The sequence below is a fragment of the Vibrio sp. B7 genome, from assembly GCF_963888765.1.
Classification (GTDB): domain Bacteria; phylum Pseudomonadota; class Gammaproteobacteria; order Enterobacterales; family Vibrionaceae; genus Vibrio; species Vibrio anguillarum.
Map to the genome: position 1 here is coordinate 1 of NZ_CAWPKR010000007.1, position 57671 is coordinate 57671.

Sequence of the window (57671 nt, forward strand, 5' to 3'; positions counted from 1 at the left end):
AAAGAGCGTTCTTCTCTGGCTTGCCGAGGCTTCCTTTGAAGAGGCGGCCATTCTAGCGAGATAATAAAAAGTGTCAAACACTTTATTAAATTATTTCGTCTTACTGATTTGACCTACTGATTGGCTGCTCGTTGGGCTTGAACCCTTACTGGCTGTGCCGTGTCAGTGAGGCGGCATTATAGAGATCGCCGTCACGTTGGCAACCCCTTTTTGCTGTTTTTTTTGATTTTCTGTTCGTTGGGATAATTTTTATTCAAAAAGAGTTGTTTTGACGCTATTTCTGTTTAATTTATCTTATGGCGTCAGTTATTAAAGGAGACGAGCATGTCATCAATTCGTAGTTATAAAGGAATATCCCCACAAATCGGACAGCGCGTCTATATAGATAGTAGCTCGGTGTTGGTTGGCGATATTGTTTTAGGCGATGATTCCAGCATATGGCCATTGGTTGCAGCCAGAGGCGATGTAAACCATATTCACATTGGCCAACGTAGCAACATTCAAGATGGCAGCGTACTGCACGTGACTCATAAAAACACCGAAAACCCGGATGGTTTTCCACTTATTATTGGCGATGACGTCACAATTGGCCATAAAGTGATGCTGCATGGTTGCGTAATCCATGATCGAGTCTTAATTGGCATGGGAGCAATTGTGCTCGATGGCGTAGTCGTTGAATCGGAGGTGATGGTTGGAGCTGGCAGTTTAGTGCCACCAAACAAGGTATTGGTTAGCGGCTATCTTTATGTAGGATCCCCAGTGAAACAGATCCGCCCGCTAACAGATAAAGAGCGAGCTTTTTTGCTTAAATCTTCCGACAACTATGTGCAGAACAAAAATGACTATCTTACGAGTGTCAAAGAAAGCCATTAACTAAGCTTTAATCTCTATTTGTCCATCTAAATTGAACGCTTCATCTTCAATCAAGCTTTCAGCAAGCTCTTCAAGGTCAAATCGCCATTGTTCAAAAACTTGAATAGCTTGCTCACCGTTAGTAATCATTTCACCAGACAGATGGCTCAGTACTGACTTGTGTACTGTACACTCGAGCAGAGCTCCCGCGTGTTGAGCAGGAAAAAGTACGCTTTGGCTTGCCGAGTGCCACGTTTGTCGGTCAGGAAATAAAATCGCTTGGTTCATGATTAGCCTTCTAGATTTTTTCTCAGTTCTCTCAATATTTGTCGAGAACCCGGCCTGAGTCCGCGCCATAGCATAAAGCTCTCCGCAGCTTGCCCAACCAACATCCCCAAACCATCATAAGCATGAGCGCAATGATGACTTAATGCCCACTGATTGAATGTTGTTAATCCTTTGCCATACATCATGTCATAGGCCACACTGCTCTTACTGAAGATCGTCGGAGCGATATTTGGCAATTCACCATCCAAGCTGGCCGAGGTCGAGTTAATGATGAGGTCAAAATGCTGATTAATCTCTTCCAACGCGATTGCTTTTACCGCGCCAAAGGGACTAAAAAGCGTGGCGAGCTGCTCGGCTTTTGCAAAGGTGCGGTTGGTAATCACGATACTTGTAGGGTGCTGATCGAGTAAGGGCTTAATCACGCCGCGCGCCGCGCCGCCAGCACCAATCACTAAAATAGAAGCGCCTCGTAGTGGCACTTGGTATTGAAGCAAATCTTGAACCAGACCTTCTCCATCGGTGTTATCACCGATAATTTCGCCATCATCTAATTTTTTCAGTGTATTGACCGCGCCTGCAAGTTGAGCTCGCTCGGTTAATCGATCCGCAAACTGATACGCTTCTTCTTTAAAAGGCACGGTAATGTTGCACCCTCGGCCACCGGAGGCAAAAAAGGTTTCAGCCGCTTGTTTAAAGCCATCTAGAGCCGCGAGTTGAGCGGTATAGTGCATTTCCTGACTGGTTTGCCGTGCAAAAAGTGTGTGGATCATCGGCGATTTACTGTGTCCGATTGGATTACCAAATACTGCATATTGATCAATGTGCTGAGCCATATCCTTGCCTCTCGATAATTAACAGGGCCACCTCGGCGCCCCTATCATTGAAAATGTACCGCGGTCACCACTCCCTCGGCAGCAAGAAAGTGTTTAATTTCGCTTCTGCGCTGCCCTCTTCCGCTTGATAACGATATTGCCAACGAGCTAATGGCGGCATCGACATTAAAATCGATTCCGTTCGACCGCCACTTTGCAAACCAAACAATGTGCCGCGATCATACACTAAGTTGAACTCTACATAGCGACCACGGCGATAAAGTTGAAACTGGCGCTCTCTGTCACCGTAATCCATCGCTTGACGACGTTCAACAATCGGCAAATACGCAGCGGTGTATCCTTTACCGACAGCTTGCATATAAGCAAAACAGCGCTCAAATCCCCAAGCATTTAAATCATCGAAAAATAGGCCACCAATACCGCGCGTTTCATTGCGATGAGGGAGGAAGAAATACTCATCGCACCACGATTTATGTTCGGCATACACTTTTTCACCAAAAGGAACACACAGTGCTTTCGCCGTGGCATGCCATGATTGAGCATCTTCTTCAAACGGATAGAAAGGCGTTAAGTCAAATCCTCCGCCAAACCACCAGATAGGATCTTCGCCTTCTTTTTCAGCGATGAAGAAACGAACATTGGCATGAGAAGTCGGAACATAGGGATTGTTTGGATGCATCACCAAAGAAACCCCCATCGCCTCAAAATGACGCCCAGCTAATTCAGGGCGATGCGCGGTCGCTGAAGCGGGCATTTGCTGCCCTTGCACATGTGAGAAATTCACGCCGCCTTGTTCAAAAACACGGCCTTCTTTCATCACTCGAGTTCGCCCACCGCCTCCCAAACGCTCACTCGGTTCGCGATGCCATGCATCTTCTTCAAACAGTGCTTGGCCATCCGCTTGTTCAAGTTGCTGGCAAATGGAATCTTGCAGCTCAAGCAAAAATTGTTTGACGGCTTGCTTATCAATGGTTGGCATCGCTTACTTCCTTAGCAGGGTTAACCCTGTCTTAATACTTGTGAGGTTTTCGCGTCACGAATTTCACTGGGCTTATTTCGACCACCGGTTTGACCATCTAAAATCGCAACCAGTTGCTCACCCAGTTGCGATTCAACTTCTTCCGTTGTCAGGCAAGGTGCAAGACCACTTAAATTCGCACTGGTCGAGGTTAATGGTTTTCCAAACGCATTGCATAGCTTTTGCACTAAAGGATGATCTGTCACACGTACGGCTATCGAATCAAATTGTCCACTCACCCAAGTAGAGACTTTATCACTGGTCGGCATTATCCATGTCACAGGGCCAGGCCAGGTGGCATGTACTCGTGCGAGCTGCTCTGATGTCAACTGGCTCTCATCAATATAAGGAAGCAATTGTTCGTAAGAGGCCGCAATTAAAATCAACCCCTTTTCCACAGGACGCTGCTTGAGCGCTAAGAGCTTCTGAATGGCTTGCGGGTTATCTGGGTCACACCCAACCCCAAACACGCCTTCCGTTGGGTAGGCAATTACTTCACCGTCACGTAGAGCCTGCAAAGTGTGTTCAAAGTTATTCACAAAAACTGTCCATCGGTTTCTTTAATACAGTGCGGCTAAGTGTACAAACTTCGTTGAAAACTGGCTAAAGCTATTTGTTTATAAAATGTATCAATTGCACAATTAAGCTGACGCAAACGTTTTCCTAAGGAAAAAATACTCGTATAATGCGCGCAAATTATCCCGCTCACCCCATTTTTAGAAGTATTAAGGAGTTTGAGATGAAAGTCGGAATTATCATGGGTTCAAAATCCGATTGGCCCACAATGAAGCTAGCTGCTGACATGTTGGATCAATTTGGTGTGGCATACGAAACCAAAGTTGTCTCTGCTCACCGCACACCTCAACTTCTTGCCGATTACGCCACCAGCGCAAGAGAACGCGGCCTTAAAGTCATCATAGCTGGCGCAGGCGGAGCCGCACACCTGCCGGGCATGACGGCAGCGTTTACTAGCTTGCCGGTACTTGGCGTTCCCGTTCAGTCAAAGGCACTCAAAGGGATGGACTCTTTACTCTCGATTGTGCAAATGCCAAAAGGGATTGCGGTGGGCACCTTAGCTATTGGAGAAGCAGGCGCGGCTAATGCTGGGCTGCTTGCCGCGCAAATCATCGGCACCAGTGATGAGGCCGTCATGGCAAAAGTGGAAGCATTTCGTTTAGCACAAACTGAAGCGGTGTTGAGCCACCCTAACCCTGCAGAGGATTGATACTATGCACGTTTTAGTCTTGGGCGCAGGGCAACTGGCACGCATGATGGCTCTGGCTGGCGCTCCTCTGAACATTCAAATCTCCGCTTTTGATGTGGGCAGCGGTAACATCGTCCATCCTTTGACATTACACATCACTGGTCATGGTTTAGACAATGCGATCAAACAAGCGGATGTCATTACCGCTGAATTTGAGCATATTCCCCATGAAATTCTCACCGTTTGTGAGCAAAGTGGTAAGTTTCTTCCTAGCGTCGAAGCCATTAAAGCCGGAGGCGATCGCCGTCTTGAAAAAGCGCTACTCGATGAAGCCAACGCAAAAAATGCCCAATACTTTGTGATTAATACTCGTGAAGATTTAGATACCGCGATAACCAGCGTCGGCCTGCCCATGGTTCTAAAAAGTGCACTGGGTGGCTATGACGGAAAGGGGCAATGGCGTTTAAAAGAAGCTTCACAAGCAGAGCTCATTTGGCCAGAAATGGAAGCCTGTATCCAAGCCACTCCGACTCAAGCGATAGTGGCAGAGCAGTTTGTCCCCTTTGATCGTGAAGTCTCGTTAGTCGGCGCGCGTGCCAAAGATGGCAGCATCGCGGTTTACCCGCTGGCAGAAAATGTGCACATTAACGGTGTACTGAGTTTATCAACGGCGATAGATGACCCAGCCTTGCAAGAGCAAGCACTGTCGATGTTTACCTCGGTTGCCGCTCGTCTCAATTATGTCGGTGTGCTAGCGCTCGAGTTTTTTGATGTGCAGGGAACATTGTTGGTGAATGAAATTGCACCACGAGTCCATAACTCTGGTCACTGGACACAGCAAGGCGCAGAAACCTGTCAATTTGAGAATCACCTTCGCGCAGTATGTGACTTACCTTTAGGCAGCACGAAGTTACTTCGCCCAACCGCGATGATTAATATTTTGGGTGAGGACAATTTACCAGAAGCCGTGATGGCAATTGAAGGCTGCCACATTCATTGGTATGGCAAAGAGAAACGTGCTGGGCGCAAAATGGGCCATATTAATGTCAGTGCAGATTACAACGCGCAGTTGCAACGAACGCTCTGTCGCTTGGCTGAAGTACTTGATGCGACAACGTATCCAGCCTTGCACCATTTTGTTCAAGCGCTCAAACCGACGCTCTAAAATAAATCTAATTGACGATAAATACGGATAAAAAATGGCACGTTCAATGTGCCATTTTCATATGCCGTCACTTTACTCTGTGGCGGATTGAATATGACCACATTTTCGATCAGCACATTGCAGCTTGATACCACTGGCGAGTTTTTTCTCTATCAATAATCCGAACCCACATTTTTCGCATTTACCGGCAACAGGTTGCTGATTAACGGCAAACTTGCATTTAGGGTAATTATCGCAAGCATGAAAAGTTTTACCATGGCGCGTTTTTCGCTCCACTAAATGGCCTTTCAAACATTCAGGGCAAAGCTGTTTTGACTGAGGAACATTGTCTGCAGGGGAATCTGTATCTTGGATATGGTGGCAATGCGGATAATGGCTACACCCAATAAACATGCCATAACGACCTTGGCGTAACACTAATTCATGGCCACACTCTGGGCATGGCACACCCAACTCCTTAACGATATGACCATCATTTTGCTGCAGCGGTTTAATATAGTCACAATTGGGATAATGGTTACAGCCTAAAAACAGCCCATGCTTACCCTGACGAAGCTGTAATTGGCCACCACATTGCGGACAAGGCTCATGCTGCAGCGCTTGTCCATGCGCTGAAAAAAGGGGGGACTCGGTTTTACGACTCATAATGCTCAACTAAACGAACGGCTGCAATCAATGCAAAATACCTTGATCTTTGGTGTATAGCAGCTCTTCCATAAGCGTGTAAGCATTTTCATTTCCCGGTACATTAAATAGCACCATCAAAATGATCCACTTTAAATCATCCAATTCAAATTCATTGGTTTCTAAACCCATCACTCGATCAATCACCATTTCACGAATTTCAGGAGTTAATACTTTCACTTGTTCAAGGAACAATAAAAAACCTCGGCTTTCAAGATCCAGCCTGTCCATCTCTTGTGCTGTGTACATCCGCATCGAAGTCGCAGCACTGGTTGCCATCGCTGAATGAGCATCGGTTTGTTGCAATGCCGCAAGCTCTTCTAACCAATTCAGGGCCTTATAGATATCTTTCTGGTGAAAACCGGCTCGAAGCAATTCATCTTCAAGCTCATCTTGATCGACTTGCAAATCTACATCGCTATGGACGTAGGTTTCAAATAGATACATCAATATATCCATCATCATAGCTAACCCTTCCCCTTACGAATATAGCCGCCAGAAACGGCAACAACATGACCTGAAAGCTCAAGTTCTAAAAGCTGCATCATGACTTCATGGACAGGTATATGGGTCCTGCTCGCAAGAATATCAACAGGCGTAGCCTCTACTCCTACGGTAGCTAACAGTTCAGCAAATGGCAATTGCTGATCGCTCTGTACAGAAAATAAATCAGGTTGAGGCTGCTTTTGGCGCAATGACCAGTCTACTAAGGTGCCGATTTCAGATAATACTTGTTCACTATTTTGCACCAAGCACGCCCCACAACGAATAAGTTGATTACTACCGTGGCAATTTGGGTTAGCAATGGAGCCCGGAATAACAAACACATCTCGCCCTTGCTCAGCCGCGTAACGCGCCGTGATCAACGAACCACTTTTCTCCGCCGCTTCCACCACTAAAACACCAACCGCTAACCCGCTGATAATGCGATTTCGCCGCGGAAAGTTATCCGGTCTTGGTTTGGCTTGGGGACGAAATTCCGAGACTAATGCTCCGCTTTCCATCACCCGTTGCGCTAATTTTTTATGTCGCGCTGGGTAAATAGATTCAAGGCCCGAACCGAGCACGGCTATCGTCTCACCACCCGCTTGCAACGCACCGTCATGAGCATGTCCATCAATACCTAATGCCAAACCACTGGTGACAAGCAAGCCCTGTTGCACAAATTCTCGCGCAAACTGATGAGCAACTCGTTGGCCATCAGGGCTCGCATTACGACTGCCGACGATCGCCATTTGCGGATCAGAGAGTGCTGTTATTCGTCCTTTGACAAATAAAACCGGAGGTGCGGTAGCAATTTCTTTTAGTAAAGAAGGATAACCATCGCAAAATGGAGTAAGGATATGATGAGACTCATTAGCTTGCTGCCAACTTAGGCATTCTTCAACTTCTTGAGGAGCTGTCTCGCGCAGATAACGGATTTGCTCTTGAACTAGACCCAACGCGGCTAACTCCCGCTCGGAATAGTCAATTAAATGAGCAAGAGAAGCGACGCTAGCAAGACGAGAAAGTTTCTTGCCACCCAATTTTGGCACAAAGCTGAACGCTAGCCACGCCGCTAATTCGTTCTGCTCCATCAGCTTGCAGTATCATCCTTAACCATCGAATCCGTATCGGCTTGTTCATTTGGCTCGATTGTTAGCTCTGGTTTGAGCGGCGAAACCGCGATGACACTTTTACCAATCGGCACGCGGCTATCGGTAATCAAAGCCAAGCTAAAATATTCATAAGGTCGAATGACCATCAAACTGCCCACCAAGCTGCTTGGTAATTGCAGGGTTTCATCAAGGTTCTGTTGGTGCTGTCCTTTTTTTCCAGACACTTTAGAACCAGCTTGAATCAAATCAAACATCGTCCCTTGACGCAGTTGATCTGCAAGGCCTTTATCGATCACAACTACCTGATTCTGCGCCGAATACTCACTACCCTCCAACGATCCGAGGATATGCGTTTCAGCTTGTAGTCGCGATGGCGATGGGAAAAAAGTGGTTGAAAGCGTTAAGGTTTCGACGCCCACTTCAGGCAGGGCAATATCATTGACTCTTATCTCTTGTTGCTGTGCGGTGATGGTTAGCCCGCTAAAAGCCTCATCGGCGGAGACTAATTCACCAGAAGCAATCAAACGCAAAGCAACCATAGTTTTATTTTTCGCGGCAGCATCATGACGAGAAAACTCAGCGATTTCACGATAAATACCCCATTTGGGGTGAGTCTGTTGCCCGCTTATGTAGAGCGTATCTTGCGCCGTCAGATATTGTTTACCGTCGCTGGCACCGAGCACACGCTGGCTTTCTTGTAATGTTTGCTTATCCAGTAAGCGATCCGTATGCAGATACGGCAACACTAATCCCTCTTGCACCGTCGGAACCGCTTTTTTCTCAAGCACACGCACTTTCGGACTCAACTTGACCATAGGTTTTAAACTCAACACCGGCTGTCCGTTACGCCAGACTAAGGTCAGCTTATCGCCGGGATAAATCAAATGCGGGTTATCGATCTCTGGGTTAATTTGCCATAAACGTGGCCACAACCACGGGTTATCAAGATAGAGCGCAGAAATATCCCACAAGGTATCTCCTTTGACGACCGTGTATGTCTGCGGGGCATTTGCTTTGACGGTGAGCGCCATATCCTCCGCCGCCAACGCATTAACGACCAATGACAACGGTAAAAAAACACACACTAAATAACGAATAAATCGTGACATGACCTCTGTTCCTTGGCCGAAATAAGTAAGGATGAATCAGATTATTAACATTTGGATGCTGTCATTTGGGTCATAAAATGTCTAGAATTGAGCCAACAAGCTTTAAGCTGTTTCGGCACAGTTCAATATTTCGAGTGTATATGTCTGTATTACAAGTATTAACATTCCCAGATGATCGTCTTCGTACCGTGGCAAAACCGGTAGAGAAAGTGACACCTGAGATCCAAAAAATCGTCGATGACATGATTGAGACTATGTACGACGAGGACGGTATCGGCCTTGCCGCAACGCAAGTCGATATTCACCAACGCATCGTTGTGATCGATATTTCAGAGAGTCGCGACCAGCCAATGGTTCTGATTAACCCTGAAATTTTAGAGAAACGCGGTGAAGATGGCATTGAAGAAGGCTGTCTGTCGGTCCCGGGCTCACGCGCCCTTGTTCCTCGCGCAGCAGAAGTCACAGTCAAAGCGTTAGATCGTGATGGCAACGAATTCTCATTTGAAGCGGATGACCTTTTAGCCATTTGTGTTCAACACGAGCTTGATCACTTACAAGGCAAACTGTTTGTGGATTACCTTTCGCCATTAAAGCGTAAGCGTATTAGAGATAAGCTAGAGAAAATCAAACGCTATAACGAAAAAAACTAACTTAAGTGAGGTTACCTTGAGCCAATCATTACGCATTGTGTTTGCAGGTACTCCGGACTTCGCCGCCCGTCATTTGGCGGCGTTGTTGTCTTCGGAGCATGAGGTTATCGCGGTGTACACTAAGCCCGATAGCCCGGCAGGACGCGGTAAAAAACTGACCGCCAGTCCAGTGAAACAGATGGCCGTTGAGCACAATATTGCTGTGTATCAACCAGAGAACTTTAAGAGCGACGAAGCCAAGCAAGCGCTCGCCGATCTCAACGCAGATTTAATGGTAGTGGTCGCCTACGGATTACTGCTACCGAAGGCCGTACTTGATATGCCAAGGCTTGGCTGTATTAACGTACACGGTTCCATTCTGCCACGGTGGCGTGGTGCCGCACCGATCCAACGCTCGATCTGGGCGGGAGACAGTGAAACGGGTGTAACCATCATGCAAATGGATGTCGGCCTAGATACGGGCGATATGCTCAAAATTGCTAAGCTGCCGATTGAGGCAACAGACACCAGCGCTTCTATGTATGACAAACTGGCCGAGTTAGGCCCACAAGCGTTGGTAGAATGCATCGCCGATATCGCCAGTGGCAAAGCGATTGCCACTCAACAAGATGATACATTGGCCAACTACGCACAAAAACTTAGCAAAGAAGAAGCCAAAATCGATTGGTCAGCGGATGCTGCTTTTATTGAACGCTGCGTGCGCGCTTTCAATCCATGGCCAATGAGCCATTTTGATGTAGCTGAGAACAGCATTAAAGTGTGGCAAAGTCGCGTTGAAGTACAAACCAGCGACCACCCTGCAGGCACGATTGTTCAAGCCGATAAATCGGGTATTTATGTGGCAACTGGCAACGGCTTACTGGTGCTTGAGCAGTTGCAGGTGCCGGGCAAAAAAGCAATGTCAGTGCAAGACATTCTCAATTCGCGCGCAAGCTGGTTTGAAGTCGGCACACAACTTAGCTAAACCTTAACGAGGGCAGAGATGCCCTCATTGATTTTCATTTATTTAAAGTCGGTACTTCTATGAATGTTCGCGCAGCTGCGGCTAACGTGTTGTTTCAAGTGGTTGATAAAGGCCACTCACTTTCTCACGCACTTCCTGCGGCGCAAAAAACCATCCGCCCAAGAGACCACGCTCTGTTGCAAGAAATCTGCTATGGGGCTTTGCGTTATTTGCCTCGTTTGGAATCAATTGCCAATGAGCTAATGGACAACCCACTGAAAGGGAAAAAGCGGGTTTTTCACCATCTTATTTTAGTTGGTATCTACCAATTGAGCTTTATGCGCATTCCCGCTCACGCCGCAGTAGCCGAGACGGTTGAAGGCACCAAAACATTGCGCGGTGAAAATTTAGGTGGGCTAATCAACGCCGTATTGCGCAGCTACTTGCGCGATCAAGAAGCACTGGACGCTATCGCCGTTAGCCACAACGCAGGCAAATATGGCCACCCAAGTTGGCTACTTAAACTGTTACAACAAGCGTACCCAGAACAGTGGGAAACGGTTGTGCAAGCCAACAATCAAAAAGCGCCAATGTGGTTGCGCGTCAACCGTCAGCACCACACTCGTGATGAATATCTTGCACTATTAGCTAGCGAAAATATCGAGTGCAGCGTGCACTCTCACGCCGCCGACGCAATAAAACTCGCTGCACCTTGCGATGTAACGCTTTTACCCGGTTTTGACCGTGGTTGGGTATCGGTGCAAGATGCCGCTGCGCAGCTAGCGATTGACTACCTTCAACCTAAAGCAGGCGAGCTGATTTTAGATTGCTGCGCCGCCCCAGGGGGTAAAACCGCGCACATCCTGGAACACACACACGATACTGAAGTGGTTGCGATTGACAGCGATTCAACCCGCCTTGAACGCGTCTATGACAACTTAGAACGCCTGCAACTTCGCGCTGATGTGATCTGCGGTGATGCTCGTTACCCTGAAGAGTGGTGGCATGGCGAACAATTTGACCGAATTTTATTAGATGCACCTTGCTCTGCCACTGGGGTTATTCGCCGTCATCCAGACATCAAATGGCTACGTCGTGGTAGCGATATTGAGGCATTGGCTCAATTACAAAGCGAAATACTGGACGCAATGTGGAAGCAATTAAAAGTCGGTGGCACTATGGTTTACGCAACCTGCTCGATCACTCCACAAGAAAACAGCTTGCAGGTCAAAGCCTTCTTAGAACGAACTCATAACGCTCAATTAGTGGGTTCCGATCGTGAGCAGCCGGGGCGTCAGATACTCCCCGGAGAAGAAGATATGGACGGTTTTTACTACGCAGTATTAACCAAACAAGCGTAAATTCGACGCACATTGGCAGCATTATTGCTGCCTTTTCAGTGGCCGATATTCGGCAGGTAGAAAGAGAACAGAGTATGAAAATCATTATTCTTGGTGCAGGTCAGGTCGGTGGCACACTGGCCGAAAACTTGGTCGGCGAGAACAATGACATCACCATTGTCGACAAAAATAGTGACCGCTTGCGCGAGCTGCAAGACAAGTACGATTTGCGGGTGATTCATGGCCACGCCAGCCACCCTGATGTACTGCGTGAAGCGGGCGCACAGGACGCGGACATGCTGGTTGCGGTCACCAATACCGACGAAACCAACATGGCGGCATGCCAGGTGGCGTTCTCTTTGTTTAATACGCCCAACCGAATTGCGCGTATTCGTTCTCCTGAATATCTGCTTGAAAAAGAGACGTTGTTTCAGTCAGGCGCGATCCCGGTGGATCACCTCATCGCTCCTGAAGAGCTAGTGACGAGCTATATTGAACGGTTGATCCAATACCCCGGCGCACTGCAAGTAGTGAGTTTTGCCGAAGAAAAAGTAAGTCTAGTGGCCGTGAAAGCCTACTACGGCGGGCCATTGGTGGGTAATGCTCTTTCAGCGCTACGTGAACACATGCCGCACATTGATACCCGCGTCGCGGCCATTTTCCGCCAAGGTCGGCCGATTCGCCCGCAAGGCACCACCATTATTGAAGCTGACGATGAAGTGTTCTTCGTGGCAGCCAGTAATCATATTCGCTCGGTCATGAGTGAGCTACAGCGGCTGGAAAAAACCTATCGCCGTATCATGATTGTTGGCGGGGGTAACATTGGGGCAAGCTTAGCCAAACGTTTAGAGCACAGCTACAGCGTTAAACTGATTGAGCGTAATTACCCACGTGCAGAGCAGTTATCGGAAGAGTTAGAAAACACCATAGTATTTTGTGGTGATGCGGCGGACCAAGAGCTGCTAGCCGAAGAGAACATCGACCAAGTCGATGTATTTATTGCGCTCACCAACGAAGATGAAACCAACATCATGTCCGCCATGCTCGCTAAACGTATGGGCGCGAAAAAAGTGATGGTGCTTATCCAGCGTGGCGCGTATGTCGACCTCGTACAAGGCGGCGTGATTGATGTCGCGATTTCACCCCAACAAGCCACCATTTCCGCACTACTGACTCACGTACGTCGTGCCGATATCGTTAACGTCTCTTCGCTACGACGTGGCGCGGCAGAGGCGATTGAGGCAATTGCACATGGCGACCAAAACACCTCTAAAGTGGTGGGACGCGCAGTGGGTGATATTAAACTGCCACCGGGCACAACCATTGGCGCGATTGTGCGTGGTGAAGAAGTGTTAATCGCCCATGACCGCACTATTATCGAGCAAGATGATCACGTGGTGATGTTCTTAGTGGATAAAAAGTACGTGCCCGATGTGGAAGCCTTGTTCCAACCTAGCCCATTTTTCCTATAGGTCATTGGCGTCATGCTGAATTTACGCCCCATTTCATTCGTTATAGGACTCGTGCTGTCTAAGCTCGCCCTATTTATGTATGTGCCGACACTGGTCGCTTTTTTTACCGGTACGGGTGGCTTCCTTGATTTTGCTCAAGCGGTCATCATCACTCATATTGTCGCCTTTATCTGCTTAAGCTTGGGGCGTACCGCGCACTTTAAGCTCAGCGTGCGCGATATGTTTCTCATCACCAGCTTAGTGTGGACGGTTGCCAGCGCTTTCGCGGCGCTCCCTTTCGTCTTTATCAACCACATCAGCTTTACCGACGCCTACTTTGAAACCATGTCAGGGTTAACCACTACAGGTTCAACCGTGCTCAGTGGCCTTGATAATATGCCGCCCAGCATCTTGTTGTGGCGTTCTATTCTGCAATGGCTTGGTGGGGTTGGGTTTATCGTAATGGCGGTAGCGGTATTACCAATGCTCAATGTGGGTGGGATGAAATTGTTCCAAACCGAATCGTCAGATTGGTCCGATAAAAGTAGCCCACGCGCCAAAACTGTCGCGAAAAATATTGTGCTGGTCTATTTGGTACTGACCTTACTGTGCTTGATTGGCTACATCCTCACTGGCATGACGCTTTTTGAAGCGATCAACCACTCATTCACCACCTTGTCGACTGGTGGATATTCCACCTCCGACGGTTCAATGAACCACTTCTCAAACGGTGCACATTGGGTAGCAACGCTGTTTATGTTTTTGGGGGGCTTGCCCTTTCTGCTGTTTGTCGCTGCGGCCCGAAAACAAAATATCAAAGTGATCATAAAAGACGCACAAGTGCGCGGATTTGCTTATCTTTTCCTAATTGCCAGTCTCATCATTGCGTTGTGGCTGAATCTCAAACTAGGCTACTACTGGTTGGACGCCCTGCGAGTGGCGATGTTTAATATCGTTTCAGTGGTCACGACTACTGGTTTTGGTTTGGAAGATTTCACCGCTTGGGGCGCACTGCCAAGCACTCTGTTCATCTTCTTAATGGCAGCAGGAGCTTGTTCCGGCTCAACCTCTGGTGGGATTAAAGTATTCCGCTTCCAAATTGCGATGACGCTGCTCAATAAACAAATTATGAAGTTGGTCCATCCATCAGGCATCTTCGTACAGCGCTATAATCATCGTCCAGTTAATGATGATATTGTCCGCTCAGTCGTCGCTTTTGGTTTAACCTTTTTCATCACTGTCATTGCTATCGCAGGCGCGCTCAGTGCAATGGGCCTTGACCCTGTTACCAGCATTTCAGGTTCCATCACCGCAGTGGCCAACGTTGGTCCCGGAATGGGCTCGGTGATTGGTCCAACGGGCAACTTCGCACCACTGCCTGACGCAGCAAAGTGGGTTCTGAGCTTAGGGATGTTGATGGGGCGTTTAGAAATTTTGACGATTATCGTTCTGTTTTTCCCTGCATTTTGGCGACGTTAAGATGAAGACAATACCTGTGATAATGATGCTGTTAAGCATGACAGCAAGCGCAGCATCTTGCGCGCAAGTTCTGACCTTAGAAGATGGCCGCCAAGTGAAACTCAATGAGGATTTCACATGGCAATATGTTGAACCGCAATCAATGTCGCAGGAAACCGTCATTCACGCGGCCCCTATTGCTCAAAAAGCCCGAGCAACCACCTTTGAGATGGGGAGTGAAAAACCGATTTTACAACTGTCAGATTCTGGAGTGGAAGTGGTACTCGGCGCGGCTTACTACCAAGGAGATACACTCGTTATCCCAACAGCCATCACCAATCAAAGCTCGCAATCTGTCATTGCGGTAGTGCTCAGCATCACTCTTTATGACGAGCAAGGTCAACCGCTACTCACTCAGCAGTTACCCATTTGGCAATCCATTAAACGGATGGCTGATAGCTATTTACGCCCACAAACTCAAGCGCAAGGAAAGCCGATTATCCTTCAGGTTGATCGCCAGCAAGGCTATCAAATTTCGGCCAACATTGAGCGGGTTGAAATGCGTTAAGCACTTACTGGGTGAACAAAAAGGTAAACCGCAAAAAAATGACAAGCACTGCCACCTAGCACGAATAAATGCCAAATCGCGTGATTATAGGGAATGCGTTTCGCCACATAAAAAATTACCCCGAGCGAATAGACCAAACCACCAATAGCAAGTAACACCAAACCGCCGATCTCGATATTGAGCGCCAGTTGGTAGATCACAACCAAGGATAACCACCCCATCGCCAAATAAGTCACCAGTGAGAACTTTTTAAAACGGTAGACAAAGGCAATTTTCATGATGATACCGAGCAGCGCCAGCAGCCAGATCACCACCATAAGACCTATCGCCAAAGGAGTGCGAAGGCTAACCAACAAAAAGGGTGTGTAACTTCCGGCAATCAGTAGATAAATGGCACAGTGGTCGAACGTTTTTAGCCAGCGTTTGGCTTTCGGCGTCGCAACGGAGTGATACAGCGTAGAAGCAAGGAATAACGCTATCATGCTGCCACCATAGAGACTCATGCTGATATAAGTCAATGCATCGGCCTGTGCACTTGTTGCCTTGATCAGCAGCAATACTAAACCGACAAAACTAAGCAATAGCCCCAAACCATGACTCAGCGCATTCGCCCGTTCTTCACCAGCACCATAGCCGTCATTGTCAACAGCAGACATAAACACCATACCAAAAGCAACAAAATGTGGGCTTAGTATTGCACACTTCAGCTTACAGTTGTAAGCCTAACTGCAAATTTCGTAACGAACGGGTATCAAGGAGAGCGATAAATCGCGAGTTTTTTGTAAACGACATAGGTACCTCCTATTTAACAAAACGCGATGTAATGCCGATCAGATGACAAACTCAACCAAGCATCTCACACAATTTTAAGCTTTATTTGCAAGAATATTCATCTCAACAATCGTTCAACTATCGATCAATTCAAAACTTGGTGCTAATCTAACTACGATATGAAAGCATATCGTTATTCCTGAATCATTATTTGGATTGGCGAGAGCCAGAAGAGCCACCCTTCAATTATGAAGCTCAACTCATGGTGATTCAGGCCATTAGATTGGCAATGGATGTGCCTGACCGTTAGGTTAATGAATGCGCCCAACAGCTGTCAGGTTTTCACACACAAACCGTAGTGCAATGCGTCGTCGTAGTGGTTTTGCTGCTGCTCCGACTGCAAAAAAAGTCGCTCCAGCAATGACTTTAGTTGAAAAAAATGCCCTTACTGCATCGAGCACAACTAATGTTGTTCAGGCAGCATAATTAAAAAGCGCAGCTAAACCCTGCGCTTTTTCTTTGCGCTCAATTGGACTTCAATCCGCAATTTGATACCTTTACTCAAAATACTTATAAAAATTGGGGAAAAGAGAATGCAATGTCATCGAATTGAAGAGCTAATTGAACTACTTGCGCCTGAATGGCAAAAAGATCAGCAGCTCAACTTAATGCAATTCATCACCAAACTGGCTCAAGAAGCGGGTTATAAAGGACCATTAGAAGCGCTTACAGATGATGTATTGATCTACCATCTAAAAATGCGCAACAGCGCCAAAGACGAAATGATTCCTGGCCTGAAGAAAGATCAGGAAGATGATTTTAAAACAGCCATTTTACGCGCGCGTGGCATCATAAAATGATGTAGCCCCTGTGATAATGATCAAGATAGCGGCCTTATTAGGTCGCTTTTTTATTATTAGCGATAAGCCTCACGAGTTGAGGCTTTATTGTTAAAGGTTGATAGTGTTAAAGAAATAAAATTGTTATTGGCGTTATACTTGCCGCTTAATAAATAAAGATTGAACAATGATAATTTCTCATCTTGGTATTGTACCCAAAGAGAAAACAGCAATGTCGCAGAGTGTGAACTAAAAGAAATCACACCTTACAGCCCAACAAGGATCATTTCATGAGTCAGGACAAAATCGATATAAAGGATGTGACTCCTAAAATATTCAACCCCAAAACTCACAAAGGCAACGGTGACCGTTTTAACCCTAGCAACCGTATTTATGTGCGCGAAAGTAAAGGTACTTATCAACAACTCCGCCGCTATGGTGGCTGGTTTTTACTGCTGCTTTTTACTTTGGTACCGTGGATCTCTTATGGTGATCGTCAAGCGATTTTGCTCGACATCGGCCACCAGCAATTTAACTTTTTCGGCACCACACTTTACCCACAAGACCTAACTCTACTTGCCCTGTTGTTTATGATTGCGGCATTCGGCCTGTTTTTTATTACCACTTTTCTTGGCCGTGTCTGGTGTGGCTATCTGTGCCCGCAAACTGTGTGGACATTTATCTACATTTGGTTTGAAGAAAAACTCGAAGGCGCCGCCAATAAACGCCGCAAGCAGGACTCAGGAAAACTCACCGCTAATCTTGCTATAAGAAAAGCCATCAAACACATTGCTTGGCTGGCGATTGCACTCGGTACTGGTTTTACTTTTGTCGGCTATTTCGTCCCGGTACGCGAACTCGTGGTGAACTTTTTCACACTCGATGAAAGTTTCTGGCCCGTCTTCTGGGTACTCTTTTTCACCCTTTGTACTTACGGAAATGCAGGCTGGATGCGTTCGATCGTCTGCATCCATATGTGTCCTTATGCTCGCTTTCAGTCTGCTATGTTTGACAAAGATACCTTTATTGTTGGCTATGACAGCAAACGCGGTGAAACTCGTGGGCCACGCGCTCGTAAAGCCGATCACAAAGCACTCGGTTTAGGTGACTGCATTAATTGTGATTTGTGCGTACAAGTGTGTCCGACTGGCATCGATATTCGTGATGGCTTGCAGTACGAATGCATTAACTGCGGCGCTTGTATTGATGCGTGCGATACCACGATGGAACGTATGGGCTATGAAAAAGGGCTCATCAGCTATACCACGGAGCACCGCCTCTCCGGCCACCACACCAAAATACTCAGGCCTAAATTGCTCGGTTATGGCACGGTACTGCTGGTGATGTTTGGCTTATTCATCGCTCAAGTGGCCAGCGTTGATCCGGTCGGCTTAAGTGTATTGCGTGATAGAAACCAGCTATTTAAAACCAACAGCAATGGTGAAATTGAGAACACTTACACCTTGAAAGTCATCAACAAAACTCAGCAAACGCAAGAGTATAAGCTTGACGTGAAAGGGCTATCGGACGTCTCTTGGTATGGTAAACAAACCATTCAAGTCAAACCAGGAGAGGTATTGAACCTACCAACCAGCCTTGGCGTCGCTCCTGACAAACTCAGCTCTCCTATAGCGACGATTCAGTTTATACTCACGGACAGTAACCAATTCACGATAGAAGTTGAGAGCCGGTTTATTAATAAACTCTAACTTCGTAACGAATGGAAAAGGGCTCAGTAATGGGCCCTTTTTAATCATGACCAAAGCTTCTTTCCATTTTGATGCACTCACCCCTGATACCATGTGGTATGCCTTAGAAAGCATCGGCATTCGTGCTGAATCAGGATTTCTGGCACTCAACAGTTACGAAAACCGCGTTTATCAATTCATCGATGAAGAACGCCAACGCTATGTGGTGAAATTCTATCGACCTCAGCGCTGGAGTGTTGAGCAAATTCAAGAGGAGCACGATTTCACACGCGAGCTGTACGCGGCGGAAATTCCGATTGCTGAGCCATTGCTCATCAACGGTGCAACCTTACATCACTATCAGGGCTATCATTTCGCGCTGTTTAACAGTGTGGGTGGGCGGCAGTTTGAAGTGGACAATATGGACCAATTAGAAGGCGTGGGCCGGTTTCTTGGACGCATTCATCACATCAGTGCCACTCGTACATTTGTTCATCGCCCAACCATCAGCTTAGATGAGTATCTTTATCAACCCAAACAGCTATTGGAAAATGCGTCCTTCATACCTCAGCACTTGCAAAATACCTTTTTCAGTGACTTATCGTTATTGATCAACAAAATTGAACAGCAATGGCCAGCAAAATCCGCGGCCATCCGCTTGCATGGTGATTGCCATCCAGGCAATATTTTGTGGCGAGATGGGCCTATGTTTGTCGATTTAGACGATGCTCGCAATGGACCAGCAGTACAGGATTTGTGGATGCTACTCAATGGCGAATTGCAAGATAAGCGAATGCAGTTGGACATTATCTTAGAGTCGTATCAAGAGTTTCACGATTTTAATCCAGCCGAATTGAAACTAATTGAACCGTTACGCGGTCTACGAATGGTGCATTACATGGCATGGTTGGCCAAACGATGGCAGGACCCTGCTTTTCCACTCGCCTTCCCTTGGTTTAATGACCCTAAATATTGGGAAAGCCAAGTGCTTGCGTTTAAAGAACAAATAGCAGCATTAGACGAGCCTACGCTCTCACTAATGCCACAATGGTAAGTCACCTTGAAGCAATAAATGGAGTACACAATGAAGAAGCTTTTTGCACTGGTTGCAACCTTACTGCTGAGCTTATCGGCTCATGCAGCCCAATTTAAAGAAGGTGAGCATTATAAAGTGCTTGATCTTGAACCCTCTAAAAATCCAACCGTGACGGAGTTTTTCTCCTTTTACTGCCCACACTGCAATACCTTTGAGCCGATCATCGCCCAACTGAAAAAGCAGCTCCCACAAGGGGTTACTCTGCAGAAAAACCATGTTTCTTTTATGGGTGGCTCTATGGGTAAATCAATGAGTAAAGCTTACGCCACCATGCTTGCCCTCAAAGTTGAAGACAAAATGGTGCCCGTGATGTTTAACCGCATCCACACGATGCGTAAACCACCAAGAGATGATGCTGATCTACGTCAAATCTTCCTAGACGAAGGTATTGATGCAGCAAAATTTGATGCCGCCTTTAATGGTTTTGCCGTCGATTCAATGGTGCGCCGCTTTGACAAACAGTTCCAAGAAAGCGGCCTTTCAGGTGTGCCTGCTGTCGTGGTTAACAATCATTATTTGGTGCAGGGACAAGGTGTTAAATCGACCAATGAATACTTCGAACTGGTCAATTACCTACTGACCAAGTAATCATTCCCAAATGAGGAGCACAACGGCTCCTCATTTTTACTTAATCAAGTTCAACCTTGCAGCGCTTTCTCATACAACCAATCTTGAAACACAAGCCATCGCAGCACAAAACTATGTATGCCTAAGACAAGGCTCACTCTTCATTCATAAAACGGTCAGATTAGTTTTATCGTGTCGTCATCCAAGTTTATTCATATACTTAACCACTATTGAATCAAAGTATGGAAACTCCTAATGAATAAATACCTGTCCATGACGCTTGTTAGCGCTCTGGCTTTTCATGTATCTGCCGAACTGGCTCCAGAAACAGGTTTAAGTGGTGAGATTGCCATTAATACTATTTTTGCATCTTCCCAATCATCATTTGATACGGGTGGAGATGAGCGTATTACATCACTCGAAACAAAGAGTAGCCGGCAGTCAAACTTTGCCGTTGGGCCTTTGGGTAACCTTGCTTACACCTTCGGGGACAAACGTCAACAACAGGTTTATCTAGGCACCTCACGTGATGATATTGCCGTCGGCACTTTAGCGCTTCAGCTGGGCTATCAATATGAGATGGAGACAGGTACCGTGGTTGATGTGGCTTTTTTGCCGACCGTGATGTCTGGAAAAACCTGGGCCAATCCTTACCAACTAAAGAGTCAGCGCCAAGAAACCGATGAGTCAGGAAATGCCTACCGATTAACATTCAATAGTATTCAAGGCAGCCCATGGACTATCGATGTCGCTTACGCGACCAAAGAGATCGACAACGATCAGTTTCCAAGCCCTGAACTGGCTCGTGATGGTAAAAGTTACTACCTAAAAGGGCAGTATCGTTATTCTCTGAGCCCAACCAGTTTGTTACAGCCCTCCATCACTTATATCAACCACCAAGCGGATGGCGACGCCAATACTCATCACTCTTACGCCGCCGATCTCTCCTACTTCACGTTTATCAATCGCCATAAACTGGCGCTGACCGCTGGTTATACCAAGCGCGACTATCAAGGTGGAAATTCACTGTTTAATCACACTGTGCGTAATGACGATGAACTGAGCCTATTCTTCGCGTACGAATACAGTCAATTTATGGATTGGGATGATTGGTCATTAATCGCTTTAGCCGGTTATAACCAATCGAGCTCAAACCTCTCGTTTTACGACGAATCGTCTCTCTTTACAGCGCTAGGGTTAAATTACCAATTTTAAGTTCATTACACCGCTTGTGCGGTCAGTTGTTTCAACAAGCGGTCCATCGCTCGATAGCCGAGTGCTTCCGCTAGATGGGGCTTAGCAATCTGCTCGGCCCCTTCTAAATCAGCAATCGTACGCGCCACTTTGATAATGCGATGATACGCGCGGATGGAGAGCCCTAGGCGGTGCAGTGCATTTTCCAAAAATTCGGCGTCAGCCTTACTTAAAGGGCAATACTGTTCAATTTCTCGGCTCCCTAACAAAGCATTAACCTTGCCATTACGAATCACCATCCGTTCACGAGCAATCAACACTCTTTCTTTAACCACAGCCGTTGCTTCACCTCTTTCGCCGCCATTTGCCAGCATTCCTTTGGGAAGCGAGGGGATTTCTATCGACATGTCAAAGCGATCAAGCAATGGCCCCGATAAGCGTCCCAAATAGCGCAAAATACTCTGCGGGTTGGCTCTGGCTTGCGTGCCTTCGTAATAACCAGTTGGGCTGGGGTTCAACGCCCCCACTAATTGAAAGCGAGCTGGAAAGCGCGTTTTGCCTTGCGCTCTTGAAATAATAATTTCACCTGACTCTAATGGCTCACGCAATGAGTCGAGCACTTTTCGTTCAAATTCTGGCATTTCATCAAGAAACAATAACCCATTGTGTGCCAAAGAAATTTCCCCCGGCCTCGGAATAGAACCGCCACCGACCAGTGCCGCCATTGAACTGGAATGGTGAGGCGAGCGAAATGGCCTTTGCTTCCAGTTGTGCTGGTTGATGTCTTGTGGAGTCAGAGAAGCAACCGAAGCAGTTTCCATCGCTTCATCTTCATTCATTTCTGGTAATAAATCACACAACCGAGAGGCAAGCATGGTTTTACCCGTTCCGGGTGGACCGAGAAAAAGCAGGTTATGGTTGCCCGCGGCTGCGATTTCTAACGCTCGCTTTCCTTGCTGTTGACCAATGATATCTTGCAGATCGCGAGTACTTTTCGCTTGGCACGGTTTAGGTTCGGTTTGAAAAAGAGAGAGGGTTTGCTGGCCACACAAATCAGCACACACCTCAAGCAGCGTTTGCGCCGATTTATGCTGATCCTTTGCCACTAACGCGGCTTGATCACCATTACCATGAGGCACCACCAAACAGCGCTTGGCTCGATTCGCAGCTAAAGCGGCGGGTAATACACCTTTAACAGGACGCAACTCACCAGATAAGGCTAATTCACCAATAAACTCATACCCATCTAACTTCGTTAGCGCTATCTGCTGTGAGGCCGCCAAAATACCCAACGCGATCGGTAAATCAAATCGACCACCCTCTTTGGGGAGATCCGCAGGGGCTAGATTGACCGTAATACGCTTGGCGGGAAACTCAAAGCGGGAATTAATGATAGCGCTGCGCACGCGATCACGAGACTCTTTGACCGTCGTTTCTGGCAAGCCGACCAACGTAAAACCGGGCATACCATTGCTAATATGTACTTCAACTGTCACTGTCGGTGCTTGCACGCCAACACTGGCTCGGCTGTGAATAATTGCGAGTCCCATTTCATTCCTTCGTGGTTGTTTAAAAAGTGTTCGTTCTGTTTCTGCGCTCTTATTTGCACACGAGAGATTGTTATATAGCTTGTTGTGATGCTGAAAGAATGTGAAAAAAGAATGAGTTTTTGCTTGTCATTTAACGGAATTGTGTGTTACCACTAGAGACGCAAACAATTTCGTAAGATATTACGCCAACTATTTTAAGAATTAAGTGATGAATTTGAACGCTCACATTAACCTACTGCTAAGCCTGATTATCGTGGTCATTATTGATTCCGCGCGGGGGCTAGTGGGCGCAAAATAACCACCAGATTCAAAAGACCCCCGCACTGAAAAGTCCGGGGGTTTTTTTACAACTATTAAACTAAAAAGTTCATACTGGTTGGTGATTATCCAACCCGATATGACAGGAAGAATGGGAGCGCACATGAAGTGCAAACACAACATGGTTTACTGTGCCATACACAGTTTGGGAGGGTTACGATGACAGGAGCACAACTGGTTGTAGCCGCATTAAAGCAGCAGGGAATCAAAACCGTTTTTGGTTATCCCGGCGGCGCTATCATGCCAATCTATGATGCATTATACGATGGCGGTGTAGAACACATTCTCTGTCGCCACGAACAAGGTGCAGCCATGGCGGCGATTGGCATGGCGCGCTCGACACAAGATGTCGCGGTGTGCATGGCCACCTCAGGACCTGGAGCGACCAATTTGGTCACCGGTCTTGCCGATGCATTTCTTGACTCAATCCCCCTCGTCGCCATCACCGGCCAAGTCGCAAGCTCGCACATTGGTACCGATGCTTTTCAAGAGATGGACGTGATTGGTATGTCACTCTCTTGCACCAAACACAGCTACCTCGTTACCGATATCCACGATCTCGCACCCACCCTTGCCGAAGCCTTTGAGGTAGCGAAAGCGGGTCGTCCCGGCCCGGTGATTGTGGATATCGCTAAAGATGTACAACTGGCAAAAACCCCCGTGACTGAGCTACCTGCGTTCACTGCGCAAGCCATGCCAGTTGCCAGCCAAGAGCAGCTTCACGCAGCGCAACAACTGCTTTCACAAAGCTCTCGTCCTGTATTGTATGTTGGCGGTGGCGTTCAACTGGCCAAAGCGACCGATTCCGTACGCGAGTTTTTACGCCTCAATCCGATGCCATCAGTAAGCACCTTAAAAGGCTTGGGCACGATTGAGCGTCATGACCCGCATTACCTCGGCATGCTTGGTATGCACGGGACTAAGGCGGCAAACTTGGTCGTTCAAGAGTGTGATTTGCTGATTGTGGTTGGAGCGCGCTTTGATGACCGAGTAACGGGAAAGTTGGATACTTTTGCACCACACGCCAAAGTGATTCATATCGATATCGATGCGGCCGAGTTTAATAAACTCCGTATCGCCAATGCGTCACTACGTGGTGACATCAATCTCATTCTTCCACAACTGGAACTGACGCGTGATATCGCACCGTGGGTTCACCACAGTGAAAGTTTGCGCAGTGGCTTTAAGTGGCGCTATGACCACCCGGGCGATCTCATTTTTGCACCATTGTTACTCAAACAACTGTCCGACATGATGCCCGATTCAGCCATCGTCTCAACCGACGTTGGCCAACATCAAATGTGGGCCGCGCAGCACATTCAGCCGCGTGCTCCACAGAACTTCATCACCTCAGCTGGCCTTGGCACTATGGGCTTTGGGTTGCCCGCCTCAATGGGTGCTGCCGTTGCTCGCCCAGATGATCAATCCATTCTCATTTCCGGGGATGGCTCGTTCATGATGAATGTTCAAGAACTTGGTACGCTCAAGCGCCGCCAAATCCCGGTCAAGATGGTACTACTGAACAACCACCGTTTAGGTATGGTGCGCCAATGGCAATCGCTGTTCTTTGATGGCCGCCATAGCGAAACAATTTTGGATGACAACCCAGATTTCGTGATGCTAGCTAAGGCGTTCGATATTCCTGGCAAAACCATCACCAAAAAAGAAGAAGTTGAACCAGCACTTAAAGAAATGCTGGCCAGCAAAACAGCTTATCTGCTTCACGTTTTGATTGATGAAGAAGAAAACGTATGGCCGCTTGTACCACCGGGCGCCTCAAATAGTGATATGTTGGAGAACACCTAATGGATAGATACCTATTAGACATCAAAGCCGATGATAAACCGGTGCTATTAGAGCGTGTTCTGCGCGTGATTCGCCATCGTGGATTTGTGATAAAACAAGTGGCCGCAACGCAAAACCACGCCAGCAAAGTCGCCAGTGTTGAAATCATTGTTGATAGTGATCGCCCCATCAGCACACTGATCAATCAAATTGAAAAATTATGGGATATTCGCAGTGTCGATGTCACCCCAATAAAAAATAACGAACTACCGAATAACAATTTACAACAAAAGATTTGTGCATAAGGAAGGCAATAAATGGCAACAAAAACTGCAGATTACATTTGGTTCAACGGTGAAATGGTTCCGTGGGCAAATGCAAACGTTCATGTACTGACACACGCAATGCACTACGGCACCTCGGTGTTTGAAGGTGTGCGTTGTTATAACACTCCTAAAGGTCCAATCGTCTTCCGTCATAAAGAGCACGCTCAACGCCTGAAAGATTCAGCAAAAATTTACCGTTTCCCTATCCCCTATACGATAGAAGAGATCATGGAAGCGACACGTGAAACATTGCGCGTCAATAAACTGGATTCAGCCTACATTCGCCCACTTGGCTTTGTTGGCAACGTTGGCCTTGGCGTTTGCCCACCAGTGAATACTGAAATGGAGTTAATCATTGCCGCCTTCCCTTGGGGTGCTTACTTAGGTGATGAAGCGCTAGAAAATGGTGTGGATGCGATGGTTTCTAGCTGGCATCGCGCTGCGCCAAACACCATTCCAACCGCAGCCAAAGCGGGTGGTAACTATTTATCGTCTCTGCTTGTCGGTGGTGAAGCTCGTCGTCATGGCTATGCCGAAGGTATCGCCTTAAGCGTGGATGGTTATTTATCTGAAGGTGCAGGCGAAAACATTTTCGTCATCAAAAACGGTGTGCTGCTCACGCCACCAACCACCAGCTCCATCTTGCCGGGCATCACGCGTGATTCGATCATGACGCTGGCTAAAGAGATGGGTTACGAAGTGCGTGAAGTGAACATTGCGCGTGAAGCACTCTACCTTGCTGACGAAATTTTTATGACTGGCACCGCCGCCGAAATCGTCCCTGTACGGAGCGTAGACCAAATTACGGTTGGAGAGGGCAAACGTGGGCCAATCACGAAAGTGATGCAAGAAGCTTACTTTGGCCTATTTAACGGCACCACTGAAGACAAGTGGGGCTGGTTGGATTACGTGTACCCACAACCGAAGTAATAGAGGACGATAGACAATGCCAAAGTATAGATCCGCAACAACGACACACGGACGTAATATGGCTGGAGCGCGCGCATTATGGCGCGCCACTGGCGTCAAAGATGAAGATTTCGGTAAGCCGATTATTGCGGTGGTTAACTCGTTCACTCAATTCGTACCGGGCCACGTGCACCTCAAAGATATGGGTCAATTGGTTGCGGGTGAAATCGAAAAAGCCGGCGGCATCGCCAAAGAATTTAATACCATCGCGGTAGATGACGGTATCGCCATGGGGCATGGCGGCATGCTGTACTCACTACCATCACGCGAGTTGATCGCAGACTCTGTCGAGTACATGGTTAATGCGCACTGCGCTGATGCGATGGTCTGCATTTCCAACTGCGACAAAATCACCCCTGGGATGATGATGGCGGCACTGCGCATTAATATTCCCGTCATCTTTGTTTCTGGCGGGCCAATGGAAGCGGGTAAAACCAAGCTTTCTGATCAAATCATCAAACTCGATTTAGTCGATGCGATGATCCAAGGCGCTGACCCTAAAGTCTCCGATGCACAAAGTGAACAAATTGAACGCTCGGCCTGCCCAACCTGTGGTTCTTGTTCTGGCATGTTTACCGCCAACTCAATGAACTGTCTCACCGAAGCGTTGGGGCTTTCTCAACCAGGTAATGGTTCGATGTTAGCCACGCATGCCGATCGTGAGGCGCTCTTCATCAACGCAGGTAAACGCATTGTTGAATTAACCAAGCGTTACTACGAACAAGATGATGCATCCGCCTTACCGCGTAATATTGCCAACAAAGCCGCGTTCGAAAATGCGATGGCGCTCGATATTGCTATGGGCGGCTCAACCAACACCGTATTGCACCTATTAGCAGGCGCTCAAGAAGGTGAAATCGATTTTGACATGGGTGATATCGACCGCATGTCACGCCGCGTACCTCATCTGTGTAAAGTCGCGCCATCGACTCAAAAATATCACATGGAAGATGTACACCGCGCGGGTGGCGTGATGGCGATTCTTGGTGAATTGGATCGCGCCGGTCTCATCAACAATCAAACTCGCACCGTGTTGGGTTTATCGATGAAAGAGCAGCTGGCTCAATACGACATCATGCAAACGCAAGATGAAGACGTCTTAACCTTTTTCCGTGCCGGCCCTGCGGGTATTCGTACCACTAAAGCCTTCTCACAACAATGCCGATGGGATCGCCTCGATGACGATCGCAAAGAAGGCTGTATTCGTACCAAAGAGCATGCTTTTAGCCAAGATGGAGGCCTAGCCGTGCTATCAGGCAACATTGCCGTTGACGGCTGTATTGTCAAGACAGCAGGGGTTGATGAAGGTAGCCTGAAATTTGCAGGCCCAGCCGTGGTCTTTGAAAGCCAAGAAAGTGCCGTTGAAGGTATTTTAGGCGGTAAAGTGAAGGCCGGTGATGTTGTCGTCATCCGCTATGAAGGCCCGAAAGGCGGCCCGGGTATGCAAGAAATGCTTTACCCAACCACGTACCTCAAATCAATGGGGCTAGGCAAAGAGTGCGCGCTACTGACTGACGGTCGTTTCTCTGGGGGCACTTCCGGTTTATCAATTGGTCACGTTTCTCCAGAAGCTGCGAACGGCGGAACGATAGGTTTGGTTAATTCTGGGGATATTATCGCCATTGATATTCCAAACCGCTCCATTACGCTCAACGTTTCAGAAGCTGAACTGGCTGAGCGCCGCGTCAAACAAGACCAGCTCGGTTGGAAACCTGTCAATCGCCAGCGTGAAGTCTCTTTGGCATTGAAAGCCTACGCAAGTATGGCCACCAGCGCTGATAAAGGGGCTGTTCGAGACAAATCTAAGCTCGAGGGCTAGCGGATGAGCGACTCAGGTAATGCAACTCAAACTGGCGCAGATTATCTGCGCCAGATCCTGCGCGCCCCCGTGTATGACGTCGCAACGGTGACGCCACTGCAGGATATGCCTCGCTTATCGGCGCGCATCAAAAATCGCGTTCAGCTCAAGCGTGAAGATCGCCAGCCTGTGCATTCTTTTAAATTACGCGGCGCTTATAATATGGTGTCGAGTTTATCTGAGGTGCAAAAACAAGCAGGGGTGATTGCTGCGTCAGCAGGCAACCACGCGCAGGGAATGGCTCTATCGGGAACAAAATTAGGCATTAAAACCACCATTGTGATGCCTAAAACTACCCCTGATATCAAAGTCGAAGCGGTGCGCGGTTTTGGCGGTTTGGTGATTTTGCATGGCAACAACTTTGATGAAGCCAAAGCCGAAGCGGAACGCTTGGCTCACGAGCAAGGTTATACGTTTGTCCCACCGTTCGATCACCCACTGGTCATTGCAGGGCAAGGCACGATTGGCATGGAAATGCTGCAACAAAATGGCCACCTTGATTACATTTTTGTACCCGTCGGCGGTGGCGGTTTAGCCGCTGGGGTCGCGGTGCTCATCAAACAGCTGATGCCAGAAATCAAAGTCATTGCGGTTGAACCTGAAGATTCTGCTTGTTTAAAAGCAGCACTCGAGGCAGGTAAACCCGTGGTGCTTGACCAAGTCAGCATGTTTGCCGACGGTGTCGCGGTAAAACGTATTGGTGATGAAACCTTCCGTTTGTGTCAACAATACATTGATGGCCACATCACGGTATCAAGCGATGAAATCTGCTCGGCGGTTAAAGATATCTTCGAAGACACGCGTGCGATTGCCGAACCTTCTGGAGCGCTTGCTCTGGCTGGTCTGAAGAAATTCGCGGAAAAATATAAGCTGGTGGATAAACAGTTAGGCACCGTACTTTCAGGGGCTAACACCAATTTCCACGGCTTGCGTTACGTGTCGGAGCGATGTGAGCTAGGCGAAAAACGTGAAGGGCTTTTGGCGGTGACCATACCTGAACGTCAAGGCGCGTTTTTTGAGTTTTGTAATATCATTGGCGGTCGAGCGGTCACCGAGTTCAACTATCGCTATAACGATGACAAACTGGCCAACATTTTCGTCGGTGTACGTCTGTTAAGTGGGCAAGAAGAGCTCGACAACATCATTCACGATTTACGCCAAGGTGGCTACCCTGTGGTGGATCTATCGGATGATGAAATGGCCAAACTGCATGTCCGTTATATGATTGGAGGCAAACCCTCTAAGCCGCTAAAAGAACGATTATACAGCTTCGAATTTCCGGAATATCCGGGCGCTCTGCTGAAATTTCTCAGCACGCTTGGCACACACTGGAACATTAGCTTGTTTAATTACCGCAATCATGGCGCCGATTATGGCCGCGTATTGTGTGGTTTTGAACTCGAAGAGAGCGATTTAAACCGCTTCTCCGCTCACCTTAGAGAATTGGGTTACCAATGCAAAGATGAGACGGACAATCCTTCATACCAGTTCTTCTTATCCTAAAGCTCAATGCCAGTCCCACGACTGGCATTTTTTATGAGTGATGCATAAGACGCATAGAACCAATGCTAAAGTTTCATTTTAGTCATAGTTAATTCAGTACTACACTTAGCGACATCTTATGCTTGCTGTGCCAATCTGGAGATCCGAATGTTTAAAGCGTTAATCCTTAATCAACAAGAAAAAAACACAGTTGCCACCATTGAACAAATCGACGAATCACAATTACCGCAAGGTGAAGTTTTAGTCGCGGTCGATTACTCATCATTGAATTACAAAGATGGTTTAGCCATTACAGGTAAAGGTAAAATCATTCGCAATTTCCCTATGGTACCGGGCATTGATCTTGCAGGAACCGTACTTGAATCCCAAAATACTCGCTACCAAACCGGTGATAAAGTTGTACTAACCGGTTGGGGAGTGGGTGAAAACCATTGGGGTGGTATGGCGCAAAAAGCACGCTTGAAAGCCGATTGGTTAGTACCACTCGCGCACGGCCTTGATAGCAAAAAAGCGATGATGATTGGCACTGCTGGCTTTACTGCCATGCTTTGCGTGCAAGCCATTTTAGATGCGGGTATTCAACCGGAAAAGGGTGAAATATTGGTGACGGGTGCCAGTGGCGGCGTGGGTTCAGTTGCTGTAACACTATTAGCTAAGCTAGGTTATACAGTTGCTGCGGTAACTGGTCGTGTTGAACAAAATGGTCCACTGCTAGAAAAACTAGGAGCAAGCCGCATTATTGATCGCAGCGAATTTGAAGAGCCAGCTCGTCCGCTGGAAAAACAGATTTGGGCTGGCGCGGTCGATACAGTAGGCAGCAAAATGTTAGCCAAAGTGTTAGCCCAAATGGACTACAACAGCACGGTTGCCGCGTGTGGTTTAGCGGGTGGTTTTGATTTACCCACCACCGTCATGCCGTTCATTTTGCGCAATGTACGCCTACAAGGTGTCGACTCCGTCTCTTGCCCGCTAGAAAAACGCATGGCAGCATGGGAAAGCTTAGCGAAACTGCTACCTGCAAGCTACTTTGAGCAAGCGTGTGAGGAAATCACCCTCGAACAAACAGCGCAGTACGCTGAAACGATCACCAATGGTCAAGTAACTGGTCGCGTGGTGATTAAGCTTTAAACCATTCATTCATCAAGCTTTGGTCTTACTCAAAGCTTGATGATTTTTCTCCCTCTAACTGCATCTCTTCAATACGCTTAGCAATCAACCGACTGCACTCTTGTTTGACGATCTGCCTTAACCATTCTTGGGCAGGAGAATGCTCACATCGCGAGTGCCAAATCATAGAGTAGTCAAACGGCGTAAACTGAAACGGTAACGGCTTCACCACCAATGCGTAACGCTCTGCCACTAAATAGGCCAGATCCGCAGGCACCGTAATAATCAATGGCATGGTATCAACAATCGCTAGCGCGGCTTCTAAATGATAGGCTCTGAGCACCATTTTCCGTTTAGGCTGCTCACTTAATGCTTGTTCAATTAAGGCATTAACACCATCACTGATCGCAATCATCGCATGAGGGTATGTCAGGTAATCCGCTAAAGAGATCTGCCGATTCGCCAACGGATGGTGTTGGGAGAGCAAACAAAGCACACCGACTCGCCCAAGCACCTCACTCATCAATGGTGCTACTGGCGACGTTGGGCGACAAATCGCTAAATCAGCCCCTTCATAAGTCAGTTGATCGGCCAACCTATCATGCTGCAAAGGTAAAAACTCAAACGACACGTTTGGTGCCTCTTGATATATCCTTGGTAAAGCAAACGGTAAGATGGTCTGCATTGCGTAATCTGTCGTGGCAATGGTGAAGGTTTGTTCACATTGCTGAGGGTCAAATTCAACAGGTGAAAGGATTTGACGTAGAGACTCCAATGGCTCGCCTAAGGCACGATTAAGCTCCAGCGCTTTTTCAGTCGGAATGAGATGCTGACCTTGGCGCGTAAAAAGAGGATCATTGAGCAGATCACGTAACCGACCTAATACACGGCTCATGGCTGACTGGCTAAGATTTAAACGCTGGGCCGCTTTACTGACACTGCTCTCTTCTATCAACACTCTCAGTGCAATCAATAAATTCAGATCACGACGATAGATATCTTCCAACTCCATGCAATAACCCCACTTTTGTCATTGGTAAATAGGCTCAGTGTACGCGTTAGGCAAAAAAAATCCCGCCTTTCAGCGGGGAAGCCCAAGAAAATGGGGATAGTGTCGGAATGTGTTACGTGTCGTATTAGTGCAATGCGTTGATCAATATGTGATGGATTAGTGATTCTGCTCTTCTGAGATGCCTTTCCAAAGATGCATCTCAAGCCAGATCCCAACCAGTGACGCACTGACACCAAAAAGTGGCATCCATGACGTTTCTGCAGGCGTTCGCATCACTAAGGCACAAAATGAGATAAAGCAGAGAACCGAATAAATGGTTAACCTATCAAGCGCTGTTAACATAAGTGCCTCACTAAATTGTTATCAACTTGTTAAGTAAGTTAAAACAAAAAGATCACTTTGCCAAGTGGTTATTGAATATTTTTTCCTCGCCAGTATTATCTACGCCTTGCGATAACATCGATTAGGTTTGAATATGACATTTGATCCGGCACTTGCCACACAAACACTCGAAGCCGAAGGATTGCGCTGTCCCGAGCCTGTAATGATGGTCAGAAAAACCATTCGAACCATGCAAGATGGCGAAATTTTACTAGTGAAAGCCGATGACCCGTCAACCACTCGAGACATTCCCAGTTTTTGCCGCTTTATGGATCATCAGTTAATTGCGGAGAAAGTGGACACATTGCCCTATCTCTATTTGATTAAGAAAGGATTGAGTTAAGCCTCGATCTAAGTGATGCGTACGCAAAAGAAAAGGCGACCTCAAAAAGGCCGCCTTTTGCTATTAATTCATTGATTCATTGATTCATTGATTCATTACGCTGCACACTACTCATTAAACTCGATGGTGCGGATCTCTGATTGCAGTTTTGTGATCTGCTTTTGCAGGGTTCGAATTTCATCGTGCATCGGGATAATGTGCGCGACTCGGATCCAAGATTCCACCATTAAGCCACACAATATGATTGCGCCGGCCACCATGGGTAGCCACATTTCCGTCAACGCCATACCCAACAACGTCAGCACAAAACCGAACGTAAACAAGTAACTTTGGCTCTTGGCGGTCATTCCCATATAACGTGTCAGCATATGCATTCCCTCTTAGACTTGCATCATCTAGCACTACAGTAACATGACCAGTATGGCATAAATTTGTCACTCATCACGCAACCGTAGACGTTGGGCGACAAGTTGAGTAATAAATTGTGTCACGCTCACTCGCCCAATCATCTAATCGATTGGAATTACCAAATCGCCGCGCCGATCGCTAATATCAAAAAGAGTACCGCCGTGATTTTACGAATAAGTCCTAGCGGCATTTTATCGGCGGATAATTTACCAATCAGCACCACAGGTACGTTAGCCAGCAACATACCAATTGTCGTTCCGAGCACCACCCACAGTAGAGCATCCGCATATTGCGCACCAAGAATAGACGTTGCTATTTGGGTTTTATCGCCAATTTCAGCGACAAAAAAGGCGATGAAGCTAGCGACAAAAGGGCCTCGATTGGTAATTTTTTCATCACCGTCGAGTTTGTCTGGAATTAACACCCAACCCGCCATGGCAAGGAAGCTAGCGACCAACACCCATTTAAGGATTTCTGGTGACAGGTAGTCGGCAACGACCACGCCCAGCCAAGCAGCGAGTGCATGGTTAACCATCGTTGCGACAAAAATGGCGGCAATAATAGGCAAAGGTTTACGATAACGACTGGCTAGCAGCAGAGAAAGCAGTTGGGTTTTATCGCCAATTTCAGCTAAGGCGACGGTAGTAATTGAAATAGCTAATACGCTCACGACAGGCTCGATGGGGCGGGATAATTATAATAACCATAGACAAACGCCACTCCCCGCCCCGGTTTGTGATGTTTGTCTAAGGTCTTGCTAAGCTAAAATGACTTTAGCCTCGAACGCCACGGTGATTTGGCACCAATTATGTTGACGAACGAACCGTTAAGATAAGAAATCTCACTGGTAAGCTACTCCCCAAAGACGGCGCAATTCTAATCAGGCCGAGTGAAAATCTCAAGTTAGAAATAAGTCAAAATCGTTCATGTGCAGGAATTTGGCACAATCGATGCGATAAATTCGACCAAAACGGATTTTCGACCATTAATTAAGCAAGATTACCCCTACTCGCTGAACGAATATCTGGGTATACTTGTTCGTTATTTTCATCCATTCAGACAGAAGAATCGCGCGAACCTGACTATGCAAAAATACGATATCAAAACCTTTCAGGGTATGATCCTCGCGCTGCAGGATTATTGGGCCCAACAAGGCTGTACCATTGTTCAACCATTAGACATGGAAGTTGGTGCAGGAACCTCTCACCCAATGACATGCCTGCGAGCTTTAGGCCCAGAGCCCATTGCAACGGCGTATGTTCAACCCTCTCGTCGTCCAACGGACGGTCGTTATGGTGAAAACCCAAACCGCCTGCAACACTATTACCAATTCCAAGTCATCATCAAACCTTCACCAGACAACATTCAAGAGTTGTATTTAGGGTCTTTAGAGGTGCTCGGTGTTGACCCACTAGTACACGATATTCGTTTCGTGGAAGATAACTGGGAAAACCCAACCTTAGGTGCTTGGGGTCTTGGCTGGGAAGTGTGGCTAAACGGCATGGAAGTAACTCAATTTACTTACTTCCAACAAGTCGGTGGCCTTGAGTGCAAGCCTGTCACCGGCGAAATCACTTACGGTATTGAACGTCTCGCCATGTATATTCAAGGCGTGGATTCAGTGTATGACTTAGTCTGGACAGATGGCCCATTAGGTAAAGTCACCTATGGTGACATTTACCATCAAAATGAAGTCGAACAATCCACTTACAACTTCGAACACGCGGATGTCGATTTTCTTTTCACTTTCTTCGACCAGTGCGAAAAAGAGTGTAAGCATCTACTTGAGCTAGAAAAACCGCTGCCACTTCCTGCCTATGAGCGTATTTTGAAAGCGGGCCATGCCTTTAACCTATTGGACGCGCGTAAAGCGATTTCGGTGACAGAACGTCAACGTTACATCCTACGCATCCGTAACCTGACCAAAGCGGTTGCAGAAGCGTACTACGCATCTCGTGAAGCACTTGGCTTCCCTATGTGTAAAAAGGGTGAGGACAAATAAGATGGCAAAAGAATTTCTAATTGAATTAGGCACAGAAGAGCTACCACCAAAACAACTTCGCACTTTGGCTGAAGCGTTTGCGGCTAACTTTGCCGCAGAATTGAAAACCGCTGAACTGGCACACGAAGGCATCAAATGGTTTGCAACCCCTCGCCGTTTAGCACTGAAAGTGACCAACTTGGCCCAAGGTCAAGCGGATAAAGTGGTCGAAAAACGTGGCCCCGCTATTTCTGTTGCTTTTGATGCCGATGGCAATCCAACCAAAGCAGCACAAGGCTGGGCGCGTGGTAACGGCATTACTGTTGAGCAAGCGGATCGCCTAACAACAGAACAAGGTGAATGGCTACTGTTCAAACAGGAAGTCAAAGGCCAAGATGCCAAAGCTATTGTGGTTGAACTTGCCGCCAAAGCGTTAGCAAACTTGCCTATCGCCAAACCCATGCGCTGGGGTGATAAAGAAACACAATTTATCCGCCCAGTAAAAACTCTGACTATTTTGATGGGTGATGAACTGATCGAAGGTGAGATCTTAGGCGTAGCTTCTGCGCGCACCATTCGTGGCCACCGCTTTATGGGCGAAAAAGAGTTCACCATCGATTCAGCAGAGCAATACCCAGCGATTTTAGAACAGCGCGGTAAAGTAATCGCCGATTACGATGCACGTAAAGCAATAATTATTGCGGATGCACAAAAAGCAGCGCTACAGGTTGGCGGTGTTGCCGATCTTGACGATGACTTGGTTGAAGAAGTGACCTCACTGGTTGAATGGCCAGTGGTGCTGACGGCGAAATTTGAAGAAAAATTCCTTAAAGTACCGTCAGAAGCTTTGGTTTACACCATGAAAGGTGACCAAAAATACTTCCCGGTTTATTCTCATCAGATGAGCGATGCGAATAAGCAATTGCTGCCTAACTTTATTTTCGTCTCTAACATCGAGTCGAAAGAGCCTCGCCATGTTATCGAAGGCAACGAGAAAGTCGTTCGTCCACGCTTAGCGGACGCGGAATTCTTCTTTAATACCGATCTCAAAAGCAAATTAGTCGATCGTCTACCACGACTAGAAACCGCGATTTTCCAGCAGCAGTTAGGTACGATTAAAGATAAAACTGACCGTATTACTGAACTGGCTGGTTACATTGCAGAACAGATTGGCGCGGATGTAGAAAAATCAAAACGTGCGGGCTTACTGGCTAAATGCGATTTGATGACCTCAATGGTGTTTGAATTTACCGACACGCAAGGCGTGATGGGTATGCATTATGCTCGCCATGACGGAGAAGCAGAAGAAGTCGCCGTTGCACTAAACGAACAGTACATGCCACGCTTTGCTGGCGATGCTCTGCCAACCAATGGCGTTTCCGCCGCTGTGGCAATCGCAGACAAGCTAGACACCATAGTCGGCATCTTCGGTATTGGCCAAGCACCAAAAGGCTCGGATCCCTTTGCTCTGCGTCGCGCATCACTGGGTGTACTGCGCATCATCGTTGAATACGGCTATAACTTGGACTTAGTTGACCTCGTAGCAAAAGCGAAATCGCTGTTTGGTGATCGCCTTACCAACGACAACGTTGAGCACGATGTAATTGAGTTTATGCTTGGCCGTTTCCGTGCTTGGTATCAAGATGAAGGTTTTAGCGTCGACATCATCCAAGCTGTACTTGCTCGTCGTCCAACCAAACCCGCTGATTTTGACAAACGTGTTAAAGCGGTTTCCCACTTCCGTGAACTGGAAGCGGCTGAAGCCCTAGCGGCGGCAAACAAGCGTGTCGGTAACATTTTAGCGAAATTTGACGGTGAACTGGCTGCAGAAATCAACCTAACACTTCTTCAAGAAGCGGCCGAAAAAGCCTTAGCGGAAGAAGTGGAAGTGATGACCGAAGCACTAGAACCTGCTTTCGCTACCGGTGATTACCAACAAGCACTGAGCAAGCTGGCAGCACTACGTGAACCTGTTGATGCTTTCTTTGATAATGTCATGGTGATGGCAGACGATGAAGCATTAAAACAAAACCGTTTAACGCTGCTCAACAACTTGCGTAATCTGTTCCTACAAATTGCTGATATTTCACTGCTGCAAAAGTAGTCGCTGATATTTCGGCACACAAATTAATCTATCAAAGCCCAGCGGCCATCCGCTGGGCTTTTTGTTTTATCTGACCGCAGTGTGTTATTTGGCGAAAAATAGTGCTTTGACTCGCAAAAACATTGGGGTATGTTCAAGGATTACTCGATGGGCATGGCATCGTTTCATGCCCCTTTATGCAAGCAAATACAAGAATGAATTAGGCAGTCAGCAATGCAGTTTTCGAAATTTGGTGAAAAATTTAATCAGTATTCCGGTATTACCCAGTTAATGGACGATCTCAATGATGGCCTGCGCACCCCCGGAGCCATTATGCTCGGCGGTGGTAACCCAGCCGCCATTCCCGCCATGATTGACTACTTTCATCAAACCAGTGCTGACATGCTTAGCAGTGGTGAACTGATCGCTGCCCTCGCCAACTATGATGGCCCACAAGGTAAAGATCTGTTCGTTAAATCTCTCACAAAACTGCTCAAAGAAACCTATGGCTGGGAAATCAGTGAAAAGAACATTAGCTTAACCAATGGCAGCCAGAGTGGATTTTTCTATCTATTTAATCTATTTGCTGGCCAGCAAGCTGATGGTTCACATAAGAAAATTTTACTGCCATTAGCGCCTGAATATATTGGTTATGGTGATGCCGGGATAGATGAAGATATTTTTGTCTCCTATCGCCCAGAAATAGAACTACTCGACAATGGCTTATTCAAATACCACGTGGATTTCGAAACCTTGAGCGTGGATTCGTCGGTAGCCGCCATTTGTGCTTCCCGTCCAACCAATCCGACGGGAAATGTGCTCACAGAACAAGAGATCCACAAGCTCGATAAGCTGGCTAGAGAGAACAATATCCCACTGATTATCGACAATGCATACGGCGTTCCATTTCCCAACATCATTTTTGAAGAGATTGAACCCTTTTGGAATGACAACACCATTTTATGCATGAGCCTTTCGAAACTGGGTTTACCCGGTGTGCGCTGCGGTATCGTCATTGCCAACGAAACCATTACCCAAGCATTAACCAACATGAATGGCATCATTAGTTTAGCGCCAGGCAGCATCGGCCCAGCCATTGCTCATCACATGATTGAAAAAGGCGATCTATTAAGGCTCAGTCGCGATGTGATCAAGCCCTTCTACCAGCAGAAATCACAAAGAGCAGTCGAGTTACTCAAGCAAGCCATTAGCGACCCGCGCTTTCGTATCCATAAACCAGAAGGGGCGATCTTTTTATGGCTCTGGTTTGATGAGCTCCCCATCACCACGATGGAACTTTACCAACGTCTAAAAGCCAGAGGAGTATTGATTGTACCGGGTGAATATTTCTTTATTGGTCAACAAGACGATTGGCAACACGCGCATCAGTGTCTGCGCATGAACTACGTGCAAGATGATGAAGCCATGCAAAAGGGCATTCAAATTATTGCTCAAGAAGTGGCATTAGCGTATCAACAGTAATTCATCCTTTCTGCCATGAAAAAGAGCGCCAAAAGGCGCTCTTTCACTACTTTAATGTGGCCAGTAACTTAATTGTTCTCAATTAAGTTTTTGCCATTAATCGCAATTTTACGTGGTTGCATCGCTTCAGGTGTTTCACGTTCAAGATCCACGTGTAGCAAGCCATTTTCCATTGTGGCTCCGAGTACTTTGACATAGTCGGCCAATTGGAATTTACGTTCAAAATCGCGCTCAGCAATACCTTGGTAGACGTAGTTTTTATTCTCTTCGGGTTTACGTTCGCCACGCACAATCAGCGTATTTTCTTGTTGAGTAATCTCAATCTGCTCTTCAGAAAAACCAGCTACCGCCATCGTGATGCGATATTTATTGTCGTCTTGCTGTTCAATATTGTACGGAGGGTAACCCGCAGAGCTATTCTTCGCTGAACTGGATTCCATCATGTTTAATAGACGGTCAAAACCAATTGCGTTGCGGTATAAAGGAGTGAAATCTACTGTTCTCATCATACTATCCTCATCATAAGCAATAGCCTTAGCGCATAGGCGCTAAGCCGTTAGCAGCCATTCTTTCAACATGGAGCTAACAACACATTTAATGATCACAACACAAGGCTCCTCTTAAGAGAGCAAACCTGTGTCGCCATTCCAGAGGTCCTTACGGCATCCTCTTCATTGATAGATATAGGGGCACTAAAATTCTTTTCAAGGATTTTTTGAAAAATTTTTTAGTCCTCGCTAAAGCGAACAGAAACTAGAAAGAGGACATCGAATCAAACTGATACTCCGTAGAGTTACAAAGCCTTCATTAGCAGGATATAGAGTCAATACAGAGACATAAAAAAGCCTAACGATATCATTAGGCTTTATTTTGCACTTTAACCGATGAAAACTTATTTTATTTTCCGCGTTTTTTCCTTTCTTTAATTACACTGCTTTCTTCCATTTTTTCTTGCTTTAATTTCCGCTTTTCTTTTAGGCTAAGTTGCGCTTTTTTCATATCTTTCTTACTCATAGTAATCTCCTTATTTTAACGAAGAAATTTAATTTACACACGTTAGTGACTTTTCAGGAAGAATATTAACCACTTTATATTCTCGCTCTTTTCCTAAAATATATAATTTAAAACACTCTTGTTCACGTAATCCAAAAATAGAAGCGCCTAAATAAGAGTAAAGTGATACGAGACCATCATTAGGGTTGTTCCGCTCACCAAGCACTATAATAATTTGATAAGGTTGACACTTTTCTGTATCAACAAAGCTGACCCTATCTCCAACGTTGACTCGGCGCTCTGCCGTAGAATATCTGGCCAATGATTCTGCTTCTATTCTCTCGAAAAGAGTCAGTAAAATCAGTGGAGACTGATAGGTAACAAATAAGCTTGTTATTATTTTACTTTTGAAAAAAACAAGCCAACGCTTAAATAAGTTGATATTTATTACTCCTTACAATAATTCCAAAAATAGATTAGATAATATCCGAAAGTTAGACCTTCGGATTTATTACTGTAAGATAAATAACAAACCCACATCTCCTAAAAAGTAATTAATGAATACTATATCGGCCAAAAAATATAATTCAAGCTCATAAAAACCTCTAAAAACATGGAATAAAATAAAATAGTAGATACTTTTTTTTATTGAGAGAAAATCCCAATAAAAAAACGTTTATGACCTTTTATCCTTGAAGACAACCTAAGATAAGTAGAAAGTGTTGATGCTAAAAATGGTTGCTCCCACGTTGGGTGACTTTGTATTGACCATAAAAAACACCGCTCTTGCGAAACGGTGTTTTTTGGGATTTGCTTTATAGCAACGACTTAGACATCGAGGTTGGCAACTTTTAAGGCGTTCTCTTCGATGAATGCGCGACGCGGCTCAACTTGATCACCCATCAAGGTGGTAAACAGTTCATCAGCACCAACAGCATCTTCAATCGTGACTTGCAGCATACGGCGAGATTCAGGATCCATCGTCGTTTCCCACAACTGATCTGGGTTCATTTCACCTAGACCTTTGTAGCGTTGCAGGCTTAGGCCACGGCGAGACTCTTTAATTAACCAGTTCAACGCATCAACAAAGTTATCGACAGGTTGAATACGCTCACCACGTTGAATGTAAGCCCCTTCTTCAACTAAGCCATAAAGTGCTTCAGAAAGGTCCGCCAGCTTGCTGTACTCTTTCGAATTGAGCAAATCAGCACTTAATAGATGTTGGTGCGTTACACCATGAGTGCGCACTACAATCTTAGGCTGATAAATACCAAGCTCCGCATTGTGCTCAGTTTCAATGCTGTATTGGCTTGCGCCAACTTCTTTCGCATTTAACTGCTCCACCAGCTGTTTGCCCCACGCTTCTACTACTGCAGAATCAGCGCATTGATCAACAATGATACGCGGCATATAGATGAATTCATGGATCAAGGCGTAAGGGTAGCGGCGGCTCATGCGCTCCACCAGCTTAATGGCGACATTGTATTGCTTAACCAAGGTTTCTAACGCTTCGCCTGCTAATGCTGGCGCTTGAGGGTTAACATGCAGTGAGGCACCATCCAATGCCAAAGCAACTTGGTATTGGTTCATCGCATCTTCATCTTTGATGTACTGCTCTTGCTTGCCTTTTTTCACTTTATACAAAGGCGGTTGAGCAATGTAGATGTAGCCACGCTCAATCAGCTCAGGCATTTGACGATAAAAGAAGGTCAGCAGTAGCGTACGAATGTGCGAACCGTCGACGTCCGCATCGGTCATGATGATGATGTTGTGATAACGCAGTTTGTCTGGGTTATATTCATCACGGCCAATGCCACAGCCTAATGCGGTGATAAGCGTTGCGACTTCTTGCGAAGAAAGCATTTTGTCGAAACGAGCTTTTTCAACGTTAAGAATTTTACCTTTCAGCGGCAAAATCGCTTGGTTTTTACGGTTACGTCCCTGCTTGGCAGAACCGCCAGCAGAGTCCCCTTCCACTATGTACAGTTCAGATAGTGCAGGATCTTTTTCTTGGCAATCGGCGAGTTTACCTGGCAAACCAGCAAGATCTAACGCACCTTTACGACGTGTCATTTCACGCGCTTTACGCGCCGCTTCACGAGCACGAGCCGCATCAATGATTTTTGAACAGACCATTTTGGCTTCACTTGGGTTTTCAGCCAAAAACTCCGCCAATTTCTCACCCATTGCTGATTCAACCGCAGATTTCACCTCGGATGAAACCAATTTATCTTTAGTTTGGCTAGAGAACTTAGGATCCGGCACTTTCACTGAAACCACCGCGGTTAAGCCTTCACGAGCATCATCACCCGAGGTCGCCGCTTGCGCTTTTTTCGAGAAGCCTTCTTTATCCATGAAGGTGTTTAGGGTACGAGTTAACGCCCCACGGAAACCCGCTAAGTGGGCACCACCATCACGTTGAGGAATATTGTTGGTAAAGCAGTAAATGTTTTCTTGGAAGCCATCGTTCCACTGCATCGCCACTTCCACGGTAATCCCATCGTCACGCTCAGAGCTGAAATGGAATACTTTTTCATGGATCGGCGTTTTATTGCGGTTTAAATGGCCAACGAACGCTTTAATACCACCTTCATATCTGAAATGGTCTTTTTTATCTTCTTCGCGTTCATCAAGCAATTTGATGGATACACCAGAGTTTAGGAAAGAGAGCTCACGCAGACGCTTAGCTAAAATATCGTAATGGAATTCAATGTTGGTAAAGGTTTCAGCACTTGGCCAAAAACGCAGGGTTGTCCCGGTTTTATCGGTTTCACCCACCACAGCCAACGGCGCTTGTGGCACACCGTGACAATAAGTTTGTGTGTGAATAGCGCCGTTACGGTAGATAGTCAGTAGCACTTTTTCAGACAGCGCGTTGACAACGGACACACCGACGCCGTGCAGACCACCCGAAACCTTGTATGAGTTGTCATCAAATTTACCGCCCGCATGCAGAACCGTCATAATAACTTCCGCGGCAGAAACTTGTTCTTCTTCGTGAAGGTCGGTAGGAATACCACGGCCATCATCGCTAACTGAAACTGAATTGTCTTCGTGAATAGTCACTACGATGTCTTTACAGTGACCTGCCAACGCTTCATCAATTGAGTTATCCACCACCTCAAAAACCATGTGGTGCAGACCGGTGCCATCATCCGTGTCGCCGATGTACATTCCTGGACGTTTACGAACCGCGTCCAGACCCTTCAGTACCTTAATACTCGATGAATCGTAATTATTCGACATGAGTTACTCTCTCACTATTTTATCCGTGCTCTATTGTGCCATGTTCCACATGAAACATCTTGCTGTTTGACTCAATCATGTCTGCAACTTGGCCTTGCGTAATAGAACTTACAAAAACTTGTGCCCCCGTCGATTTTAAGCAATCCGCTAAACGCTTACGACGATGGCTATCTAATTCGGAAGCAAAGTCATCAATTAAATAGATGCATTGCTTACCTGTCAGCTCGGTTAAGTGTTGTCCTTGTGCGACGCGCAGTGCACACACCATTAATTTAAGCTGACCGCGTGATAGAACATCTTCAACTGGTGTTCCATTGACCTTTATTTTTAAATCCGCTTTGTTCGGGCCACTGAATGTGTAGCCTAGCGATTGATCGCGTTCGAAGTTTTTCTCGAGGATTTGTTGATAGGGCGTCTCTTTTTCCCAACCACGATAATACTTCATTTGCACATCAAATTCTGGCAAAAAACTGCGACACAACGCCTCGGCAACACACTTCATTTGCGTCACATAATGTGTGCGCCATGCATCGATTTGTTCAGCCAAGCGCGCCATCTCCTGATCCCAGTAACTGAGTTCACGATAATGGGTTGCCGTTTTTAACAACGCATTGCGCTGCTTATTGAGGCGCTTAAAACGCCCCCATGCATCATAAAAGGCAGGTTCACTATGAAATACCCCCCAATCAATAAATGCACGTCGTTGTTTTGGTCCATCGGTGAGCAGATCAAACCCTTCCGGATGAATCAATTGCAAAGGTAAAACTTGTGCCAGTTGCGCCAGTTTTTGCCCAGATTGACCGCCTATTTTAACCTCTGTTGAACCGTCACGCTGCTTATTAATGCCAATCGGTAGCTCAAATTGATCCGAGGTCAAAAAACGCCCATGCACAAACAGCTCCTGACACTCATTTTGTATGACGCGTCCGGTTAAGGCGCTTTTGAACGAGCGACCATGACCCAGCAGGTAAATCGCTTCCAATACACTGGTTTTGCCGCTGCCATTAGGGCCAATAAGAAAGTTAAAGCCTGATGATAATGGGATATCACAGGCTTTAATATTGCGAAATTGTTGGACGATTAAACGAGTCAGCGGCATTGCGCAAACTTAAAGTCGGATCGGCATGACGACATACATCGCGCTGTCGTCATCGCGATTTTCAATCAGCGCGCTGGCGTTGGCGTCAGACATCGATACACGAACCTGTTCACAACGTAATGTATTCAGTACATCGAGCACATAGCTGACGTTAAAACCGATTTCGATAGCGTCGCCTTCAAAGGTGACATCCAACAACTCTTCCGCTTCTTCTTGCTCTGGGTTGTTGGCGGTAATGCGCATTTCATTATCCGCAAGATTAACCCGTACCCCGCGAAACTTTTCATTTGAGAGAATCGCGGCACGAGAAAATGCCTGACGTAACTCATCACAGCCCGTTTCTAAGGTTTTGGTCGTTTGCTGCGGCATAACGCGGCGATAATCAGGGAAGCGGCCATCAACCAGCTTAGAAGTGAAGATGAAATTATTCACTTGGGCGCGCAAATTTGAGCTACCAATTTGCAGCACAACCGGCTGTTCTGGCGCATCAAGTAACTTGACCAGTTCCTGTACCCCTTTACGCGGCACGATGATCTGTTTATTGGCAAAATCCGCGCTGAGTGCCGTTTGCGAAACCGCCATACGGTGTCCATCGGTTGCCACAGAGCGCAAGGTTGAACCGTCGATTTCAAATAGCATACCGTTCAGGTAATAACGCACATCTTGGTTAGCCATCGAAAACTGGGTTTTCTCAATTAAACTGCGCAGTTCTGCCTGAGTGAGCGACACTTCCACTTCACTTTGCCAATCTTCAATATTAGGAAAGTCACTGGCAGGTAAGGTTGCCAGAGAGAAACGGCTACGGCCAGAACGCATCTGAATGCGATCGCCTTCCAATACCACAGTGATCACGGCGCTATCGGGCAAGCCGCGACAAATATCTAAAAATTTACGCGCAGGGACAGTGATGCTTCCTGCTTCGCACTCACCTTCAAGTGTCACGCGGCTAATCAGTTCGACTTCAAGATCGGTCGCCGTCATCGACAGCTCGTTCTCTTCCACTTTGAGCAACAAATTACCAAGAATTGGCAAAGTCGCACGTCCGCCTAATGTTCCAGATACTTGCTGAAGTGGCTTAATGAAGTGGCTACGTTCAATAGTAAATTTCATAGTTAGCTCTTACGATGTTATCGGGCAACCCTAAATGTGAGGGTTAAAATAGCTGATATAAGAAGGTTGTGCATCAAGAAGACAGGGTACGAATTAAATTCGAATAGTCTTCTTTGATGTCGTGGCTCTCTTCACGTAACTGCTGGATTTTACGGCAAGCGTGCAGCACTGTCGTATGATCTCGGCCACCAAACGCATCACCAATTTCAGGCAAGCTGTGGTTAGTCAGCTCTTTAGCCAGTGCCATCGCCAACTGGCGTGGACGAGCAACCGAGCGAGAGCGACGTTTAGAAAGCAAATCCGCCACTTTAATTTTGTAGTATTCCGCCACGGTCTTTTGAATGTTATCAATGGTGACCAATTTTTCTTGCAAAGCTAATAAGTCACGCAGCGCTTCACGCACAAAATCGATGGTGATCGGACGGCCGGTAAAGTTAGCGTTGGCGATAACACGGTTTAGTGCACCTTCCAATTCACGCACGTTGGAACGTAAGCGTTTGGCAATAAAAAAGGCAACTTCATCGGCAAGATGAATTTGGTGATCTTCTGCCTTCTTCATTAAAATCGCGACACGCGTTTCAAGCTCTGGTGGCTCAATCGCAACCGTCAAACCCCAACCAAAACGAGATTTCAGGCGATCTTCCACCCCATTGATCTCTTTAGGGTAGCGGTCGGAAGTCAAAATGATTTGTTGGTTACCTTCAAGCAATGCGTTAAAGGTATGAAAGAACTCTTCTTGCGAACGCTCTTTATTGGCAAAGAATTGAATATCATCGATCAAGAGTGCATCAACACTGCGGTAATAGCGTTTGAACTCTTCAATCGCATTATTTTGCAGCGCTTTCACCATATCTTGCACGAAACGCTCTGAGTGCATGTAAATCACTTTTGCATTTGGGTTGTTATCAACAATCGCATTACCAACTGCGTGCAATAAGTGTGTTTTACCTAGCCCTGTACCACCGTATAAGAAGAGTGGGTTATAGGCCGCGCCAGGGTTATCAGAAACTTGACGCGCTGCAGCCAAACCAAGTTGGTTCGATTTACCTTCAACGAAGTTATTGAACTTATGTTTAGGGTTAACGTTTGATCTGTGATTGATGTCTGCCACAACCGTGTCGTTTTCCCACGTACGATGTACTGGTTTACGCGCTTGTAACTGTGCAGGAGCTGAAGATTCAGCCGCGACATCCGCTTGAGTACGAACGGGAGCAGCTTTAGGCGCGCTGACCCGGCGACTACCCACTTCAAAACGCAGGTTCGGGGTATCGTGGCCACAATGCTCTTGCAGTAGTCGGTTAATGCTGTTGATGTATTTATCGCGCACCCAATCAAGCACAAAGCGGTTTGGGGCGAATAAAGTGAGAGTATTGTCATTGAGCTCCGCTTGTAACGGACGTACCCACATGCTGAATTCCGCTGCTGGTAACTCTTCTTGAAGCTGTTGCAAACATTGCAACCAAAGCGAAGATGACACGGTTGCCCTCACTCTAAGTAAATGATCGAAAAGACTGGCGATTTTACCTGTTGATAACCAAGATCGCCAGCGATTGATCCGTGATCCAGTGAATAAGATCGAAGTTATTCACACAATTTGCGCTTGATTTTTGTCGATCTTCACAATTAGCACCACTTTACCCACACGATGATCCACATATACAAGGATCCTCTATACTTATCCCCAATTGTGTCACTATGTTCGGTTATGGTTAATAACTACTGGTTATTTATTCTATTGAGTGCTTTACCAGTAACATCCCTCTCTATAAATATAAGGAGTTTCAAGATGAAAAACTGGGTTAAAGTCGCCATTACTGCAATTGCACTATCCGCTGCAAGCGTACACGCGGCAACGGAAATAAAAGTCGGCATGTCAGGGCGCTATTTTCCATTCACTTTTGTCAAACAAGACAAGCTGCAAGGCTTTGAAGTGGATGTTTGGGATGAGATAGGTAAACGCAATGATTACGATGTAAAATATGTTACTGCTAATTTCTCCGGTCTCTTTGGCCTGCTTGAAACTGGCCGAATTGATACCATTTCAAACCAAATCACCGTCACAGAAGCACGTAAAGCGAAATACTTATTTGCTGGCCCGTATGTCATCGACGGTGCACAAATTACCGTTCGCAAAGGTAATGACAGCATTAAAGGGATTGACGATCTTGCCGGCAAAACGGTCGCGGTCAATTTAGGCTCAAACTTCGAGCAGCTACTGCGCAGCTTTGACAAAGACAATAAAATTATCATCAAAACTTACGATACTGGCATTGAACATGACGTTGCTCTTGGCCGTGCCGATGCGTTTGTGATGGATCGCCTTTCGGCTCTGGAATTGATTAAAACAACGGGCTTACCGTTACAATTGGCTGGTCACCCTTTTGAAACCATTGAAAACGCTTGGCCGTTTGTTAACAACGAGCAAGGCCAAAAACTGCAAGCTGAAGTGAATCAAGCGTTAGCCTCGATGCGCGCTGATGGCACACTGAGTGCGATTTCTGAAAAATGGTTTGCTGCCGATATCACCAATAAGTAAATTCCCCTATTATCAAAAGATAGGATTGAGGTGGAACCACACATTCCACCTTTTTTGTTTTAAAAAGGTAAGCCGATGGGATTTGATTTTCACTATATGCTTGAGCTGATGCCAATACTGCTCAGGTATTTAGGCACCACCATGGAGATGGCGACTTGGGGCTTAGTGTTTGCTTTGATCCTGTCGGTCATTTTAGCCAATATTCGTGTGTTCAAAGTGCCCATTTTGGATCCGCTAAGCCAGCTGTACATCAGCTTTTTCCGCGGTACTCCCCTGCTGGTACAACTCTTTCTACTCTACTATGGTCTGCCGCAAGTGTTACCGTGGATGGTCGGTTTAAATGCATTTAGCGCCGCGGTGATCGGGCTAACTCTTCACTTCGCCGCTTATATGGCAGAAAGTATTCGCGCCGCCATTTTGGGTATTGATCGCAGCCAAATGGAAGCGAGTTTGTCTGTGGGTATGACCACAAGCCAAGCAATGCGCCGCATTATTTTGCCGCAAGCTACGCGTATCGCGTTGCCATCATTAATGAATTACTTCATTGATATGATCAAATCGACCTCATTAGCTTTTACATTAGGAGTCGCTGAGATCATGGCCAGAGCGCAGATGGAAGCTTCGTCAAGCTTTCGCTTCTTTGAAGCTTTCCTCGCCGTTGCATTAATTTACTGGGCCGTAGTGGTGGTACTGACTCGGGTACAAATTTGGGCTGAAGAGAGACTCAATAAGGCGTATGTACGATGATTAAACTCGATAATATTCATAAGCGCTTTGGCGATACTGAAGTGCTCAAAGGCATCAGCTTAGCAATAGAAAAAGGTGAAATCATCGTCATTATTGGCTCAAGCGGTACAGGTAAATCGACCTTACTGCGCTGCGTCAACTTCCTAGAACGCGCAGACCAAGGCTCCATTACTATTGATGATGTCACCGTCGACACCCAGCAACAGACCAAAGCAGATGTATTAGCACTGCGCAGAAAAACAGGCTTTGTTTTCCAAAACTACGCGCTGTTTGCTCATATGACAGCGAGGCAAAATGTCGCCGAAGGGCTCATTACGGTGCACGGTTGGAAAAAAGATCTCGCCCTGACCCGCGCACAGCAGATTTTGGATGACATCGGTCTTGGGGATAAAGGAGAGAGTTATCCCGCAGCGCTTTCTGGTGGCCAGCAGCAGCGCGTTGGGATCGGTCGTGCGATGGCGCTACAACCAGAATTGCTGCTATTTGATGAACCTACGTCAGCACTCGATCCTGAATGGGTTGGCGAAGTGCTTGCTTTAATGAAGAAATTAGCTACTCATCACCAAACAATGCTGGTGGTTACCCATGAGATGCAGTTTGCAAAAGAGGTAGCCGATCGCGTGATCTTCATGGCCGATGGGCAAATTGTAGAGCAAGGCTCTCCACAGGATATCTTTGGTAATCCACAGGATCCTAAGCTCAAGAAATTTTTAAATCAGGTGGGGATCGACGAAGGATCCTTGTGATTTAAAGGAGACTGCGTATAATCCCCCGACCGGAATTTTAGTGAACCCAATCGTTGACACTTATTGTGACAGTGATTACAATTCCGCCTCTTTGTTGAGAGGCGTCGGATTCCTTTCTTTCTATTAAAGAAGCGAAAATATGCCCACGCCGGGTTTATTTGAACCTAAAAACTACTGATCAGTAAGGTAATTACACATGTCTAAACGCACTTTTCAACCTACCGTTCTAAAGCGCAAGCGTACTCACGGTTTCCGTGCACGCATGGCAACTAAGAATGGCCGTAAGGTTATTAATGCACGTCGTGCTAAAGGCCGCGCGCGCCTGTCAAAATAATTCGCGATTATTTTGAATACGTACGCGTTCAATCGGGAGTTACGTTTGTTAACTCCCGAACATTATAAAAAAGTCTTCCAGCAAGCGCACAGCGCAGGCTCCCCCCATTTCACTATCATTGCTCGCGAAAACGCTCTTACCCACCCAAGGTTAGGGTTGGCCGTCCCCAAAAAACAGATCAAAACTGCTGTTGGCCGTAATCGCTTCAAACGCCTCGCTCGCGAAAGCTTCCGTAATAAACAGCATCAACTTCCTAACAAAGATTTTGTTGTGATTGCGAAAAAGAGCGCGCAAGATTTAAGCAATGAAGAAATGTTCAAACTATTTGAAAAATTATGGCATCGCCTGTCTCGCCCTTCGCGTGGTTAGCAATCGGATTCGTCCGTTTTTACCAAGGAATCATCAGTCCTCTGCTTGGACCACGCTGTCGTTTTACTCCAACCTGTTCAAACTATGCGATAGAAGCGTTGAAAGCTCACGGTTTTGTAAAAGGGTGTTGGTTATCAGGCAAACGTCTATTAAAATGCCACCCTTTGAACGAAGGGGGTTTTGACCCCGTTCCGCCACCAGTCCAAAAACAAGACAGAGATAATTAACGATGGATTCTCAACGTAATATCCTGTTAATCGCCTTGGCACTCGTTTCTTTTTTACTTTTCCAGCAATGGCAAGTAGCAAAGAACCCAGCACCTCAAGCGGTTGAGCAGGCACAAAATAGCAGCACTTTAACTGCACCATCTATGGCTGATGAGTTAGACCCAGCACCAGCAGTAACCAATGCGTCTGCAAAAACCATCACCGTCAAGACTGATGTACTGACTCTGTCAATTGACACGGTAGGTGGTGATGTAGTGAAGGCCGAGCTGAATAAGTACGATGCTGAACTCAATTCAGAAGACCCATTTGTGCTACTTAAAGACATTCCTGGTCACCAGTTTATCGCGCAAAGTGGTTTAGTGGGACCGCAAGGGATCGATTTAAGCAGCAACAATCGTCCAAACTATACTGTTAGCGCCGACACCTTTGCTCTAGCAGATGGTCAAGACGAACTGCGCATTCCCATGACTTATCAAGCCAATGGCCTTGAATACACCAAAACCTTCATCCTTAAACGTGGCAGCTACGCCTTGGATGTTGAATTTGATGTAGTCAACCAATCTGGTAATAACGCGACACTGGGTATGTACGCACACCTACGCCAAAATTTATTGGACGCTGGTGGCAGCTTGGCTATGCCAACTTACCGTGGCGGTGCTTACTCAACACAAGATACACGTTATAAGAAATACAGTTTCGATGATATGCAAGATCGTAACTTGTCACTGCCTTTAGTTAACGGTGAAGGTTGGGCGGCGATGATCCAACACTACTTTGCCAGCGCGTGGATCCCACGTGATGCAGCAGGGTCAAACTTATACACTCGCGTGATTGGCAACTTAGGTGATATTGGTGTTCGCATGCCAAATAAAACCATCGCCAACGGTGAAAAAGCGACATTCTTAGCCACACTTTGGGTCGGTCCAAAACTACAAGATGAGATGGCTGCAGTTGCGCCAAATCTTGATCTAGTTGTCGACTACGGCTGGTTATGGTTTATTGCAAAACCACTACACATGTTGCTTTCATTCATTCAAAGCTTCGTTAGCAACTGGGGTGTAGCAATCATCTGCTTAACCTTCATTGTTCGCGGTGCTATGTACCCACTGACCAAAGCACAATACACCTCTATGGCAAAAATGCGCATGCTGCAACCGAAGCTGCAAGCAATGCGTGAGCGCATCGGCGATGACCGCCAACGCATGAGCCAAGAAATGATGGAGCTGTATAAGAAAGAGAAAGTAAACCCACTCGGTGGTTGTTTACCTATCTTCCTGCAAATGCCTATCTTCATTGCGCTTTACTGGTCATTAATGGAATCGGTTGAACTGCGTCATTCACCTTTCTTTGGTTGGATTCATGACCTTTCAGCACAAGACCCATACTACATCTTGCCACTGCTGATGGGTGTGAGTATGTTTATGATCCAGAAAATGAGCCCGACGACAGTCACTGATCCGATGCAACAGAAGATCATGACCTTTATGCCGGTTATGTTTACGTTCTTCTTCTTGTTCTTCCCATCAGGTTTAGTGATTTACTGGTTGGTATCGAACATCGTTACCTTGATCCAGCAAACCTTGATTTACAAAGCGCTGGAGAAAAAAGGCTTACACTCTAAGTAGCCACTTCAGCAAGAAGTCACACTGACAAGTGAAACAAAGGCGACCTTTTGGTCGCCTTTTTGTTTTTGGCTGATTACAATTGCGCTCATACACCCCTATGTTAGGTACCCTTATGTCTACAGACACCATTGTTGCTCAAGCAACCGCTCCAGGCCGAGGTGGCGTGGGGATTATTCGCGTCTCAGGCCCGAAAGCCGCTCAAGTCGCGCTTGAAGTAACCGGGAAAACACTGAAACCTCGTTATGCGGAATACTTGCCTTTTAAGCATCAAAATGGCACCGAACTTGACCAAGGCATCGCGATCTATTTTCCTAACCCTCACTCCTTTACCGGCGAAGATGTGCTCGAACTACAAGGACACGGTGGCCCGGTCGTCATGGATATGCTGATCAAACGCATTTTGGCTATCAGTGGCTTGCGCGCAGCGCGCCCGGGTGAATTTTCTGAGCGTGCGTTTTTAAACGACAAAATGGATTTAACCCAAGCGGAAGCGATTGCCGATTTGATTGATGCCAGCTCTGAAGAAGCGGCCAAATCCGCTCTGCATTCATTGCAAGGTCAATTTTCCAAACGCATTCACACCTTGGTCGATTCCCTAATCCACCTGCGAATTTACGTTGAAGCAGCGATTGATTTTCCTGAAGAGGAGATCGATTTTCTTGCCGATGGTAAAGTTGCCGCAGATCTGCAAAATATCATCGACAACTTAGACGCCGTGCGCAAAGAGGCCAATCAAGGGGCCATTTTACGCGAAGGGATGAAAGTGGTGATAGCAGGGCGTCCTAACGCGGGCAAATCAAGTTTACTTAATGCCTTGTCAGGCAAAGACTCAGCAATCGTCACCGACATCGCAGGAACCACGCGTGACGTACTGAGAGAGCACATCCACATCGATGGCATGCCACTGCATATCATCGATACCGCTGGCCTACGTGATGCCAATGACGAAGTCGAAAGAATAGGTATTGAGCGTGCTTGGGATGAAATAGCAAAAGCAGATCGTGTGCTCTTTATGGTTGATGGCACCACCACCGATGCTACCGATCCAAAAGAAATCTGGCCAGATTTTGTCGATCGATTGCCTGAAAACATCGGCATGACGGTGATCCGCAACAAAGTCGATCAAACCAAAGAATCGCTCGGTATCTGTCATGTTAATTCTCCAACCTTAATCCGCCTGTCGGCAAAAACTGGAGAGGGAGTTGATGCTCTGCGTACTCATCTCAAAGAGTGCATGGGCTTTGCTGGGGGCAATGAAGGCGGTTTTATGGCCAGACGACGCCATTTGGACGCGCTAGAGCGCGCCGCACAGCACCTCATGATTGGTCAGCAGCAGCTCGAAGGCTACATGGCTGGTGAAATCTTAGCGGAAGAACTGCGTTTATCGCAGCAACATCTAAACGAGATAACGGGCGAATTTAGCTCCGATGACTTGTTAGGGCGCATCTTTTCGTCGTTCTGTATCGGCAAATGATCGCAGTGAGAAGCTTGATCACTCTTAATTATAGGAATATCTCATGATCCATATCATCACTGGCAGCACCTTAGGAGGCGCTGAATATGTCGCCGATCATCTCAACGATCTACTGCAAGAGCAAGGTTATACTACGACTATCCACAACCAACCCAACTTAAGTGATATCCCCTCACAAGGGACTTGGCTCATTGTCACCTCCACGCATGGAGCGGGTGACTACCCAGACAATATCCAACCTTTTATCGCTTCTTTGCAATCAACACCACCGAATACGAGCGAGTTAAAATATGCCGTGGTAGCACTTGGCGATTCAAGCTATGACACGTTTTGCGCAGCAGGTAAGCATGCATATCAACTGCTTGAGGATATAGGTGCAACGCCAATTAGCGACTGTTTCACCATAGATATATTAGAATATTCCGTTCCTGAAGATGCCGCTGAAGTATGGCTCAAACAGCACATCGAACAATTCTAGCGAATAGCATAAAGTCACCAAGCGGCCTGTGAGCCGCTTTTTTTGTACTCTTAAGCTCTGTGTATAACTGTCTCAATACTCGCCATAGAAAAGTTAAGTCCATTTTAAATATTTTAATGTGTATAACTATGCTGTTATTCGGTGATTAACCTATAGTTATCCAATTAATAACTTATGCACTTTACGACCCTGTGCATAACTAGCCTTTTTGATCCCAGCTAATACACGATTAGATCATGTCAGGATCACAGCTTGTGATCCTCTTAAAAACCATGATCTTGTTGATCATTTATCGGTTATCCACAGATATGCTCGATCCTAATAATAGATCTAATAAAAGATCTCTATATAGATCTTATATATTATTAACTTACCAAGCTCAGATTAAAAAAGCAGAAAAGCGATTTTCTAGCCAGTGGAAAGCAGGTAGAATACGCCTCTTTTGTCAGTCCATGCTTCATTGAATACCTGAGGTCGGTTCATGCTTTATCACGAAAAATTTGACGTCATTGTGGTCGGTGGTGGCCATGCTGGAACGGAAGCCGCTCTCGCTGCAGCTCGTACTGGTCAAAGTACGCTATTGCTTACCCATAACATTGAGACTCTAGGACAAATGTCGTGCAATCCTGCGATCGGCGGAATTGGTAAAGGACATCTGGTTAAAGAAGTCGATGCCATGGGCGGTCTAATGGCACAAGCGATTGATCATGCAGGTATACAATTTAGAACACTCAATGCCTCAAAAGGGCCAGCGGTTCGAGCGACTCGAGCCCAAGCAGATCGTGCGCTTTACAAATCGTATGTGCGTGATGTGCTTGAAAACACGCCAAACTTAACTTTGTTCCAACAAGCGGTCGATGATCTTATCGTTGAAAATGATCGTGTAATGGGCGTTGTGACTCAAATGGGCCTCAAATTCCACGCCAAAGCGGTGGTATTGACGGTAGGCACCTTCCTTGGTGGAAAGATCCACATTGGTCTTGAAAACTTCTCAGGAGGCCGCGCAGGAGATCCTCCATCGATCGCATTAGCGCAACGTTTACGTGAACTGCCGTTTCGAGTCGATCGTTTAAAAACGGGTACACCGCCAAGGATCGATGCCCGTAGCGTTGACTTCTCAGTGTTAGAAACACAACACGGTGATAACCCAACGCCTGTTTTTTCCTTCATGGGACAACGTGAACAGCATCCACGTCAAATACCATGCTACATCACGCATACCAACGATAAAACGCATGATGTGATCCGTGCCAATCTTGATCGTAGTCCGATGTACGCAGGAGTCATCGAAGGTATCGGCCCACGCTACTGCCCATCGATCGAAGACAAAGTCATGCGTTTTGCCGACAAAAATAGCCATCAAATTTTTATCGAGCCTGAAGGTTTGACCACGACAGAACTCTACCCTAACGGTATTTCCACCAGCTTACCGTTTGATGTACAAGTGCAGATCGTTCGCTCAATGAAAGGGTTTGAAAACGCACATATTGTTCGTCCGGGTTACGCCATAGAGTACGATTTTTTCAATCCACAAGATTTAAAACAAACCTATGAAACCAAATTCATCAGTGGTTTGTTCTTTGCTGGTCAAATCAACGGCACCACCGGATACGAAGAAGCGGCAGCACAAGGGTTAATGGCTGGTTTGAATGCAAGCTTATTTAGCCAAGAAAAAGAAGGCTGGAGTCCACGCCGTGATCAAGCTTACATGGGCGTGTTGATCGATGATCTTTCCACTATGGGTACCAAAGAACCTTATCGCATGTTTACCTCTCGCGCTGAATATCGCTTACTGCTACGCGAAGATAACGCCGATTTGCGTTTAACCGAAAAAGCCAGAGAGTTAGGTTTAGTCGATGATGTGCGCTGGGCGCGTTTTAATCAAAAAATGGAAAACATGGAAATCGAGCGTCAACGTTTGAAACAAACGTGGATGAACCCGAACTCCGTTGGTGTTGATGCACTGAATGCGTTGCTCAAAACACCCATGTCTCGTGAAGCAAGTGGTGAAGATCTACTACGTCGACCTGAAATCACCTATCAACAGCTCACGTCGCTTGAGTCATTTGCACCAGCATTGAACGATAGTGAAGCGGCTGAGCAAGTTGAAATTCAAATCAAATACGATGGTTATATTCAGCGTCAGCAAGATGAGATCGACAAATCATTGCGCCATGAGCACACTAAATTGCCGCTGGATCTTGACTATAAACAGGTCAAAGGCTTGTCCAACGAAGTGATCCTTAAGCTTAACAATGCCAAGCCTGAAACAGTTGGTATTGCCTCTCGTATTTCTGGTATTACACCTGCTGCTATTTCTATCTTATTGGTTTATTTGAAAAAGCAAGGTGTACTGAAGAAAGGGGAAGACGCCGCATGAACGAGTTAAGAACGCGTCTCGATGATTTAATTGGTCAAACCGATCTCGAGGTCAATGAGCAGCAACGTAGCCAATTAGTCGGTTACGTGGAACTGCTGAATAAATGGAACAAAGCCTACAATCTCACCTCAGTGCGCGATCCTATGGATATGTTGGTGAAACATATTTTAGATAGTATAGTGGTAAGTCCTCACTTACAGGGTGAGCGTTTTATCGACGTTGGTACTGGGCCTGGTTTACCTGGTATACCTCTCGCTATCATGAATCCTGATAAAACCTTTTACTTACTCGATAGTTTAGGTAAGCGCATTCGTTTTATTAAACAAGTTCTGCATGAGCTTGGTATTAAAAATGTGACCACGATTCAAAGTCGAGTCGAAGAGTTTCAGCCTGAAGTAAAATTTGATGGCGTACTGAGCCGTGCGTTTGCTTCAATGCTCGATATGGTGGAATGGTGTCACCATTTACCAAAAGAAACATCGGGCCGATTTTTAGCCCTGAAAGGACAACGGCCAGATGAGGAAATAGCCACACTACCTGAGTGGTGTTCTGTGACTGATGTCAAAGCTTTGAAAGTTCCTGAGTTGGAAGGTGACCGTCATCTTGTAATCTTATCTCGCAAGGGATAACAGCGAGGCATACCGTGGGCAAAATCGTAGCAATCGCCAACCAGAAAGGTGGCGTAGGAAAAACAACAACGTGCATTAACTTAGCGGCCTCTATGGCGGCGACTAAGCGTAAAGTTTTAGTGATCGATCTCGACCCACAAGGCAATGCAACGATGGCCAGTGGTGTTGATAAGTATCAAGTAGATGCAACCGCGTACGAATTGTTGGTCGAAGACACCCCTTTTGATGAAGTCGTGTGTCGCAAAACAACGGGACACTACGATTTGATTGCGGCGAACGGAGACGTGACAGCCGCTGAAATCAAATTAATGGAAGTCTTTGCTCGCGAAGTGCGTTTGAAAAATGCCCTCGCGCCAGTTCGTGATAACTATGATTTCATCTTTATTGATTGTCCTCCTTCTTTAAATCTTCTTACAATCAACGCCATGGCTGCAGCGGATTCTGTGTTAGTGCCAATGCAATGTGAGTATTTTGCATTAGAAGGTTTAACGGCGTTAATGGATACCATCAGCAAGTTAGCCGCGGTAGTCAACGAAAACCTGAAAATCGAAGGGTTACTTCGAACGATGTACGATCCGCGTAATCGCCTAGCCAATGAAGTATCCGATCAACTGAAAAAGCACTTTGGAAACAAAGTCTATCGCACCGTTATTCCTCGTAATGTCCGTCTTGCTGAAGCGCCAAGTTATGGCAAGCCAGCAATGTACTACGACAAGTATTCAGCTGGGGCAAAAGCGTATCTCGCCTTAGCTGGCGAAATGCTTCGTCGAGAAGAAATACCCGCATAATCTCAACTAAAGGAATTCGTCTACATGACTAAACGTGGTTTAGGAAAAGGATTGGATGCATTGCTCGCAACCAGTTCTCTTGCTCGTGAAAAGGAGCAAGCCGCCTCACATAGCCAAGCACTCTCTTCTGATGGCGAATTAATGGATATCGCGGTATCAAATTTGAAACCTGGCATGTATCAACCACGTAAAGATATGTCGGCAGAAGCGTTGGAAGAGCTATCTGCGTCTATCCAATCGCAAGGTATTATCCAGCCGATCGTGGTAAGACGTTTAGAGCTTGGCGGCTATGAAATTATTGCAGGTGAACGCCGTTGGCGCGCTGCAAAACAAGCAGGTTTAAAGCAAGTGCCCTGTTTGATCAAAAATGTCCAAGATCGCGCTGCGATTGCGATGGCACTGATAGAAAATATTCAACGCGAAGATTTGAATGCGATTGAAGAAGCACAAGCTTTAGAGCGGTTGCAA

57 protein-coding genes (1 of these 57 running past the window's edge) are annotated in these 57671 nt (G+C 46.5%); 37 read left to right on the top strand and 20 right to left on the bottom strand.

The genetic code is table 11. The features are described from left to right. Nucleotides 1–324: 324 nt before the first annotated feature. Nucleotides 325–873, top strand: a complete 549-nt coding sequence (locus AACV32_RS03875) for a gamma carbonic anhydrase family protein (RefSeq protein WP_013855523.1) — start codon at nucleotides 325–327, stop codon at nucleotides 871–873. On the opposite strand, the gene AACV32_RS03880 is transcribed toward AACV32_RS03875, so the two are convergent. From AACV32_RS03880 to AACV32_RS03895, 4 genes are all read right to left on the bottom strand, one after another. Further along, nucleotides 874–1140, bottom strand: coding sequence for a DUF1488 family protein (locus tag AACV32_RS03880; RefSeq protein ID WP_010319906.1), 267 nt, complete (start codon nucleotides 1138–1140; stop codon nucleotides 874–876). Nucleotides 1141–1142: 2 nt separating this feature from the next. Continuing rightward, nucleotides 1143–1973, bottom strand: a complete 831-nt coding sequence (gene aroE / locus AACV32_RS03885) for a shikimate dehydrogenase (protein ID WP_017049609.1) — start codon at nucleotides 1971–1973, stop codon at nucleotides 1143–1145. Nucleotides 1974–2037: 64 nt separating this feature from the next. Beyond that, nucleotides 2038–2952, bottom strand: coding sequence for an oxygen-dependent coproporphyrinogen oxidase (hemF, locus tag AACV32_RS03890; protein ID WP_170889581.1), 915 nt, complete (start codon nucleotides 2950–2952; stop codon nucleotides 2038–2040). A gap of 20 nt (nucleotides 2953–2972) precedes the next feature. After that, nucleotides 2973–3530: an L-threonylcarbamoyladenylate synthase gene (locus AACV32_RS03895; RefSeq protein WP_017043689.1), complete on the bottom strand. Its 558-nt coding sequence runs from the start codon at nucleotides 3528–3530 to the stop codon at nucleotides 2973–2975. A gap of 200 nt (nucleotides 3531–3730) precedes the next feature. Here AACV32_RS03895 and purE point away from each other — a divergent pair, with 200 nt between their 5' ends. Together purE and AACV32_RS03905 are read left to right on the top strand one after the other, a co-directional pair. Further along, nucleotides 3731–4216 carry a 5-(carboxyamino)imidazole ribonucleotide mutase gene (purE, locus tag AACV32_RS03900; RefSeq protein ID WP_010319910.1) on the top strand — a complete coding sequence of 162 codons (486 nt, stop codon included), beginning with the start codon at nucleotides 3731–3733 and terminating at the stop codon, nucleotides 4214–4216. Between the two features lie 4 nt (nucleotides 4217–4220). Further along, a complete protein-coding gene (locus tag AACV32_RS03905) occupies nucleotides 4221–5360 on the top strand; it encodes a 5-(carboxyamino)imidazole ribonucleotide synthase (RefSeq protein ID WP_170895664.1) in 1140 nt (379 codons plus the stop codon). Nucleotides 5361–5432: 72 nt separating this feature from the next. Here AACV32_RS03905 and AACV32_RS03910 read toward each other — a convergent pair whose 3' ends face one another. The 4 genes from AACV32_RS03910 to AACV32_RS03925 are packed head-to-tail and all read right to left on the bottom strand — an operon-like array spanning nucleotide 5433 to nucleotide 8751. Next, on the bottom strand, nucleotides 5433–6005 hold the full coding sequence (locus tag AACV32_RS03910) for a DNA topoisomerase family protein (protein WP_029189869.1): 573 nt from the start codon (nucleotides 6003–6005) through the stop codon (nucleotides 5433–5435). 27 nt (nucleotides 6006–6032) lie between these two features. Beyond that, the gene (locus AACV32_RS03915; protein ID WP_013855530.1) at nucleotides 6033–6509 is read right to left on the bottom strand and encodes a DUF494 family protein; all 477 of its coding nucleotides are present in this window, start codon (nucleotides 6507–6509) and stop codon (nucleotides 6033–6035) included. Nucleotides 6510–6511: 2 nt separating this feature from the next. Beyond that, complete coding sequence (gene dprA / locus AACV32_RS03920; RefSeq protein ID WP_170895665.1) at nucleotides 6512–7621, bottom strand: DNA-processing protein DprA; 1110 nt, start codon at nucleotides 7619–7621, stop codon at nucleotides 6512–6514. After that, nucleotides 7621–8751, bottom strand: a complete 1131-nt coding sequence (locus tag AACV32_RS03925) for a LysM peptidoglycan-binding domain-containing protein (protein WP_170895666.1) — start codon at nucleotides 8749–8751, stop codon at nucleotides 7621–7623. Before AACV32_RS03925 ends, dprA begins: the two co-directional genes overlap by 1 nt. 140 nt (nucleotides 8752–8891) lie before the next feature. Here AACV32_RS03925 and def point away from each other — a divergent pair, with 140 nt between their 5' ends. From def to AACV32_RS03955, 6 genes are all read left to right on the top strand, one after another. Beyond that, nucleotides 8892–9401, top strand: coding sequence for a peptide deformylase (gene def, locus AACV32_RS03930; RefSeq protein WP_038148727.1), 510 nt, complete (start codon nucleotides 8892–8894; stop codon nucleotides 9399–9401). Between the two features lie 16 nt (nucleotides 9402–9417). After that, nucleotides 9418–10365 (top strand): methionyl-tRNA formyltransferase, encoded by a 948-nt coding sequence (fmt, locus tag AACV32_RS03935; RefSeq protein WP_017049616.1) that lies wholly within the window; start codon nucleotides 9418–9420, stop codon nucleotides 10363–10365. Between the two features lie 59 nt (nucleotides 10366–10424). Beyond that, complete coding sequence (gene rsmB / locus AACV32_RS03940; RefSeq protein ID WP_017046347.1) at nucleotides 10425–11705, top strand: 16S rRNA (cytosine(967)-C(5))-methyltransferase RsmB; 1281 nt, start codon at nucleotides 10425–10427, stop codon at nucleotides 11703–11705. Nucleotides 11706–11779: 74 nt separating this feature from the next. Continuing rightward, complete coding sequence (trkA, locus tag AACV32_RS03945) at nucleotides 11780–13156, top strand: Trk system potassium transporter TrkA (RefSeq protein WP_026027554.1); 1377 nt, start codon at nucleotides 11780–11782, stop codon at nucleotides 13154–13156. A gap of 12 nt (nucleotides 13157–13168) precedes the next feature. Next, a complete protein-coding gene (locus AACV32_RS03950; RefSeq protein ID WP_017043680.1) occupies nucleotides 13169–14614 on the top strand; it encodes a TrkH family potassium uptake protein in 1446 nt (481 codons plus the stop codon). A 1-nt stretch (nucleotide 14615) separates the two neighbouring features. Then, on the top strand, nucleotides 14616–15161 hold the full coding sequence (locus AACV32_RS03955) for a DUF3157 family protein (protein WP_170895668.1): 546 nt from the start codon (nucleotides 14616–14618) through the stop codon (nucleotides 15159–15161). Here the strand turns inward: AACV32_RS03955 and trhA are convergent. Further along, a complete protein-coding gene (gene trhA, locus AACV32_RS03960) occupies nucleotides 15158–15817 on the bottom strand; it encodes a PAQR family membrane homeostasis protein TrhA (protein WP_139151034.1) in 660 nt (219 codons plus the stop codon). The two genes, AACV32_RS03955 and trhA, sit on opposite strands and share 4 nt — an antisense overlap. A 708-nt stretch (nucleotides 15818–16525) precedes the next feature. Between trhA and AACV32_RS03965 the strand changes: the two genes are divergently transcribed. From AACV32_RS03965 to AACV32_RS03985, 5 genes are all read left to right on the top strand, one after another. After that, entirely contained in the window at nucleotides 16526–16792 is a 267-nt protein-coding gene (locus tag AACV32_RS03965) for a YihD family protein (protein WP_029189868.1), read from the top strand. A gap of 269 nt (nucleotides 16793–17061) precedes the next feature. Further along, nucleotides 17062–18480, top strand: a complete 1419-nt coding sequence (gene ccoG, locus AACV32_RS03970; protein WP_170895669.1) for a cytochrome c oxidase accessory protein CcoG — start codon at nucleotides 17062–17064, stop codon at nucleotides 18478–18480. 46 nt (nucleotides 18481–18526) lie between these two features. Beyond that, nucleotides 18527–19513, top strand: a complete 987-nt coding sequence (locus AACV32_RS03975) for a serine/threonine protein kinase (RefSeq protein ID WP_026028515.1) — start codon at nucleotides 18527–18529, stop codon at nucleotides 19511–19513. Nucleotides 19514–19543: 30 nt separating this feature from the next. Next, a complete protein-coding gene (locus AACV32_RS03980; protein WP_026028316.1) occupies nucleotides 19544–20143 on the top strand; it encodes a thiol:disulfide interchange protein DsbA/DsbL in 600 nt (199 codons plus the stop codon). 234 nt (nucleotides 20144–20377) lie between these two features. Then, complete coding sequence (locus tag AACV32_RS03985) at nucleotides 20378–21337, top strand: DUF2860 domain-containing protein (protein ID WP_017046354.1); 960 nt, start codon at nucleotides 20378–20380, stop codon at nucleotides 21335–21337. Between the two features lie 5 nt (nucleotides 21338–21342). Here the strand turns inward: AACV32_RS03985 and AACV32_RS03990 are convergent, their stop codons facing one another. Then, nucleotides 21343–22866, bottom strand: a complete 1524-nt coding sequence (locus AACV32_RS03990; protein ID WP_017046355.1) for a YifB family Mg chelatase-like AAA ATPase — start codon at nucleotides 22864–22866, stop codon at nucleotides 21343–21345. Between the two features lie 477 nt (nucleotides 22867–23343). Between AACV32_RS03990 and ilvG the strand changes: the two genes are divergently transcribed. From ilvG to acuI, 6 genes are all read left to right on the top strand, one after another. Next, nucleotides 23344–24990, top strand: a complete 1647-nt coding sequence (gene ilvG, locus AACV32_RS03995) for an acetolactate synthase 2 catalytic subunit (protein ID WP_017046356.1) — start codon at nucleotides 23344–23346, stop codon at nucleotides 24988–24990. Next, complete coding sequence (gene ilvM, locus AACV32_RS04000; RefSeq protein ID WP_010319930.1) at nucleotides 24990–25274, top strand: acetolactate synthase 2 small subunit; 285 nt, start codon at nucleotides 24990–24992, stop codon at nucleotides 25272–25274. Before ilvG ends, ilvM begins: the two co-directional genes overlap by 1 nt. A 12-nt stretch (nucleotides 25275–25286) precedes the next feature. Then, the gene (gene ilvE, locus AACV32_RS04005) at nucleotides 25287–26225 is read left to right on the top strand and encodes a branched-chain-amino-acid transaminase (RefSeq protein WP_010319931.1); all 939 of its coding nucleotides are present in this window, start codon (nucleotides 25287–25289) and stop codon (nucleotides 26223–26225) included. A 16-nt stretch (nucleotides 26226–26241) separates the two neighbouring features. Further along, nucleotides 26242–28083, top strand: a complete 1842-nt coding sequence (ilvD, locus tag AACV32_RS04010; RefSeq protein ID WP_017046358.1) for a dihydroxy-acid dehydratase — start codon at nucleotides 26242–26244, stop codon at nucleotides 28081–28083. Nucleotides 28084–28086: 3 nt separating this feature from the next. Beyond that, nucleotides 28087–29625: a threonine ammonia-lyase, biosynthetic gene (gene ilvA, locus AACV32_RS04015; RefSeq protein ID WP_017049641.1), complete on the top strand. Its 1539-nt coding sequence runs from the start codon at nucleotides 28087–28089 to the stop codon at nucleotides 29623–29625. Nucleotides 29626–29772: 147 nt separating this feature from the next. After that, nucleotides 29773–30753 (top strand): acrylyl-CoA reductase (NADPH), encoded by a 981-nt coding sequence (gene acuI / locus AACV32_RS04020; RefSeq protein ID WP_170895670.1) that lies wholly within the window; start codon nucleotides 29773–29775, stop codon nucleotides 30751–30753. A 25-nt stretch (nucleotides 30754–30778) separates the two neighbouring features. Here acuI and AACV32_RS04025 read toward each other — a convergent pair whose 3' ends face one another. Then, complete coding sequence (locus AACV32_RS04025; RefSeq protein WP_170895671.1) at nucleotides 30779–31744, bottom strand: LysR family transcriptional regulator; 966 nt, start codon at nucleotides 31742–31744, stop codon at nucleotides 30779–30781. Nucleotides 31745–31900: 156 nt separating this feature from the next. Further along, nucleotides 31901–32086, bottom strand: coding sequence for a hypothetical protein (locus AACV32_RS04030; RefSeq protein ID WP_010319936.1), 186 nt, complete (start codon nucleotides 32084–32086; stop codon nucleotides 31901–31903). Between the two features lie 133 nt (nucleotides 32087–32219). Between AACV32_RS04030 and tusA the strand changes: the two genes are divergently transcribed. Next, complete coding sequence (tusA, locus tag AACV32_RS04035; RefSeq protein WP_010319937.1) at nucleotides 32220–32468, top strand: sulfurtransferase TusA; 249 nt, start codon at nucleotides 32220–32222, stop codon at nucleotides 32466–32468. Nucleotides 32469–32575: 107 nt separating this feature from the next. Here the strand turns inward: tusA and AACV32_RS04040 are convergent, their stop codons facing one another. After that, nucleotides 32576–32836 carry a hypothetical protein gene (locus tag AACV32_RS04040; protein WP_010319938.1) on the bottom strand — a complete coding sequence of 87 codons (261 nt, stop codon included), beginning with the start codon at nucleotides 32834–32836 and terminating at the stop codon, nucleotides 32576–32578. A 155-nt stretch (nucleotides 32837–32991) separates the two neighbouring features. Next, a complete protein-coding gene (locus AACV32_RS04045) occupies nucleotides 32992–33546 on the bottom strand; it encodes a TMEM165/GDT1 family protein (protein WP_017046363.1) in 555 nt (184 codons plus the stop codon). Between the two features lie 414 nt (nucleotides 33547–33960). Between AACV32_RS04045 and glyQ the strand changes: the two genes are divergently transcribed. The 3 genes from glyQ (at nucleotide 33961) to AACV32_RS04060 (ending at nucleotide 38422) form a co-directional block, all read left to right on the top strand. Beyond that, complete coding sequence (glyQ, locus tag AACV32_RS04050) at nucleotides 33961–34878, top strand: glycine--tRNA ligase subunit alpha (RefSeq protein WP_013855568.1); 918 nt, start codon at nucleotides 33961–33963, stop codon at nucleotides 34876–34878. A gap of 1 nt (nucleotide 34879) precedes the next feature. Further along, entirely contained in the window at nucleotides 34880–36961 is a 2082-nt protein-coding gene (gene glyS, locus AACV32_RS04055) for a glycine--tRNA ligase subunit beta (protein ID WP_019281084.1), read from the top strand. 213 nt (nucleotides 36962–37174) lie between these two features. Continuing rightward, nucleotides 37175–38422, top strand: a complete 1248-nt coding sequence (locus tag AACV32_RS04060) for a valine--pyruvate transaminase (protein WP_170895672.1) — start codon at nucleotides 37175–37177, stop codon at nucleotides 38420–38422. A 68-nt stretch (nucleotides 38423–38490) separates the two neighbouring features. Here AACV32_RS04060 and AACV32_RS04065 read toward each other — a convergent pair whose 3' ends face one another. The 6 genes from AACV32_RS04065 to dnaA form a co-directional block, all read right to left on the bottom strand. Beyond that, nucleotides 38491–38928: an Hsp20 family protein gene (locus tag AACV32_RS04065; protein WP_010319943.1), complete on the bottom strand. Its 438-nt coding sequence runs from the start codon at nucleotides 38926–38928 to the stop codon at nucleotides 38491–38493. A 536-nt stretch (nucleotides 38929–39464) separates the two neighbouring features. Further along, nucleotides 39465–39737, bottom strand: a complete 273-nt coding sequence (locus AACV32_RS04070) for a GreA/GreB family elongation factor (protein WP_017046366.1) — start codon at nucleotides 39735–39737, stop codon at nucleotides 39465–39467. A 506-nt stretch (nucleotides 39738–40243) separates the two neighbouring features. Next, nucleotides 40244–42661 (bottom strand): DNA topoisomerase (ATP-hydrolyzing) subunit B, encoded by a 2418-nt coding sequence (gene gyrB / locus AACV32_RS04075; protein ID WP_017046367.1) that lies wholly within the window; start codon nucleotides 42659–42661, stop codon nucleotides 40244–40246. A 19-nt stretch (nucleotides 42662–42680) separates the two neighbouring features. Next, complete coding sequence (gene recF, locus AACV32_RS04080; RefSeq protein ID WP_013855575.1) at nucleotides 42681–43760, bottom strand: DNA replication/repair protein RecF; 1080 nt, start codon at nucleotides 43758–43760, stop codon at nucleotides 42681–42683. A 9-nt stretch (nucleotides 43761–43769) separates the two neighbouring features. Next, nucleotides 43770–44870 carry a DNA polymerase III subunit beta gene (dnaN, locus tag AACV32_RS04085; RefSeq protein ID WP_017046368.1) on the bottom strand — a complete coding sequence of 367 codons (1101 nt, stop codon included), beginning with the start codon at nucleotides 44868–44870 and terminating at the stop codon, nucleotides 43770–43772. Nucleotides 44871–44943: 73 nt separating this feature from the next. After that, the gene (dnaA, locus tag AACV32_RS04090) at nucleotides 44944–46347 is read right to left on the bottom strand and encodes a chromosomal replication initiator protein DnaA (RefSeq protein WP_010319947.1); all 1404 of its coding nucleotides are present in this window, start codon (nucleotides 46345–46347) and stop codon (nucleotides 44944–44946) included. Between the two features lie 309 nt (nucleotides 46348–46656). On the opposite strand from dnaA, the gene AACV32_RS04095 reads away from it, so the two are divergent. The 13 genes from AACV32_RS04095 to AACV32_RS04155 form a co-directional block, all read left to right on the top strand. Beyond that, complete coding sequence (locus AACV32_RS04095; protein WP_170895673.1) at nucleotides 46657–47406, top strand: amino acid ABC transporter substrate-binding protein; 750 nt, start codon at nucleotides 46657–46659, stop codon at nucleotides 47404–47406. Between the two features lie 75 nt (nucleotides 47407–47481). Continuing rightward, nucleotides 47482–48153, top strand: coding sequence for an amino acid ABC transporter permease (locus tag AACV32_RS04100; RefSeq protein WP_010319949.1), 672 nt, complete (start codon nucleotides 47482–47484; stop codon nucleotides 48151–48153). Next, nucleotides 48150–48899, top strand: a complete 750-nt coding sequence (locus tag AACV32_RS04105; protein ID WP_013855580.1) for an amino acid ABC transporter ATP-binding protein — start codon at nucleotides 48150–48152, stop codon at nucleotides 48897–48899. Before AACV32_RS04100 ends, AACV32_RS04105 begins: the two co-directional genes overlap by 4 nt. 196 nt (nucleotides 48900–49095) lie before the next feature. Further along, nucleotides 49096–49233 (top strand): 50S ribosomal protein L34, encoded by a 138-nt coding sequence (rpmH, locus tag AACV32_RS04110; RefSeq protein ID WP_010319951.1) that lies wholly within the window; start codon nucleotides 49096–49098, stop codon nucleotides 49231–49233. Nucleotides 49234–49245: 12 nt separating this feature from the next. Further along, nucleotides 49246–49602, top strand: a complete 357-nt coding sequence (gene rnpA / locus AACV32_RS04115; RefSeq protein ID WP_026027667.1) for a ribonuclease P protein component — start codon at nucleotides 49246–49248, stop codon at nucleotides 49600–49602. Further along, nucleotides 49569–49829: a membrane protein insertion efficiency factor YidD gene (yidD, locus tag AACV32_RS04120; protein WP_081265547.1), complete on the top strand. Its 261-nt coding sequence runs from the start codon at nucleotides 49569–49571 to the stop codon at nucleotides 49827–49829. Before rnpA ends, yidD begins: the two co-directional genes overlap by 34 nt. Before the next feature lie 2 nt (nucleotides 49830–49831). Continuing rightward, nucleotides 49832–51454 (top strand): membrane protein insertase YidC, encoded by a 1623-nt coding sequence (gene yidC, locus AACV32_RS04125; protein ID WP_017046370.1) that lies wholly within the window; start codon nucleotides 49832–49834, stop codon nucleotides 51452–51454. Nucleotides 51455–51566: 112 nt separating this feature from the next. Then, nucleotides 51567–52928, top strand: coding sequence for a tRNA uridine-5-carboxymethylaminomethyl(34) synthesis GTPase MnmE (gene mnmE / locus AACV32_RS04130; RefSeq protein WP_026028517.1), 1362 nt, complete (start codon nucleotides 51567–51569; stop codon nucleotides 52926–52928). Nucleotides 52929–52971: 43 nt separating this feature from the next. Then, nucleotides 52972–53406, top strand: coding sequence for an FMN-binding protein MioC (gene mioC, locus AACV32_RS04135; protein ID WP_017044116.1), 435 nt, complete (start codon nucleotides 52972–52974; stop codon nucleotides 53404–53406). A gap of 481 nt (nucleotides 53407–53887) precedes the next feature. Beyond that, on the top strand, nucleotides 53888–55786 hold the full coding sequence (gene mnmG, locus AACV32_RS04140; RefSeq protein WP_017047816.1) for a tRNA uridine-5-carboxymethylaminomethyl(34) synthesis enzyme MnmG: 1899 nt from the start codon (nucleotides 53888–53890) through the stop codon (nucleotides 55784–55786). Beyond that, nucleotides 55783–56415, top strand: coding sequence for a 16S rRNA (guanine(527)-N(7))-methyltransferase RsmG (gene rsmG / locus AACV32_RS04145; protein WP_088729311.1), 633 nt, complete (start codon nucleotides 55783–55785; stop codon nucleotides 56413–56415). Before mnmG ends, rsmG begins: the two co-directional genes overlap by 4 nt. Nucleotides 56416–56429: 14 nt before the next feature. Further along, entirely contained in the window at nucleotides 56430–57203 is a 774-nt protein-coding gene (locus AACV32_RS04150) for a ParA family protein (protein ID WP_013855586.1), read from the top strand. 24 nt (nucleotides 57204–57227) lie between these two features. Then, nucleotides 57228–57671, top strand: partial view of a ParB/RepB/Spo0J family partition protein gene (locus tag AACV32_RS04155; protein WP_017049648.1) — the 5' portion only. It continues 438 nt past the right edge of the window; 444 of the gene's 882 nt are visible here — the first part of the coding sequence; its start codon is at nucleotides 57228–57230; the stop codon falls past the right edge of the window.

What these genes read in the sequence shown, in the direction of transcription:
- AACV32_RS03915 (WP_013855530.1), bottom strand. Translation starts at nt 6,509, where the DNA reads ATGATGATGGATATATTGATGTATCTATTTGAAACCTACGTCCATAGC.
- trkA (WP_026027554.1), top strand. Translation starts at nt 11,780, where the DNA reads ATGAAAATCATTATTCTTGGTGCAGGTCAGGTCGGTGGCACACTGGCC.
- AACV32_RS04040 (WP_010319938.1), bottom strand. Translation starts at nt 32,836, where the DNA reads ATGCTGACACGTTATATGGGAATGACCGCCAAGAGCCAAAGTTACTTG.
- recF (WP_013855575.1), bottom strand. Translation starts at nt 43,760, where the DNA reads ATGCCGCTGACTCGTTTAATCGTCCAACAATTTCGCAATATTAAAGCC.
- AACV32_RS04065 (WP_010319943.1), bottom strand. Translation starts at nt 38,928, where the DNA reads ATGAGAACAGTAGATTTCACTCCTTTATACCGCAACGCAATTGGTTTT.
- dnaN (WP_017046368.1), bottom strand. Translation starts at nt 44,870, where the DNA reads ATGAAATTTACTATTGAACGTAGCCACTTCATTAAGCCACTTCAGCAA.
- AACV32_RS03985 (WP_017046354.1), top strand. Translation starts at nt 20,378, where the DNA reads ATGAATAAATACCTGTCCATGACGCTTGTTAGCGCTCTGGCTTTTCAT.
- yidC (WP_017046370.1), top strand. Translation starts at nt 49,832, where the DNA reads ATGGATTCTCAACGTAATATCCTGTTAATCGCCTTGGCACTCGTTTCT.
- ilvA (WP_017049641.1), top strand. Translation starts at nt 28,087, where the DNA reads ATGAGCGACTCAGGTAATGCAACTCAAACTGGCGCAGATTATCTGCGC.
- AACV32_RS03875 (WP_013855523.1), top strand. Translation starts at nt 325, where the DNA reads ATGTCATCAATTCGTAGTTATAAAGGAATATCCCCACAAATCGGACAG.
- AACV32_RS04025 (WP_170895671.1), bottom strand. Translation starts at nt 31,744, where the DNA reads ATGGAGTTGGAAGATATCTATCGTCGTGATCTGAATTTATTGATTGCA.
- ilvE (WP_010319931.1), top strand. Translation starts at nt 25,287, where the DNA reads ATGGCAACAAAAACTGCAGATTACATTTGGTTCAACGGTGAAATGGTT.
- ccoG (WP_170895669.1), top strand. Translation starts at nt 17,062, where the DNA reads ATGAGTCAGGACAAAATCGATATAAAGGATGTGACTCCTAAAATATTC.
- trhA (WP_139151034.1), bottom strand. Translation starts at nt 15,817, where the DNA reads ATGTCTGCTGTTGACAATGACGGCTATGGTGCTGGTGAAGAACGGGCG.
- AACV32_RS03980 (WP_026028316.1), top strand. Translation starts at nt 19,544, where the DNA reads ATGAAGAAGCTTTTTGCACTGGTTGCAACCTTACTGCTGAGCTTATCG.
- mnmE (WP_026028517.1), top strand. Translation starts at nt 51,567, where the DNA reads ATGTCTACAGACACCATTGTTGCTCAAGCAACCGCTCCAGGCCGAGGT.
- AACV32_RS03910 (WP_029189869.1), bottom strand. Translation starts at nt 6,005, where the DNA reads ATGAGTCGTAAAACCGAGTCCCCCCTTTTTTCAGCGCATGGACAAGCG.
- hemF (WP_170889581.1), bottom strand. Translation starts at nt 2,952, where the DNA reads ATGCCAACCATTGATAAGCAAGCCGTCAAACAATTTTTGCTTGAGCTG.
- mioC (WP_017044116.1), top strand. Translation starts at nt 52,972, where the DNA reads ATGATCCATATCATCACTGGCAGCACCTTAGGAGGCGCTGAATATGTC.
- AACV32_RS03905 (WP_170895664.1), top strand. Translation starts at nt 4,221, where the DNA reads ATGCACGTTTTAGTCTTGGGCGCAGGGCAACTGGCACGCATGATGGCT.
- AACV32_RS04095 (WP_170895673.1), top strand. Translation starts at nt 46,657, where the DNA reads ATGAAAAACTGGGTTAAAGTCGCCATTACTGCAATTGCACTATCCGCT.
- glyQ (WP_013855568.1), top strand. Translation starts at nt 33,961, where the DNA reads ATGCAAAAATACGATATCAAAACCTTTCAGGGTATGATCCTCGCGCTG.
- gyrB (WP_017046367.1), bottom strand. Translation starts at nt 42,661, where the DNA reads ATGTCGAATAATTACGATTCATCGAGTATTAAGGTACTGAAGGGTCTG.
- rsmG (WP_088729311.1), top strand. Translation starts at nt 55,783, where the DNA reads ATGAACGAGTTAAGAACGCGTCTCGATGATTTAATTGGTCAAACCGAT.
- yidD (WP_081265547.1), top strand. Translation starts at nt 49,569, where the DNA reads ATGGCATCGCCTGTCTCGCCCTTCGCGTGGTTAGCAATCGGATTCGTC.
- def (WP_038148727.1), top strand. Translation starts at nt 8,892, where the DNA reads ATGTCTGTATTACAAGTATTAACATTCCCAGATGATCGTCTTCGTACC.
- AACV32_RS03925 (WP_170895666.1), bottom strand. Translation starts at nt 8,751, where the DNA reads ATGTCACGATTTATTCGTTATTTAGTGTGTGTTTTTTTACCGTTGTCA.
- dprA (WP_170895665.1), bottom strand. Translation starts at nt 7,621, where the DNA reads ATGGAGCAGAACGAATTAGCGGCGTGGCTAGCGTTCAGCTTTGTGCCA.
- AACV32_RS04100 (WP_010319949.1), top strand. Translation starts at nt 47,482, where the DNA reads ATGGGATTTGATTTTCACTATATGCTTGAGCTGATGCCAATACTGCTC.
- rpmH (WP_010319951.1), top strand. Translation starts at nt 49,096, where the DNA reads ATGTCTAAACGCACTTTTCAACCTACCGTTCTAAAGCGCAAGCGTACT.
- AACV32_RS03950 (WP_017043680.1), top strand. Translation starts at nt 13,169, where the DNA reads ATGCTGAATTTACGCCCCATTTCATTCGTTATAGGACTCGTGCTGTCT.
- aroE (WP_017049609.1), bottom strand. Translation starts at nt 1,973, where the DNA reads ATGGCTCAGCACATTGATCAATATGCAGTATTTGGTAATCCAATCGGA.
- AACV32_RS04060 (WP_170895672.1), top strand. Translation starts at nt 37,175, where the DNA reads ATGCAGTTTTCGAAATTTGGTGAAAAATTTAATCAGTATTCCGGTATT.
- AACV32_RS03975 (WP_026028515.1), top strand. Translation starts at nt 18,527, where the DNA reads ATGACCAAAGCTTCTTTCCATTTTGATGCACTCACCCCTGATACCATG.
- glyS (WP_019281084.1), top strand. Translation starts at nt 34,880, where the DNA reads ATGGCAAAAGAATTTCTAATTGAATTAGGCACAGAAGAGCTACCACCA.
- ilvD (WP_017046358.1), top strand. Translation starts at nt 26,242, where the DNA reads ATGCCAAAGTATAGATCCGCAACAACGACACACGGACGTAATATGGCT.
- ilvG (WP_017046356.1), top strand. Translation starts at nt 23,344, where the DNA reads ATGACAGGAGCACAACTGGTTGTAGCCGCATTAAAGCAGCAGGGAATC.
- acuI (WP_170895670.1), top strand. Translation starts at nt 29,773, where the DNA reads ATGTTTAAAGCGTTAATCCTTAATCAACAAGAAAAAAACACAGTTGCC.
- AACV32_RS03990 (WP_017046355.1), bottom strand. Translation starts at nt 22,866, where the DNA reads ATGGGACTCGCAATTATTCACAGCCGAGCCAGTGTTGGCGTGCAAGCA.
- AACV32_RS04105 (WP_013855580.1), top strand. Translation starts at nt 48,150, where the DNA reads ATGATTAAACTCGATAATATTCATAAGCGCTTTGGCGATACTGAAGTG.
- AACV32_RS03880 (WP_010319906.1), bottom strand. Translation starts at nt 1,140, where the DNA reads ATGAACCAAGCGATTTTATTTCCTGACCGACAAACGTGGCACTCGGCA.
- purE (WP_010319910.1), top strand. Translation starts at nt 3,731, where the DNA reads ATGAAAGTCGGAATTATCATGGGTTCAAAATCCGATTGGCCCACAATG.
- AACV32_RS03955 (WP_170895668.1), top strand. Translation starts at nt 14,616, where the DNA reads ATGAAGACAATACCTGTGATAATGATGCTGTTAAGCATGACAGCAAGC.
- rsmB (WP_017046347.1), top strand. Translation starts at nt 10,425, where the DNA reads ATGAATGTTCGCGCAGCTGCGGCTAACGTGTTGTTTCAAGTGGTTGAT.
- tusA (WP_010319937.1), top strand. Translation starts at nt 32,220, where the DNA reads ATGACATTTGATCCGGCACTTGCCACACAAACACTCGAAGCCGAAGGA.
- AACV32_RS04030 (WP_010319936.1), bottom strand. Translation starts at nt 32,086, where the DNA reads ATGTTAACAGCGCTTGATAGGTTAACCATTTATTCGGTTCTCTGCTTT.
- AACV32_RS03965 (WP_029189868.1), top strand. Translation starts at nt 16,526, where the DNA reads ATGCAATGTCATCGAATTGAAGAGCTAATTGAACTACTTGCGCCTGAA.
- mnmG (WP_017047816.1), top strand. Translation starts at nt 53,888, where the DNA reads ATGCTTTATCACGAAAAATTTGACGTCATTGTGGTCGGTGGTGGCCAT.
- ilvM (WP_010319930.1), top strand. Translation starts at nt 24,990, where the DNA reads ATGGATAGATACCTATTAGACATCAAAGCCGATGATAAACCGGTGCTA.